The sequence below is a fragment of the Winogradskyella echinorum genome (genome assembly GCF_014297365.1).
In the GTDB taxonomy this organism is placed as follows: domain Bacteria; phylum Bacteroidota; class Bacteroidia; order Flavobacteriales; family Flavobacteriaceae; genus Winogradskyella; species Winogradskyella echinorum.
This window is the reverse complement of sequence record NZ_JACOQD010000003.1, coordinates 173,015-230,685: the sequence shown is the minus strand read 5'-3', so window position 1 is coordinate 230,685 and position 57,671 is coordinate 173,015. Positions and strand designations below refer to the sequence as shown.

The 57,671-nt window shown below is 32.4% G+C and carries 35 protein-coding genes (1 of these 35 cut by a window edge); 5 read left to right on the top strand and 30 right to left on the bottom strand.

The annotated features are described in order from the left end of the window. Window positions 1–14: 14 nt before the first annotated feature. The 18 genes from H8K90_RS12795 to H8K90_RS12710 form a co-directional block, all read right to left on the bottom strand. Entirely contained in the window at window positions 15–638 is a 624-nt protein-coding gene (locus H8K90_RS12795) for a hypothetical protein (RefSeq protein ID WP_186846380.1), read from the bottom strand. A gap of 52 nt (window positions 639–690) precedes the next feature. Continuing rightward, window positions 691–2,160 carry a hypothetical protein gene (locus H8K90_RS12790; RefSeq protein ID WP_186846379.1) on the bottom strand — a complete coding sequence of 490 codons (1,470 nt, stop codon included), beginning with the start codon at window positions 2,158–2,160 and terminating at the stop codon, window positions 691–693. 10 nt (window positions 2,161–2,170) lie between these two features. Continuing rightward, complete coding sequence (locus H8K90_RS12785) at window positions 2,171–3,634, bottom strand: tail fiber domain-containing protein (RefSeq protein ID WP_186846378.1); 1,464 nt, start codon at window positions 3,632–3,634, stop codon at window positions 2,171–2,173. A 347-nt stretch (window positions 3,635–3,981) separates the two neighbouring features. Next, window positions 3,982–6,843: a response regulator gene (locus H8K90_RS12780; protein WP_186846377.1), complete on the bottom strand. Its 2,862-nt coding sequence runs from the start codon at window positions 6,841–6,843 to the stop codon at window positions 3,982–3,984. 49 nt (window positions 6,844–6,892) lie between these two features. After that, window positions 6,893–9,850 (bottom strand): response regulator, encoded by a 2,958-nt coding sequence (locus H8K90_RS12775; protein ID WP_186846376.1) that lies wholly within the window; start codon window positions 9,848–9,850, stop codon window positions 6,893–6,895. Window positions 9,851–9,975: 125 nt separating this feature from the next. Beyond that, complete coding sequence (locus H8K90_RS12770; protein ID WP_186846375.1) at window positions 9,976–12,324, bottom strand: T9SS type B sorting domain-containing protein; 2,349 nt, start codon at window positions 12,322–12,324, stop codon at window positions 9,976–9,978. 84 nt (window positions 12,325–12,408) lie between these two features. After that, window positions 12,409–17,238, bottom strand: a complete 4,830-nt coding sequence (locus H8K90_RS12765) for a T9SS type B sorting domain-containing protein (protein WP_186846374.1) — start codon at window positions 17,236–17,238, stop codon at window positions 12,409–12,411. Between the two features lie 101 nt (window positions 17,239–17,339). Further along, complete coding sequence (locus H8K90_RS12760; protein ID WP_186846373.1) at window positions 17,340–22,229, bottom strand: T9SS type B sorting domain-containing protein; 4,890 nt, start codon at window positions 22,227–22,229, stop codon at window positions 17,340–17,342. Window positions 22,230–22,357: 128 nt separating this feature from the next. After that, window positions 22,358–27,199: a T9SS type B sorting domain-containing protein gene (locus H8K90_RS12755; RefSeq protein WP_186846372.1), complete on the bottom strand. Its 4,842-nt coding sequence runs from the start codon at window positions 27,197–27,199 to the stop codon at window positions 22,358–22,360. Window positions 27,200–27,602: 403 nt separating this feature from the next. After that, the gene (locus H8K90_RS12750) at window positions 27,603–29,384 is read right to left on the bottom strand and encodes a T9SS type B sorting domain-containing protein (protein ID WP_315970277.1); all 1,782 of its coding nucleotides are present in this window, start codon (window positions 29,382–29,384) and stop codon (window positions 27,603–27,605) included. A gap of 37 nt (window positions 29,385–29,421) precedes the next feature. Further along, window positions 29,422–31,878 carry a T9SS type B sorting domain-containing protein gene (locus H8K90_RS12745; protein ID WP_186846371.1) on the bottom strand — a complete coding sequence of 819 codons (2,457 nt, stop codon included), beginning with the start codon at window positions 31,876–31,878 and terminating at the stop codon, window positions 29,422–29,424. Beyond that, complete coding sequence (locus tag H8K90_RS12740; RefSeq protein WP_186846370.1) at window positions 31,875–35,297, bottom strand: T9SS type B sorting domain-containing protein; 3,423 nt, start codon at window positions 35,295–35,297, stop codon at window positions 31,875–31,877. The genes H8K90_RS12745 and H8K90_RS12740 overlap by 4 nt, the downstream gene beginning before the upstream one ends. A 110-nt stretch (window positions 35,298–35,407) precedes the next feature. Further along, a complete protein-coding gene (locus tag H8K90_RS12735; RefSeq protein ID WP_186846369.1) occupies window positions 35,408–36,235 on the bottom strand; it encodes an ABC transporter permease in 828 nt (275 codons plus the stop codon). 75 nt (window positions 36,236–36,310) lie between these two features. After that, window positions 36,311–37,213, bottom strand: coding sequence for an ABC transporter ATP-binding protein (locus tag H8K90_RS12730; RefSeq protein ID WP_186846368.1), 903 nt, complete (start codon window positions 37,211–37,213; stop codon window positions 36,311–36,313). Between the two features lie 181 nt (window positions 37,214–37,394). After that, window positions 37,395–37,916: an IS1096 element passenger TnpR family protein gene (locus H8K90_RS12725; protein WP_186846367.1), complete on the bottom strand. Its 522-nt coding sequence runs from the start codon at window positions 37,914–37,916 to the stop codon at window positions 37,395–37,397. 25 nt (window positions 37,917–37,941) lie between these two features. Continuing rightward, window positions 37,942–38,958: a COX15/CtaA family protein gene (locus tag H8K90_RS12720; protein WP_186846366.1), complete on the bottom strand. Its 1,017-nt coding sequence runs from the start codon at window positions 38,956–38,958 to the stop codon at window positions 37,942–37,944. Beyond that, entirely contained in the window at window positions 38,942–39,409 is a 468-nt protein-coding gene (locus tag H8K90_RS12715; protein ID WP_186846365.1) for a GNAT family N-acetyltransferase, read from the bottom strand. The genes H8K90_RS12720 and H8K90_RS12715 overlap by 17 nt, the downstream gene beginning before the upstream one ends. Before the next feature lies 1 nt (window position 39,410). Continuing rightward, window positions 39,411–40,823: a CCA tRNA nucleotidyltransferase gene (locus H8K90_RS12710; RefSeq protein ID WP_186846364.1), complete on the bottom strand. Its 1,413-nt coding sequence runs from the start codon at window positions 40,821–40,823 to the stop codon at window positions 39,411–39,413. A 114-nt stretch (window positions 40,824–40,937) separates the two neighbouring features. On the opposite strand from H8K90_RS12710, the gene H8K90_RS12705 reads away from it, so the two are divergent. Beyond that, entirely contained in the window at window positions 40,938–41,693 is a 756-nt protein-coding gene (locus H8K90_RS12705) for a lipopolysaccharide kinase InaA family protein (RefSeq protein WP_186846363.1), read from the top strand. Here H8K90_RS12705 and H8K90_RS12700 read toward each other — a convergent pair. Genes H8K90_RS12700 through H8K90_RS12675 form a run of 6 tightly spaced genes read right to left on the bottom strand, consistent with a single transcriptional unit; the run spans window position 41,690 to window position 46,988 of the window. Next, window positions 41,690–42,454, bottom strand: a complete 765-nt coding sequence (locus tag H8K90_RS12700; RefSeq protein ID WP_186846362.1) for a glycosyltransferase family 2 protein — start codon at window positions 42,452–42,454, stop codon at window positions 41,690–41,692. The two genes, H8K90_RS12705 and H8K90_RS12700, sit on opposite strands and share 4 nt — an antisense overlap. Window positions 42,455–42,495: 41 nt before the next feature. Further along, on the bottom strand, window positions 42,496–43,575 hold the full coding sequence (locus H8K90_RS12695) for a UDP-N-acetylglucosamine 2-epimerase (protein WP_186846361.1): 1,080 nt from the start codon (window positions 43,573–43,575) through the stop codon (window positions 42,496–42,498). A gap of 19 nt (window positions 43,576–43,594) precedes the next feature. Continuing rightward, window positions 43,595–44,539, bottom strand: coding sequence for a Stealth CR1 domain-containing protein (locus H8K90_RS12690; RefSeq protein ID WP_186846360.1), 945 nt, complete (start codon window positions 44,537–44,539; stop codon window positions 43,595–43,597). Window positions 44,540–44,555: 16 nt separating this feature from the next. Beyond that, window positions 44,556–45,482, bottom strand: a complete 927-nt coding sequence (locus H8K90_RS12685; protein WP_246457737.1) for an ATP-grasp fold amidoligase family protein — start codon at window positions 45,480–45,482, stop codon at window positions 44,556–44,558. Between the two features lie 26 nt (window positions 45,483–45,508). Then, window positions 45,509–46,171 carry a hypothetical protein gene (locus H8K90_RS12680; RefSeq protein ID WP_186846359.1) on the bottom strand — a complete coding sequence of 221 codons (663 nt, stop codon included), beginning with the start codon at window positions 46,169–46,171 and terminating at the stop codon, window positions 45,509–45,511. Window position 46,172: 1 nt separating this feature from the next. Further along, window positions 46,173–46,988, bottom strand: coding sequence for a 2,3,4,5-tetrahydropyridine-2,6-dicarboxylate N-succinyltransferase (locus tag H8K90_RS12675; RefSeq protein ID WP_186846358.1), 816 nt, complete (start codon window positions 46,986–46,988; stop codon window positions 46,173–46,175). Between the two features lie 453 nt (window positions 46,989–47,441). Between H8K90_RS12675 and ruvX the strand changes: the two genes are divergently transcribed. The 4 genes from ruvX (at window position 47,442) to mazG (ending at window position 49,814) form a co-directional block, all read left to right on the top strand. After that, complete coding sequence (gene ruvX, locus H8K90_RS12670; protein WP_186846357.1) at window positions 47,442–47,855, top strand: Holliday junction resolvase RuvX; 414 nt, start codon at window positions 47,442–47,444, stop codon at window positions 47,853–47,855. A 37-nt stretch (window positions 47,856–47,892) separates the two neighbouring features. Next, a complete protein-coding gene (gene def, locus H8K90_RS12665) occupies window positions 47,893–48,483 on the top strand; it encodes a peptide deformylase (RefSeq protein ID WP_186846356.1) in 591 nt (196 codons plus the stop codon). A 63-nt stretch (window positions 48,484–48,546) separates the two neighbouring features. After that, window positions 48,547–48,975 (top strand): DUF5606 family protein, encoded by a 429-nt coding sequence (locus H8K90_RS12660; RefSeq protein WP_186846355.1) that lies wholly within the window; start codon window positions 48,547–48,549, stop codon window positions 48,973–48,975. A 65-nt stretch (window positions 48,976–49,040) separates the two neighbouring features. Continuing rightward, window positions 49,041–49,814, top strand: coding sequence for a nucleoside triphosphate pyrophosphohydrolase (gene mazG / locus H8K90_RS12655; protein WP_186846354.1), 774 nt, complete (start codon window positions 49,041–49,043; stop codon window positions 49,812–49,814). A 426-nt stretch (window positions 49,815–50,240) separates the two neighbouring features. Here the strand turns inward: mazG and H8K90_RS12650 are convergent, their stop codons facing one another. The 6 genes from H8K90_RS12650 to H8K90_RS12625 all read right to left on the bottom strand — a co-directional run. After that, entirely contained in the window at window positions 50,241–52,271 is a 2,031-nt protein-coding gene (locus tag H8K90_RS12650; RefSeq protein WP_186846353.1) for a DUF349 domain-containing protein, read from the bottom strand. 88 nt (window positions 52,272–52,359) lie between these two features. Continuing rightward, the gene (locus H8K90_RS12645) at window positions 52,360–53,121 is read right to left on the bottom strand and encodes a shikimate dehydrogenase family protein (protein ID WP_186846352.1); all 762 of its coding nucleotides are present in this window, start codon (window positions 53,119–53,121) and stop codon (window positions 52,360–52,362) included. Further along, the gene (locus tag H8K90_RS12640) at window positions 53,090–54,109 is read right to left on the bottom strand and encodes a DUF368 domain-containing protein (protein ID WP_186846351.1); all 1,020 of its coding nucleotides are present in this window, start codon (window positions 54,107–54,109) and stop codon (window positions 53,090–53,092) included. The genes H8K90_RS12645 and H8K90_RS12640 overlap by 32 nt, the downstream gene beginning before the upstream one ends. After that, a complete protein-coding gene (locus H8K90_RS12635) occupies window positions 54,109–55,077 on the bottom strand; it encodes a DUF368 domain-containing protein (RefSeq protein ID WP_186846350.1) in 969 nt (322 codons plus the stop codon). Before H8K90_RS12635 ends, H8K90_RS12640 begins: the two co-directional genes overlap by 1 nt. A 75-nt stretch (window positions 55,078–55,152) precedes the next feature. Beyond that, the gene (locus H8K90_RS12630) at window positions 55,153–56,559 is read right to left on the bottom strand and encodes a tetratricopeptide repeat protein (RefSeq protein ID WP_186846349.1); all 1,407 of its coding nucleotides are present in this window, start codon (window positions 56,557–56,559) and stop codon (window positions 55,153–55,155) included. Between the two features lie 160 nt (window positions 56,560–56,719). Further along, window positions 56,720–57,671 carry the 3' portion of an aspartate aminotransferase family protein gene (locus H8K90_RS12625; RefSeq protein WP_186846348.1) on the bottom strand. The gene runs 224 nt beyond the window's last position, so the window shows 952 of its 1,176 coding nt (coding positions 225–1,176); the start codon falls outside the window, past its right edge; its stop codon occupies window positions 56,720–56,722.

The following is a 57,671-nucleotide window of genomic DNA, read 5'->3' as shown; positions in this document are numbered from 1 at the left end:
ATTCATGCCTATTTTTAATCATTGTTTTGAGAACCAAATAGTTTTTCGGAATCTGAATAACCTATACCACTAAAATTTAATGGTGTAAAGGTTATTGCACTCATTGTCTCATCTTCTAGATTACCTTCCTCAAAGCGGATTTTCATTTTTGAAACCTCAGCTGTACCAGAAGCAGCCGTTGCGTTAGACAGATCTATTGTGCCAGAAATCTCACTTTCTGGTAGACGTTTGCTACCATTTAATTGAATTCTATACATGGCACTCATTTTGCCTCCTCCTTTTTTTGGAAGTTTAAGAATAGCTGTCGCTTCTTCGAGAATGTTTTTATCTACATCATAAAATAGTTGTACGCTTTCTTTACCCTTATCTAATTGTTTGGTAAACGTAATAATAGCAGTACGTTTTTTTGTTTTTCTATGTCTTGAAACAATCCCAGAAGCTTTGGTGTAAGACCAGTCTTTACCGTTGATTTTGCAAAGAAAAGTGCCTTTAGATTCTATTTCACGTTTAGTAGTTATTTCTTTGTTATCTGCTTGCTCTTTTTGTTCAACTTGTACGGTTTGGTTTGTGTCATTTTTGGTTTCTGATTTGCAAGAAACCAAGAGTAATATGGTTATAAGTGTGATGTATTCTTTCATGATTTTTTATAGTTGCTAATGATATAGTAGTGAAACAAAGTATATGTGTATTTTATTCCTCTTCGTAACGCACATAAACCTTATGAACTTTTACTCCAGGAATTCCCGTAACTATGCCACCATTGCCCCAATTAGCTCCGGCACTTGCGCTAATTACGTATTGACAACCTGCTTGAATAGTTTCATTAATGTTATAAGTATATTTATGGAGATTAGAACTTTCAATACCATTTGCGACATGAGTATTTATAGTAGTAATGGTTTCTGAAGTAACATTGGAATCGCCACAGTATTTTGAAAAGACAAAACTTAAATCTGTGTTAGGGTTATCATCTTCAAAGACATAAGAAATTGAAATCAATCTTGAACCAACAGGTACTACCAATGGAGCTACTACATAAGGCAAGGTACTTGAAGGTGTAGAACCTGATAAATAAACAGTATTAGAACTGTAAGCGACACTCATACTGCTAACTAAACGAGCAACGAAATCCGTTGCTGGAATAACTATTGTTTTTTCCATTTTTTTTGCGCCAAGTGTTACCCAACCTGTTTCTGCAATGTACCCTTCAAATGCATTTGCGGTTTCGTTAAAACGAATTGTACCTGGTGTAGGTGTTGTAAAATCATTGGCTACTTTTATTTTACCGCTTATATCCAAAGTTTGTGTAGGCGTTTCCGCATTGTAGCCAATACCCACTCTACCATTTTTAAGAACAGTTAATGCATTGTTTCTAGTTTCAGTACTTATGGTGGCTGTGCCGTTTCCAATTTCAAAAAGCGGATCTGTACCAACCCAAGCATTTGGATTTCCGCCACCAACATTATAGGTTCCTATTGCTGTAGAAGCATAGGATTGAGCATTAGTTCTATTTCCTAAAGCAGTACTGTAAGAGCCAGTGGCAATAGTATTGAGTCCAAAAGCTACTGAGCGATTACCAATATTCTCGTCATCCCATTCTGTAGCTAAGGCTCTACCTGCTCTAAATGAACCCTTACCTGTATTAAAAAACATACGAGAATCGCCTATTGAATTGCCTGTATCGTCTAGTTGACTGCTACCAAAAACAAAATCATCTGATGTATTTTCTCCATAAGTAATGCCATCTTCACTTTTAAATGTTTGATTTTTTACATTTTCTGCTAAAAGGGCATAAGGGACAGCATTAAATGGTGTGTCGTCGAAATAAACAAATGAGCCATCTAAATCTAAGTCAATACCAACTCTTAACATATAATCTTCTTCTCCCCAATCTATTGTAGTGAAATCTTGGAGTTGTCCTGGCACACCTTGTCCTATTGTAAGAATAACTAAGCCGTTACCATCTGTGGTTGCTAGATGGTCTTCATTATATTCTAAGCCACCACCACTTTTGAGAATAAAAAAACGAACTTCGAGGTCTTGATTGGTAACAACATTTCCGTTATCGTCTTTAATAATAGCTTTGTAGTTGATGCCTTGTTGCGCAAAACTTGAGATTGAGATAAAAAGCGTGATAATTAATACTATTATATTTTTCATAATATGTTTTTTAATTAGTTGATTTAGCTTCTAATAGATTTAAACGCGTTACTAAAGCTTCAATAGATTTATCTTGTATAACATCTTTTGCATTTTGAGCTTCAATAATCATTTGCTGTTCTTGCAATGCTTTTATCAATACAGGAATCAACTCTGTATAAGATAAAGTCAGTAAATCTGATTCTTCTACATAGTTTGTAATACTTGGAAAGATTTTTTGTACTTCTTGGGAGATTAAACCTAAATTACGCTTAGTATCGGTTTGCTCTTTCATTAAATAACTTACAGGATTGAGTTGCATGACTTTTTTAAGTGTGCCATTTTCTAAGGCTGTGATGTCTTTTTTAGTACGTCTGTCTGAAATTGAAGAGTAATTACCTGTAGATTCACTAAAGAAACCACGATAATTACCATTTCTATACATGGACAAACTACCATTAGGTCGCGTTTCTAGTCGCCATGACGATGTGTCGTTTAATGCGTTTTGAACGGTTAATGGACCACCAGTTATAACCTCTCCATTTTTTAAAATGGTTAATGCATTACTTCGACTAGAAAAATCATTGCCATTTCCTATAACAAATAAGCGGTCTTCTGAATTCCAAGAATCTATAGAATTTGGCTCATAGTTTGTATTGTATCTACCCATTGCTGTTTCTGCATAAGATTTGGCCGATACATAATTTCCCATTGCCGTAGAATAATCTCCTGAAGCTGTAACATAAAATCCAAATGCTGTAGAATAATCTCCTGAAGCTGTTATGTCAGATCCAATTCCTGTGGAAAAGTCTCCTTTAGATCTAATTTTTAAACCTATAGCTATAGAGTTTTCACCAGAAGCTCCATAACGATTAGTGTTAGAAGGAAACCAATTAGCTCTAGTACTTAAATCTATAGCATCAAAGCCAATAGGATCATAAACATTTATATTTTCGTTATTAACGCCAATTAATCGCCAGCCATAAATAGATTGTCCAGTTACAGGATCTGCGCTTTCTGTAATCCTTTCTAAACCTGTTGGTAAAATTGTGGGCTGGTTAATTAAATCATTATAATCGCCACTAAATACATTGGCAGCGGTTTCGGCAGTTTCAGCATGTTTTGCATAAGGTACAGCCATAAACTCAGTAGCATCAAAATTAATGGTGCCACCACTATAGGTAATTGTTGTTTGCAGAAAATGTTGATTTGTACTCCAATTTATATTGGAGAATACACCTAAAATTGGTGTGGTAGCTGTACCAATGTTTAAAATCAATAGTCCATTAGCATCTGTGGTGTAATTATGACTTTCTTCATATACAATTGCACCAGTTGCTGACCCTTGATGTACCGTAAACTGTACGGTCATATAAGTATCTGCTAAAACATTGCCATTAGTATCTTTTAATATGGCTTTATAATTAATGCCTTGTTGCGCAATGCTTGAAACTGATATAAAAAACATGATGATTAGTGTAATTAATGTCTTCATAATCTTATTTTTTAAAATTGGTTTTCTTTATGACCTTATTCTTGTACATAATTTTTAGAACGTATTTACCAGGCTGTAAATAGTTAACATTGAGATGGATTTCTTTGGTGGGAACATAGTCTATCTCAGCATGATAGGTTGTACGTTTTTTTTTCATACAGTACAAATCTATATGGAAGACTGTCATAACGCTGTGAAGCATGTAACAGAAGTTATGACTATTGTAACATGCCTGTATTTATGGGAGGTAAGAGCGGTGAATTCTAAATTTAGAATTGTAAAAAAACAATTTTGACCGTCTAAAAAATGATAAGAAATAGATAGAAACTGACAGAAAATTTTAAAGATTAACTGCGGTTTGCAAACTCAGTTGGAGTACAGTTATATGCTTTTTTAAAACATTTAGCAAAATACGAATGGTCATTAAAACCTACTGAATAACCAACTCCTGAAATATTAATGTCAGAGGATTTTAATAGTTGCGCTGCCAATTTAAGGCGTTGGGAGCGTATAAACTCAGATGCTGTAAGTCCGGTCAAAGCTTTTAGTTTTCTGTGCAATTGCATACGACTCATGCCAACAGCTTCTGAAAATTCTGAGACGTTAAAAGACGAATCTATTAGGTTTTTCTCTAAAATAGTTTCTACTTTTTTGAGAAATGTTTCGTCTAGATTGGTAATAGCAATATCGCTAGGTATTAATACCAATTCTTGACTATAGCGCAATTGTAGTTGCCTTCTAGTCTCAATGAGCTTTTCAACTTTTAGGATTAATAACTTTTTATTGAAAGGTTTAGTGATATAATCATCTGCGCCTATATCAATGCCTTTAAACTTGCTTTCTACGTCTGCTTTTGCAGTAAGTAATACAATGGGAATATGCGCTGTACGTTCGTCCGTTTTTAGGTTTTCAGTCAATTCAATGCCATCTTTTTCTGGCATCATTATATCTGAAATAATTAAATCTGGAATGTGCTCTAACGCCAATTCTACACCAATTATTCCATTAGATGCAGTGATAACATTATATCTGTCTTCAAATGATTGTTTTAGTAAATTTCGTAAGTCAATATTATCTTCAACAATTAACAAAATTGGTAAATCACTATCTGTAAAGGTCTCGTCTTCTTCAGAAGTAATGTTAGCATACAACGGTACTTCCATTTCAACTTTATTATTGGATAAAGTTATGATCGAATCTTTTTTAAAACTGTTTTTATCAATTGGGATATTTATTTGAAATATTGTCTCTTCATTCGGAATACTTTGTACTTCTATTTTACCTTGATGTAATTCAACTAGTTCCTTAACTAAAGACAAACCAATTCCCGACCCTTGATTTTGCTCATTGGTCTGGTAGAATCGCTCGAAGATGTTATTTAATTCGTATGGAGTTAGCCCTTTACCTGAGTTTATAACTTTTAAAAATAATCTTTTGTTTTTAATATAGGCATTGCAAGATATTGTACCATGTTTAGGTGTGTATTTTAAAGCATTTGACAGAAGATTGACCGTTATTTTCTCTAAAGCACTTTTATCGTACCAAACAGCATCTTTACTGTTAGAAATATCAATGGTGTAGTCTATATTTTTTTGATGAGCGTGATAGATGAACGATTCACTCAAAGCAGAAATAAGTTGAAGTACATTACCTTTTTGAAGCTGCAGCTTTAAATGTCCTTCATCAATTTTTGAGAGGTCCAACAATTGATTGACTAGTTCTAAAAGGCGCTCGGAATTTTGCTTAGCTATGGTGAATTGTTGACGTTGTTTATTTGATATTGAATCCTTGGCTAAAATATCATCGATAGGACTAGATATTAAAGTCAAAGGTGTACGAAACTCGTGAGATATATTAGCAAAAAAGTTAGACTTTAATGTATTTAATTCTTTTAATTTATTGTTTGTTTTTTGACGGTTACGATATAGAAAGAACAGAAAAAATCCAGCAATAGAAGTTAAAGCAATACCACCTAATAGTAAATTTTTTTGGTTTGTTTTTTGTTGCTCTACAATCTTATTTTGAGATTTCAATAAATTAATTTCTTGTTCTTTTTTCTCGGTTTGATATTTTGTTTCGAGCTCAGATACATTTTCTTTATTGAACTCAGTTTGTATGTCATTGAGATATTTTCTAGCTTTTTCTGATGATTCGAATGCTTTCTTATAGTCTCCAAGGTTGTTATAAACGCTAGCATAGATATCTTGAATCTTATATTTATGCTCTTCTCTTACAAAATAGGCGCTTTCTAATAAGGTTTCAGAGGTTTTTAGGTGTCTTAATGCCGTTTTTGGATTATTGATTTTATTGTAAAACTCAGCAATTCTATAATTAGAGATGCCCTGCATTAAAGTATCTGTGGTTTTATTTATGGCAATTAAATCTTTCTTATAATAGTGCAGCGCCGAATCCTGTTGAAGCTCTAAATCGTACAAATTTGCTAATCCATTATATATTAAAGACTTTCTGAGATCATTGCCTGTAAAATTTGCGTCTATATAGTCTGTGTTTGAAAGTGCCTTTTGATAGTTAGCAATCGCCTCTTGAGTCTCATTTCGCTGCACATGCACATAAGCCTTTTTTTCGTAAAGAATCGCAGCTGGTATATTGAGGTAATAAGCGTTATAAAACTTAAGGCTGTCTTTACTAATCTTTAAACCATCATTAACCAGTTGGAGACCGTCTTTGATATGCTTACTCATTTGAGGAATAAAACTTGTATCATTAACTGTCTGAGAATCATATAACACATTAATGATATTCACTTTATTCATAGCTGCAAGAAATATATCATCATTTCTAACTTCTAGAAGTGAGTCTAGCTTTAAAAAATGTACTAGAGCAATTTCATCTTTAGTTCTGTGGTAATACAGAGCGCCTCGCCTATTATAGATACCTTTTAATCGCTTCCATTGATTATTCTTAATTGCTATTGGCTCTGATTCTGCTAAATACGATAGTGCTTTTTCTAAATCTGGTTCAACAAAACTAAGTATTCCCACAATTTCTACTTGCAAAGAATCTTCCTTGAGCTCTTTGGCCAAATTGTAGCTGATTTTGGCATAGTGATAACAACTATCTAGTTGCCCTTCGCTATAAAAATCTCTATATTTTTGTATTTGATTTTTTAAAGTATTTTTCTTCTTTTCGTACTGCCCAAGACAAAATAGAGGCATTAGAAGAATAATTAATAAGTACTTTAAATTCATAGAATTAGCAATTGACAATTTAAAGATAAGTCAATATTGTGAATATAAATTAGGGAGCTATATAATTCTTTGCATGTTTATTGGCGTAATCACTCGGACTACAGTTATAAACCTCTTTAAAGCATTTTGCGAAATAGCTATGGTCATTAAATCCGACAGAATAGCCGACTTCGGACATATTGATGTCAGATGTCTTTAAGAATTGTGTTGCTAATTTGAGACGTTGAGAGCGAATGAACTCTGATGTTGAAAGTCCTGTTAAAGCCTTCAGTTTTCTATGCAATTGCATACGACTCATACCAACAGCTTCAGAAAATTCTTTAACATTAAATGAAGGGTCTATTAATTTTTTATCTAACGTAGTTTGTACTTTTTCAAGAAATTGCTCATCTAAATTGGTAAATGCGATATCTTTTGGCAGTAACACCAATTCTTGGCTGTATCGCAATTGCAATTGTCGTCTCGATTCAATTAGTTTTTCGACTTTAAGGATTAGTAATTTCTTATCAAAAGGTTTGGTGATATAATCATCTGCACCTGTATCTATACCCTTAAATTGACTTTCTACTTCTGCCTTTGCTGTTAAAAGAATAATAGGAATATGTGCTGTGCGCTCATCGGTTTTTAAATCTTCAGTCAAGGCTATACCATCTTTTACTGGCATCATAATGTCCGAGATTACTAGATCTGGCACATGCTCTAATGCCAATTCTACACCTGTTTTTCCGTTTGAAGCGGTAATCACGTTGTAATTAGTTTCAAACAATTGTTTTAGTAAATGTCTTAGGTCAGTATTATCTTCAACAATTAGCACTATAGGTAAGTCACTGTCTTTTAGAATGTCATCCTCTTCATTAGAAGTGTTGGTATATAATGAAATTTCGTTTTCAATTTCATTATTTGAATTAACGAGGATGGCTTCATTTTTAAAACTCTTTTTGTCAATAGAAATTTGAAGTTGAAATGAGGTTTCTTCATTTGGTTTACTTTTAACTTCAATTTTTCCATGATGTAAAACGACCAATTCCTTTACTAAAGATAGACCAATTCCCGAACCTTTATTTTGTTCATTGGTTTGGTAAAAGCGCTCAAAAATATTATTCAGTTCGAAAGGTGTTAAGCCTTTTCCTGAGTTCCTTACGTTTAAATATAGGTTGTTGTTCTCTATATATGCTTTACAGGAAATAGTTCCATTTTCTGGTGTATATTTTAAAGCATTAGATAATAAATTAATTGTAATTTTCTCTACAGCATCTTTATCGTACCAAACAGCTTCCAAACTTTCTGCAACATCGATCTTATACGAAATATTTTTTTGCTTTGCGTAATAGGCAAAAGATTCACTTAATGCTGAAATTAATTGTAGTACATTACCTTGCTGAATATGCAATTTTAAATGCCCTTCATCTATTTTAGATAAATCCAATAATTGATTTACGAGTTCTAACAGACGTTCAGAATTTTGTTTGGCAACTGTAAATTGCTGTCGTTTTTCATCAGGTATAGAGTTGTCCGCTAGCATGTCGTCAATAGGACTAGAGATAAGTGTTAAGGGTGTGCGAAACTCATGAGAAATGTTTGTAAAGAAGTTTGTTTTTAGCGCATCAATCTCCTTTAACTTGGTGTTCATTTTTTTACGATTTCTGTAAAGAATATATACGAATAATCCCGCAATAGAAACAATACCCAAACCACTTAAAAGTAAATTTCTTTGATTCTTTTTTTGTTGTTCTACAGTTTCATTTTGAGATTTTAATAAAGTAATTTCTTGTTCCTTCTTTTCAGTTTGATATTTGGTATCAATTTCTCGAATAGAAGCGAGATTGTGAATATTATTTAATGAGTCTTTAAGGTTGTAAGTAAGAACTAAAGTCTGATAAGCTTTTGCATAATCTTTATTCATAGCATACGCTTCAGAAAGGCTTTTTGAGGTTTCTTGTTGCAATAACGTATTATTATCATCATTGTAATTTAATAGTAATTGATTGAAATAATATATGGCCTTTTTTGGTTCTTCTTTTTTAATGTATAGTTTGCCAAGTTCATGAGTAGCTATAGCAGTTTCGTAGCTATAGTTTTTATCTTTTTGTAAATCGAACCCTTCTTTTAAAAAATGCTCTGCCTTGTTTAATTCACCTTGTTTTAATTGAATTAAACCCAAATAGGTACTAATTGTTGCAACAGAACTCTCTTCGTTTATTTCTTTAAAATAGGTATAGGTACTTTGCAATAAACTATCTGCCAATTCTAACCTTCCTTTATAATAATGGGCCGAACCTAGATGCAAATTTGTAGTGTTTAAATAAAAAGTCACGTCGGCAGGAATCTTTTGAAACTCATCATTTGCCTTTTTAAAGTATTTAATTGCTGTGTCGTAATCTTTAAGTTCTTCATATATAGTTCCTAAACTTTGATAAGTTGCCGCAATAATGTCTGGTCTTTGTGGTGTTTTACTGTGAATAGAATCAGCTTTTAAATAATAAAGAATAGCCATTTTCATATTATTTTGTCTGCTATAGGTATTTCCAAAGGCTGTATAAGTATCAGTAATGATGGGTAAATCATTCATTTTTGTAGCTACATCTAAACATTCGGAACATGCTTTTATAGCATTTTCAGATTGTCCTAAAAAGTAATAAATACGGCACAGTCCGTTCTGAGATAGTGCAATTCCTCGCTGATAATTATATTTTTTCGCCAATTTAGATGCTGTGTCAAAATAGAAGATGGCTGAATCTAACTGTTGCATTCTCCTGAAATAATTGGCTTTAAAATAAGGAGCTTCAACAATGCCTATAGAATAATTTCTATCTAAACTGAACTCCTTGATTTTAGCAGCATAGACTAAAGAACTATCTGGTGCAGGATTAATATATTTAGCAAATTGTTGTTTTAAGTTAAGGTAAACAATAGAATCATTTTCTGATAACTGATCTGTATTCACCTCATTTTGCCCGAGAGAATAATGGCTAAGTAAGAAACAAAATAGTATGCTGAAATACCTCATATAATTGTGTTGGGGATAATTTTAAACAAAGGCAATTATATGAAAATCAATATAATAAGAGTGTGAATATTGTAACATTATCTGTTACATACGTTACAATAGAGGAATATAAGTATAATAAAGTGCTAGCGTCTCAAAGCAAAATGACCTGTATAAGTTTTGCCATCTAAGAATTTGGTAACAAACCAATAGTCATCGCTCGGTAAATCTTCTCCATTGAGTGAGCCATCCCAACCGCTATTAGATATAGTTTGAGTAGAAATCAATTTTCCATAACGATTAAATATTTCAATGGTTTCTATTAAACTAAATTGAGTGTTAGAACCAACGACTTGCCAAACGTCATTTTTGGTATCACCATTTGGCGTAAAGAATTTAGGAAAACCAAGAACGGAAATGGTTTCTTCAATAATAGAACAGCCATTAATATCTCTAACGAATACTGTGTAAAAACCTCCAGTAACACCAGAGAATATATTACTTTCTTGATAAAATCCATTACTGTCATCTAAAGCATACTCGTAAATACCATCACCTGAAACAGAGATTGTAACAGTGTTATTAGGATAAAGACCTTCTACCGAAACAGTTTCAATAGTCGCAGAACTCGATGGACTAACAATTATAGTTCTACTTACAGAACAGCCATTAGGATCGGTAACAATTACGGTGTAAGTTCCTGTTTCGTTAACTTCATTAAAAGATGTGTCAACCTCTGTTGAGGTTCCGTTAAATAACCACTCGTAATAATAATTGTTAGGTAAATCGTTGCGCACTCCACCGTATAGAGTTATAGTTTCTGGATATGTATTGGTGCAATAAAATATAGTTTCATCAGCTTCTAAAACCGGAGTGTATAGTACCACAAGATTTACAGAAGAAATACTATAACATTGATTATTGTTTTCAACTCTAACATACAAAGTTTGAAAATCTGCTGTAGTATTTTCAAAATTATTAAGCAGCGTATTGATGTCATTATAGGCATCTTCTTCGGATAAGTAATAAGATAATGTTGCACCAGTTGGTATTTGACCCTGAATTGATATTGCAATATCATTTAAATCAAAGCTGGCAAAACCATCAACAATAATGCCATCACAAACTTCTAAATTTGGAATATTTAGCGTGTTGTTAGACGTTTGTAGTTCTAATTCTGCAATATCAAAACAGTTGTCAGAATTTGCAATTCTGGCAAAAACAGTTTGAAAAGGAATTTCATTTTGAAAACTTGAAGCATTGGCAATTGTATTTTCGTTAGCTAAGGCATCTATTTCATTAAGAAAAAAGTCTGAAACTGTAGCTGAGTTATCATTATTAGTTAAGTCAGAAGAAGCATCAAATAGGTTAAATGTTGTTAAACCGTCTTGGTTTTGATCACATTCCACTAAGATAGCATCATTCCCAACAGGCGGTGGAGAAGTTTCAATCACAATCTCACCATAGGAAATACAACCGTTAGCCAAACCTACTTCAACAGTATAGGTGCCAGGCTCAGAAACGGTGTAAGAACCACAAGTTCCACAACCTAAAGGAGCACCTTGTACTAAAACACCATTTCTGTACCAATCGTATGTGTTTTGTCCATCTTGGTAGGCTATGAGTTCTAAGGTATCTCCTTCGCAAAGAGCATTTGTCGTTGCGATTAATCGATTTGGACCTAAATCTGTAGATAATTGAAAACTTGCTGCTTCTAAAAATACAGCAGAATCGTATCTAAAATTTTGTTCGTCTGCAATAACTAATTTTACGTGGTATGTTTGGTTGGGAACTACATTTGCAGTTGCTGTTAAAACGGCAGTTTGACCATTAAAATTAATTGGTGCGTTGGTACCATTGTAATTACCAAAGTAGGCTTCGTTTTGTGGAGGACAGCTGCCTTGTACACCTGGAGTTACTGTTGTAGCTTTAACAGGAGTATTAGTGTCTGGTACTAATGCAATATTTTCATAAGGATCTTGACTAGATGCTGGACGAATTAAAAACCCAAATAAATCTGAAAAATTACAACTGTTAGGATTGTTTTCTTGGTATTCTTCTGATGCAAATAAATAACGAAAACTTATTTGAGAAGCTACAGATGTAAAATCGAATTCTAAGATTGTAGCATTAATAGTGTTAGATTCATTTAATGCGAATTCTAAATCTGCATCACCTTCCCAATTTGGTGCATTATCATCACTCAAAGTGTTATTTGGTCCTGGCACATTTTGAAGTCTTCCTGTACTTAAAACTAATCCACTTTGAAAAGGAAAAGAGGTTCCAGCGGCATCAAAAAAACCATAACTAAAATCAGTACCATTAAAATCGCCACCAGAAACATTTGTTACAACTACATTTTCAATACAATCGCTGTCAATTAAGATATCTTCTATAAGTTGTTGTGGTGTATAAGTTTGGCTATCTACTGAAATGTTTTGGGCATAATTCAATAGGGAAAATAAAAGGGTAACAATTAAAAATGTTCTTTTCATTTTCGTTTTTAAGGGAATGCAAAGATAAGCATCTAAGCAATATTTAAATTGGAATATGATGTTAAAAAGGATAATCCGTTTGTATTAACGACGAAGCGCAAAATGCCCTTTAACTTGAAATGTTTTTCCGTTTTGATTTACCGTGGCTAAATACCAATAATCACCAGTTGGCATTTTATTACCATTGTAGGTACCGTCCCAACCAGATGTATTAGATCCAAGCTCTTTTAATAGTTTTCCTTTACGATCAAAGATATGTATAATGGTACCAGGTAGTGTTTCTACACCAACGATATGCCAAGTATCAAAATCACCATCGCTATTAGGTGTCATATGTTTTGGAGCATCAATGACCATCACCTCTCGAGTAATTTGTGCACAACCATTTTGGTCTATCACCTTAATTGTATTGTATCCAAGAGGTACATTTACAAACACATTAGATGATTGTACTGGCAAATTATTAAGCTGATAGAGGTAATTACCAATACCATTAACAGTTACAGTAATATTATTTGGATCAGAAAAATCAATAGTTTCCACAACGTCAATTACTGCAGACTCCGATTCGGTAACATTAAACGTACTAGTATATTCGCAACCAAATGCGTTAGTAATGGTTACAGAATATGAACCAGTATCATAGATTTCAATTTCAGATGAAGCTACACCTGTTGACCATAAATAAGAATCTGTAGAATTGCCTGTTTCGGCTGAAACAACCAATGGTAAATTATTTAAACAAATCACTTGGTCTTCAATAGCGTTGATAGGTAATGGGTTTACTATAATAGAAAATTGAGTTGTGTCGAAACAACCAGTTGTATTATTTTCTACTCTTACAAAAATGATTTCATTATTATAAGCTAAGTAATCGGTATTTAGAGGTGATAAATTTTCAGTAGCATTGTTTTGAGAATTATAATAGCTTACTGAAATGTCATTAGGATTTTGTCCGTTTAAAATGGCTGTGTTCTGAGATGTTAAATCAAACAGAAAAGCACCATCAGTATCATCATCGCAAGCTACTAAATCACTCGGTAGATTGGCAATAGGAAGTGGCTCAACAACCAATTGAAATGGGTAAACCGCATAACAATTAGTAGTGCTATATTCTACTCTTGCAAAAAGCGATTCATTGGTGTTGGTGTAATTGTAATTTGTGTTAAGCGCATTTGTATTAGCCTCAGCATCTCCTTCGCTTGTATGGTAGCTAACAAGTATATTATAAGTGTTATCTAAAAGTGCTTCGTTAATTTCAGTTAAATCGACAAGATTATTCTCATTTTCACAAATATTATACGTTGAGAAATCATTAATTATGGGTGGAGTATTAATTATTAAAGAAAAAGGTACGGTTGAATAACAACCTGTACTAACATTTCTAACTTTTACAAAAAGTGTTTGTGGAAAACTTGTATTGGTGTAATTCTCTGGATTGAGAATTCTGTTACTGTTATTTACTAAATCAGATTCAGATTCGAAGTAAATAAACTCTATACCATATTGTCTTCCTTCTAAAATAAGAGGTTCTATGTCTGTTAAATCCCATTGTTGCTCAAATGCATAATTATTGCCACAGCTTATTAAGGATTGGTTGTAATTTACTTCAGGTAAAGCAAGTGTATTAATTTTAAAAGTTGAAATATTAAAACATGAAGTAGCTGTATTTTCAACGCGAGCATAAATAAGTTGAGGATTGACCGTTGAAGTGTAACTTAACGGTAATGCATTTGTGCCTAAATCCGCATTTAGTGGTGATAGATGAAAAGAAACACTTAAATTTTGGCTAGCACCATTTGTAATTTCATTGATTTTTTCTGTAAAATCTACAGTATTGAGTCCAGTACCATTATAATCACAGGTAAATATATCTGTTGGCTCACTATAAATAGACGTTTGTCGAGTTTCAATTTGAAAAAAACCTGTTGTAAAACAACTACTTTCTTGTTCGTTTTCTAACCGAACATAGATTGTTTGTGGACTCGAAGTATTTGTGTAAGCCTGCGTTTTATCTATAGGATTTACTCTATTAATAGCATCAGTTTCATTTTCAAAATATAAAACTTGCATACCAATTTGGCTGTTTATAATCTCATTATCTTTAGAATTAAAATAGAAGTTTGATGCCAGATTTGGATCTAATTCACAATTGATGTAATCTGTAATTGTATTTAATTCTGGTGTATTATAAATAAGTACGTCGAAGCTAATGAGCACAAAACAGTCTATGCCATCGATATATACTTTAATATAAATTTCAGTATTTTCCGTGGTATAATTTGCTGTATTAGTAATAGGAAATCTATTGGATATAGCATTAATGTAGCTATCATAAAAAGCGATATTAAGACTAGATAAATCTGTAGATAATTGAGGAATTACACTTTCTAGGTTTACAGTTGCTATACCATCTAGGTCATCATCACAAACTATTATTGGTTCGGGAGTACCAATTGCAACACTGTCTGTTATAGTTACCTCTAGTGTGGTTGTGTTAAAACATTGAGTTGCTTCATTTGTAACTCTAATATATAAAATAGGGTTGTCATCATCTAAATTATAACTATCGCTTAAGCTATTAACACCAGATATTGCATCTTCTTCAGTAGCGTGTAATGTGGTAACTAAATTTTCGAAATTTTGTGAAATAGTATTAATGAGTAAATTAAGGTGAATAGTTGTATAACCTTCTTCAGTATTAGGATTACCGCAATATTCTATGGTTTGAGGTACTAACTCTGGTATTGGGTTTATTTTTAAAGTAACATCAACATTATTAGCACAGCCATTTGCTGATGCAACAGTGAATAATGTTTGTGTCGGTCCATTAACAGTAAAAGGTATGTTTTGGTTTATAGGATTGACTTCATTTGCACGATCTTCAACAGAATTGTAATATGTAATATCAATTTCATAATCTCCCATAAGCTCATTAGAAACATCGATTAAATCAAAATCTAAAATATTATCATTAGAGCTATCATCACATCTTTCTATGGTAGAATTTTCGTTGACTACATTATTAGCCAAATTGGTATATAAATCTACTTCAAGAATTGTTGAGCAAGGGGAGTCTAATAATCTTACACCCATGTATATAGTTTGATGATAGGGGACTTCATTTTCATAAAGAAATCCAGGGAATATAGCAAGAGCACCTTCTGCCGCATTGTCGTAATTTCTATAAAAAAATACGCTCGCACCAGGATATTGGGCTAAAACATTATCTCGAATAATGCCTAAATCAAAAACAGCTGTACTTTGATCGGGAGGTAAGCATAAATCAATATATAATTCTTGGTCATAATTTATACCATCTTGAATAACTATTTGAATAGGAAATATAGCATAACAACCTGTAAAGTCATTAAAAACTCTAACATAAGTAAAATTAGATCCAAAAGGGACATCAGTGGCATAAGTGATTGGATTTTCACCAATATGAGCATCTTCGGTAGAAACATGAAAAGTTACTGTTCTATTAAATTCATAATTTGCAATTTCAAAAGCGTAATAAGATAATTCAGCGTAACCAACTCCATTAATCACAAAATCTGAACAGATAATTATTGGAGGAATAGTATTGTAATTCGGCTCTATACCAACTTCTACATTGAAGTTGCCAAGTTGTAAACAATCACCATCTAAGCTTTCTATTCTAACATAAATTGTCTCTGTTAGTCCTGTGTTTTCATAATTACCTGAAATGGCATTCAAATTATTAAGTGCATCATCTTGAGATAAATGATAACTAATTATATAATTAGATGAAGGCAAACTTTGCATAATCTCACTATCTTTTAGTGATAAATCGAAAATGGCAACACCATCATAAGGTGCTTCATCACATACAATAATATCAGAAATAGGTTCTGCCTGTAGAAAAAGGGCTGTATCTATAAGAACCGAATCGGTCATAGTACAAGAACCGTTTGGTAGAGGAATTGTTACTTCAACTTCATATTCACCATATTCAATAACAGATAATGTGGAGTTACTTTCACCGGAAATTTCAATACCGTCTTTAAGCCATTTGTAGGTAGCTTGGTTATTGTTTACATTACCATCTAAAACTACTGGTGAACCACATGCAGTTTGGTCTGGACCCAAATCTACAGATGAACCAAAACCTTCTGCTTCTATAAATACTGCAGAATCAAAACGTTGATCGATATGATCTGCAATGACAAATTTTATATGATAGATAATACCAGGTGTAATATTTGTGGTGGCATTTAAAACTATGGTTTGACCATCGAAATTTGTAGTATTAATATTGTAACCTTGAAAAGCACTTTCATTTTCGGCCGTACATCCATTTGCTATTTCGGGATGTATACTGCTTGTGTTAATTGTAGTAACATTATCTGGCAATAATGCTATGTTTATATAAGGGTCTGAAGTACCAGCTTCCTTTATTAAAATAGCAAATACATCTTGAAAATTACATGGATATTGTTGTTGGTATTCGTCTGAAGCAAATACATATTTAAAACTTAAACTGTTGTTGATAGATGTAAAATCGAATTCTAAAGACGTAGCATTTAGCGTTTGATCTATATTTAAAACAGATAGAATATCTGAATCGGTTTCCCATTCTAAATTTCCATCACTCAGACTTTGCGGAAGTAATGTATTGCCAGCAGAGTTTACATTACCTGTAGATAAGATAATGCCATTTTCTAATGGAAAATCTGATGTTCCTCTTTCAAAAAAGCCATAGCTAGGAATGTTATTTACGCTTCCATTAATTAAAGAAGTAGCATTTGTAGCTGCGGCACAACTACCATTGGTTAGGTTGTCAATAAGTTCTTGAGGTTGTAAAGAGCTATCCGTAACTATCTGTTGTGCATAAGTAAAGCACAAATGCATGAAAAATAATAGTAACGTATATGAACTTTTCCTTTTCATAGATAGTCAATATAGCCCGGCAATTTTTTTGTATAAATATACTATTATCGCACTAAAATTATGCCATATAGTACTTTGTGAGGTGTAAATATTTATAATTTTTAACGTCTCAAGGCAAAATGCCCTTTAACCTGAAACGTTTTTCCGTTTTGAGTTACCGTGGCTAAATACCAATAATCACCAGTTGGCATTTTATTACCATTGTAAGTTCCATCCCAACCAGATGTATTAGATCCAAGCTCTTTTAATAGTTTTCCTTTACGATCAAAGATATGTATAATGGTACCAGGTAGTGTTTCTACACCAACGATATGCCAAGTATCAAAATCACCATCGCTATTAGGTGTCATATGTTTTGGAGCATCAATGACCATCACCTCTCGAGTAATTTGTGCACAACCATTTTGGTCTATCACCTTAATTGTATTGTAACCAAGAGGTACATTTACAAACACATTAGATGTTTGTACCGGCAAATTATTAAGCTGATAGAGATAATTACCAATGCCATTAACAGTTACAGTAATATTATTTGGATCAGAAAAATCAATAGTTTCCACAACGTCAATAACAGCAGACTCCGATTCGGTAACATTAAACGTACTAGTATATTCGCAACCAAATGCGTTAGTAATGGTAACAGAATATGAACCAGTATCATAGATTTCAATTTCAGATGAAGCTACACCTGTTGACCATAAATAAGAGTCTGTAGAGTTGCCTGTTTCGGCTGAAACAACCAATGGCAAATTATTTAAACAAATCACTTGGTCTTCAATAGCGTTGATAGGTAATGGGTTTACTATAATAGAAAATTGAGTTGTGTCAAAACAACTAGTTGTATTATTTTCAACTCTTACAAAAATGATTTCATTATTATAAGCTAAATAATCGGTATTTAGAGGTGATAAATTTTCAGTAGCATTGTTTTGAGAATTATAATAGCTTACTGAAATGTCATTAGGATTTTGTCCGTCTAAAATGGCTGTGTTCTGAGATGTTAAATCAAACAGAAAAGCACCATCCGTATTATCATCGCAAGCTACTAAATCATTTGGTTGATTGGCAATAGGAAGTGGCTCAACAACCAATTGAAATGGGTAAACGGCGTAACAATTAGTAGTGCTATATTCTACTCTTGCAAAAAGCGATTCATTGGTGTTGGTGTAATTGTAATTTGTGTTAAGCGCATTTGTACTAGCCACAGCATCTCCTTCGCTTGTATGGTAGCTAACAAGTATATTATAAGTATTATCTAAAAGTGCTTCGTTAATTTCAGTTAAATCGACAAGATTATTCTCATTTTCACAAATATTAAATGTTTCAAAATCGTTGATTTCTGGTGGCATATTAATGATAAGATCTAAAGCCACAACATTATAGCATTCTGTAGAAGCATTTCTTATTTTTACATAAACTGTTTCAGGATTTGAGGTGTTTGTATACGATTCTGGATTTAAAATAGGATTATTATTGTTCTCTAAATCAGTTTCAGATCTATAGTATGTAAAATCAATGTTGTATTGTCTGCCATCTAAAATTTCAATTTCCTTAAGTGTTAAATCCCATTCTATACTAGTATCATAGTTATCTGCACATGCTTCAAAGGATTGGTTATGGTTTACTTCTGGTAGTGATAAGCTATTAATATAAAATTGCGATACTTCAAAACAGCCAGAATTTACATTCTCTACACGAGCAAATACTAATTGAGGATTAGCTGTTGTTGTAAAGTTTAAAGGTATTTCATTTGCGCCATTATCTGCATTTAAGGATGTTAAATGAAATGAAACATTTAAGTCTTGAGTAGCACCATTTGTAATTTCATTAACTTTTTCATTTAAATCTGTAGATACAAGTCCGGTACTATTTACATCACATTCAAAAACATCTGTTGGCTCAACATAGATTGGAGCTTGCTTAATCTCTAATTGCATTGGAGCTACTGCAAAACAACTATTTTCAGCTTCATTCTCTAATCTTACATAGATAGTTTGAGGATTAGATGAGGTGATATAGGCTAAATCTTTATCAATCGCGTTATGTTTATTAATGGCATCAGTTTCATTTTCAAAATAGAAAACTTGCATACCTGATTGTCCATTAATTACTTCAGTATCTTTATTTGCTAAAATAAAACCAGAAGGATTATTAATATCAATTTCGCAATTAATAAAATCTGAAATCGTATTTAAATAAGGATTGTTGTATATAAGAACATCAAATGTAAAAACTGTAAAACATTCTAAATTAGTTATTTCGCCTCTGATGTATATGGTTTTGGTAGTTGTTTCATAACTACTTGGATTAACTATTGGTGAGTTATTATTTAAGGCATCTTGATAATTTTCAAAAAAGGTAAAACTTAAATCATCAGAACCATTTGAAAGATCTGGAATTACACTTTCTAGATTTACTATAGAAATACCATCTTGATCATCATCACAAACAATAATTGGGTCAGGATTACTAGCTTGAATAGTATTTGTAATATTGACTTGAAGTGTTGAAATATCGAAACACCCGGTAAAAAAGTTTTTAACTCTAACAAAAAATATTTCTTGATCACCTGTTATATCGTAAGTTCCTGTAAGGACATTTTCTTGGTTTTCTGCATCTTCTTGACTAATATAGAATTCTACAGATCCATTAATATTAAGACCTTCTAGTACATCATCTGTTAGCGGAGATAATGCTATAGTAGTGCTATTGGTATTAGGATTTAGATTACCACAATATTCAATTGTTCTCGGTGTAACATTTATTGCTGGATGAATATTTAGCATAACTTTAGAACGGTGTGTGCAATCCTCGAAAGCAGATGCGATATAGATGCTTTGCCCATGAGTTGCAGAAAAAGGCACATTTTCATCTAGTGGATTAACTTCATTATCTCTATCTTCTTCAGTTGCGTAGAAAGTTACATTTATATCACTGTAGCCTTCTGTAATTTCTTCTTCGATGTCAATTAAATCAAAATCAACAATACCATCATTAGATGAATCATCACATCTATAAACATCCTTTTCAGGGCCTAGTATATTGAATAATACATTTTTGTGTACTTCTACAGATGTTATAGATGGACATGGAATTCCCTCTCCTCTAACTTTTATATAAATGGTAGTTACTGGTTGAGTAAAAGTAACCATTCTAGGAAATTCTTCAAAAAAGAATGGAAATTGATCAGCTACAGCACTTTCATAGGATCCAAAAAATAAAACTGATGCATTTGGATAATCTTCAGATATTTCATCAATAATAACATCTAAATTATGTGTAACTCCTAAATTATTATAATCTGAATAATAAGGAGATGTGTTAGTGTTTTCGTAATACTGAGGATCTAAACAATCTGATAATACAAAATCATAAACAGATAAATCAATACTGTTTTGATAATTAAAACCTACTGGAATAATGGATGAACATCCATTTAAAATATCGGTTACTTTAGCGTAAATAAATGGTGGCTCTCCAATTATTTGAGTAGCTAATGTTATTTCATTTTCATTATTAATAGCATCTTCTTCTGTTAAATAAAATTGAGTTTCTCTATTAAACTCATAATTTGCAATGTTAAAACTATAATGACTAAGTTCGTTGATAGGGACACCATCATAGAGAAGTCCATCACACATATCTAGTAAGCCAACATCAAATGTATTTGGAGATATATTTACAATTATATTGAAGCTTCCAATTTGCAAACAATCACCACTTAAACTTTCAATACGAACATAAATAGTTTCAGTTTCTTCTGTATTTTGATATAAACCATTTATAGAATTGTTATTGTTCTGAGCGTCATCTTCACTTAAATGATAACTAATGGTATAATTAGTAGAGGGTAAAACATCAAAAATTTCGTCATCTTTTAATAAGGGAAAATTAAAATCATATAGACCATCACCAGGAGCTTCATCACAGATTAAAATATCTTCAATAGGTTCCGCTTGTTGAAACGGAATAATTTCTATTTCTATAGTATCGGTTAATGTACAATTACCACTAGTTGTTGGTATGGTAACTTCAACATTATAAGTACCAGATTGATTAACCTCTAAAGTAGTGTTAGTTTCTCCTGTAATTTCATTGCCATCTAAAAACCAAGTGTATGTAGCTGTTGCATTATTAATATTTGCATCTAGCGTTAAGTCATTACCGCAAATACTTCGGTCTGGACCTAAGTCTATAGAACTACCAAAACCTTCAGCTTCAATAAAAACTGCAGAATCAAAACGTTCATCAATATGATCAGCTATAACAAATTTAATATGATAAGTTACATTCGGAATAATCTCACTAGTTGCATTTAGTACAACAGTACTTCCATTAAAGTTAGTATTGCCAGAATTATAACCTTGAAAATAATCTTCATTTTCAGCTTCACAAAAACCACTGATATCTGGATGTATGGTGTTTGTAGTAACATAAGAATTAGTGTCTGGTACCAAAGCAATATTAACATACGGATCTGCTGTGCCAGCTCTTTTAATTAAAATAGCAAATACATCTTGGAATGTACAAGGGTATTCTTGTTGGTATTCATCGGAAGCAAATAAATATTTAAACGCAACAAAATTATTGGCAGATACAAAATCGAATTCTATTGAAGTTGCATTTAATGTTTGGCTAATTCCTAAAATGTTTTCTACATCTGGATCAGTGCCCCAATCAATTTCACCGTCACTTAAATTTTCGCTTATAACATCATTTCCAACTGAAGTTACATTACCAGTAGATAACACAATACCACTATCAAGTGGGAAGTTTGATGCACCTTTATCAAAAGACCCATAACTCATAATATTATTTACAGACCCATTAATAGAGGATGTAATATTAGAAGCTGAGGCACAGTTATCACCCACTAAATTTTGAATTAGTTGGTTAGGCTGTTGAGAATTGTCTGTACTAATTTGTTGTGCATATGTAAAACACATATATGCACAAAAGAAGAGAAATAAATAAATATTTTTCTTTTTCATCAGACTTTTATAAAATCACCTTAGTTAAAGAATACTAGGGTTTGCTTTTTTTATAAAAGTAAGAAAAAGCATCTAAATCAAATCGAAAAGATTGTTAATTGTACAATTTAAAAGTTGAAAAGCAAATTTTAACGTCTTAAGGTAAAATGTCCTTTTACTTGGAAGGATGAATTTCCGCGCTTAACGTCTGCAATAAACCAATAATCACTTGCAGGCATTTTTGTTCCGTTAAAATAGCCGTCCCAACCAGTTGTGTCTGCGCTTATTCGCTTTAAAAGTTTACCATAACGATCAAATATATTAATTACCGTGCCTGGTAGTGTTTCAATACCTACAATGTGCCAAGTATCAAAATCGCCATCATCGTTAGGTGTAAAGAATTTTGGAATATCTACTACTAAAACTTCTTTGGTTACATCCGAGCAACCATTTAAATCAATAATTTTAACTGTATGGTAACCCATAGCAACATTTTCAAAAACGTTAGATACTTGAGGTTCAAAATCATCTAACTGATAGAGATAATTACCAATACCACTAATTGTTACTGTAATATTATTTGGGTCAGAAAAATCTACAATTTCGGTAACTTCAATTGTTGCAGCTTCAGATTCTGTGACTCCAAAAACACGTGTGTTTTCACAACCATACACAGTAGTTATTGTAACCCAATAGCTACCAACATCCGAAATTTCAATTTCAGGAGTGGTTTCTCCAGTTGACCATACATATTGATCTGTTGGATTGTTTGTGTTTGCCGAAACTAGTAATGGTAAATTATCTAAACAAATCACTTGATCTTCTATATCAATAATCGGCAAAGGATTAATAACTGTAGAAAATTGAGTTGTATTATAGCATCCAGTATTATTGTTTTCAACTCTAGCATATATAATTTCACCATCATATGCCATATAATTAGTGTCTAAAGCCGAATTATTTTCATTAGCCTGAAGCTCACTATGATGATAAGATACAGTAAATAAATTAGGATTTTGACTTCCTAAAATACTAGTGTTTTGTTGCAATAAATCGAATTCTAATATGCCGTCAAAGTCATCATCACAAGCAACTAAGTCATTAGGCTGGTTTGCTGTTGGTAATGGATTAACGCGCAAGTTGAACTCATAATACATAGAACAGTGCGTTGTGCTGTATTCCGTTCTAACAAATAACGTGTCGTTGTTGGTTGAATAAAAATAGTTAGTATCTAGAGCATTTACATTAGCTATTGCGTCTGCTTCATTAGAAAAATAACTAAATAATACATTGAAATTGTTATCTACAGCTATTTCATTTATTTCGGTTAAATCAACACTGTTAGTATTATTAGCACAGATGTTATAGGTGCTAAAGTCATTTATTAAAGGTGGTTGGTTAACTATTAATTCAATAGGTTGAGTTACATAACAATTTGAAATTGTATTCGTCACTTTTATATAAACCGTCTGTGGATTGGATGTATTGGTGAAACTTTCTGGATTTGAAATTTCATTAATATTTCCTTCAGAATCATCAAAATCTGTATAATAATTAATAACAAGATCGTCTTGTCTAACATCTAAAATATTAGATTCCGCTATGGTTAAATCGAATGTAAGTGAGCCATCAGTGTCATCGTCACAGTCTGTCATTGGCTCTACACTTCTTACAGCGGGTGTTTGTACAACATTTATTACAAATGATGTTATAGAGTTACATATTGTGCCATTGTCTATTTGTACAAATATTTCTTGTGGGTTAGAGGTGTTTGTAAACTGAAGAGGCAAGGCATTATTACCATTCATAGCATCATTTTCTGTAGTATAGAAAGTTACATTTTCTATTCCCGAAAAACCAGCAGTAATTTCTGTGATTTTAGAAGAAAAGTCTAATGTTACTGATCCATCATTAGTGGTGTCATCACATACAAAAAAATCAGTTGGTTCATTGTATTGAGGATTAGTGCCAACCTCAATAGAGAATGAGGAGGTCATATAGCAAGATACATCTGTGATATTATCAACTCTAACAAAGATTTGTTGAGGATTACTAATATTTTCATAGCTATTGGATTTGTCTATTGCATTTACTTTATTATTGGCATCTGCCTGATTAAGATAATACGAAACATCTTTGCCAGTTTGTCCATCTAATGCTTCAGCATCTTTACTTTCAAAAATAAACTCTCCTATACCATCCGATTCATTTTCACAATATATATAGTTGTCTATTGAATTGGATAAATCGCCTACATAAGGTAACGTATTTACAATGATATCTAATTCTTCTATCGTAGAACAACCCGTTGTACTATTTTCTACGCGCATAAAAATTGTTTCAGTTTGTGCATCATAGTTTGAAGTATTTGTAATTGGATTAGTATCTAATTCTGCCTCGTTAAAAGAATTATGAAATGTAACTGTTCTATTCGATGTAGTTGAAATTGAATTAGGAATACTATTGTTTAAATTAATTGTAAAAATACCATCTCTATCGGCATCGCAAATTATAATATCATCTGGTTTTTCACTTTCTGGTGCTGGTAATACATTTACTTGAAAAGAGTTAACATCAGCACAACCAGTATCATCAAAAGTTATTCTTGGGTAAAGTGTAAACGGATTAGTTGTGTTAGTATATAGATTTGGTAATGCATTATCGTTATCGTTTGCATCATTTTCTGTTAAAAAGTATGTAACACTAAAACCTTCCATACCGTTGGTTACTGCAGCATCAAATTCTGATAAATCTATTTCTGTGACACCATCTTGGTCATCATCACAAGTGTCTAAACTTCCGACTGATTCAAACTCTACTATGGGAGCTAGAATTAACTCAATTTCAGTTGTTTCAGTACATGTAGGACTTTCTAGCGTTAAATAAATGGTTTGAGGATTACTGGTGTTATGATAAGATATACCTTGGTTAATTTCATTTACTTGGTTAGTCCTATCATTCTCAGATTCATAAAATTTTACCGTTACATCTGGCAGGTCGTTAATTATACCAACTGCAATGTTTGCAAAATTAAACTCTTCCTCACCATCATCATCTATATCACAAACTGTAAGACTTCTAATGTTAGTAGCTGTTAATAATAAATTTGTATGTATTTCTATTGGTGTAACAGAGGCACAACCAGTAGCGTTACTTTCTACTCTTATGTATACGGTTTGTTCATTTGCATTTAGGTTTTCGTAGTTGCTATCATCTGCTATTGGATTAGCACCTGTTAATGCATCTTCTTCTGTAGCGTGAAAGGTGACTGAGACATTAGTTAATCCATCTAATACATCTGGAATTATGGACGTTAAATCAAAGTCTGCAATGCCATCATGGTCATTATCGCAAGCATCAATATAATGATCTTCAGTATTTATTACAGGATTGACTAATACCGTAATATCTAGGGTAGTGGTAGTGCTACAACCAGTTTCTGAATTAGTTACACTAACAAATAATTGTTCATTTACATTAGAATTAGTGTAAGGCATTGGTAATGCGTTGCTTGTAGAAGCTGCATCTGCCGCAGTACTGTGATAAGTAACTACTAAATTTGTTTGTCCATTAGTAATTTCATCATCTTTTAATGTATTTAAGTCCATGGCTACAATGCCATCTGCAGTTTGATCATCACAGGCTTCTAAAGGTGTTGGATCAACTATTGTAGGTATCTGATTAACATTCAAATTAATAGTAGAAAAAGCTAAGCAGCCATTACTAGTATCTTCGATTCTTACGTGAATTATTTGAGGGTTTGATGTGTTTTGTATCGGACTTGTAATTGCGTTATTACCGTTAAGTGCATCCGTATTGTTATAATGATAAGAAAATGTGTAATTGGCAGGTGGTACAGATGCTAAAACCTCTGCATCTTTAGTAGATAAGTCAAAGGTTTCTATACCATCATTACTTAAATCGTCACATATATTATAATCTGAAATTGGTTCAGATGATTGTGTAGAGCTAAGCGTAAGATTAATATCGTCCTCAATTATACAGGTTCCGCTTGCAAAAGGAAGTTCAACTTCAATACGATAGTTTCCGGTTTGTAAGGCATTATAAGTAGCTTGGTTTTCAGAAGGAATAAGTGTGTTATTAAAGTACCAAGAATAAGTAGCTTGCGGATTGTTAATATTTCCATCTAACAATACATTACTTGCACATGTAGAAAAATCTTCGCCTAAATCTACTGTAGCATTAAAACTATTACCTTCAATAAATACTGCAGAATCAAAATTCTCGTCTGATTGGTCTGCAATTACTAATTTAATTTGATATTGCACATTAGGCTGAATCGAAGCTGTTGCAGAAAGCACAGTTGTTCTACCATTATAATTGGTGTCACCTAAATTGTAACCCTCAAAATATTCTTCATTAGAAGCTTCACAAAAGCCAACAATTTCATCGTGTACAGAATTGGTATTAACCGGAGTTGAGGTTCCAGGGACTAAAGCAATATTGGTGTAAGGATTGCCAGAACCAGCTTCTCTAATTAAAAAAGCAAAACCATCAGAGTATTCACAAGGATTATTACCAAAATACTCTTCTGAGGCTAATATATAGTTAAATTGGATTTGGTCTGAAATAGATATAAAATCAAACTCTATTGAGGTGGCATTTACAGTCCCAGAAATCCCTAGTGCGGTTTCTAAATCACTGTCAGTTAACCAAGTGTCGTCTCCATCATTTAAAATATTATTATTTAGACCATTACCAGCAGCGTTAGCATTTCCGGTGGTTAAAACAATTCCGTTTTGAAAAGGAAAATTTGAAGCCCCTCTATCAAAGTAACCAAAGCTACCTAAACCAATAGCACTTCCATTTGAAGGCGAACTGATATTTGAAACCTCTACACATCCTTGTATTAAAGTATTTTCAATTAAATCTTGTGGTGAAACTGTATTATCTACAGTAATCTGCTGAGCATAAATTGTACTACAAATAAGGCATAGAAATAAACTGAGGGAACGACTAATGTAATTCATTTGTTTCGGTTAAGGTTTGAAAGTCAGTGTATAGTTTAGATTTGGGCTAATATTTATAACACGCTCTGTGTGCGAAAAGTATAAGTAAAAAAGATGAAATACAAAAAAAGACGACAAAATACACAAAATGTTAACATAACTAGCGTTTTGCCTTACATTTTACAATAAAAAAGACCTCTTTAAGAGGCCTTTTTTCCCAAATTGAATTCTAACATATCTTCATGATTTTACACAAAAGGATACCTTAACCTAAACTCAATGCTTTTATATTTTGAGGGAAATAATTGTAAATGTGGAGGGAAAATAATAGCAAATACTATTAACGTTCATAAAAATATACCAAGAAAAAGAGATCCACAAAAAAATAAGACGAACCGTCTAAAACTTTAACATTAATGAGGTATTAATAATTGAGATATACCCAACCGACGATAGGTTGATAATTTGGGTCATTTAGATTTAGAATGTAATAGTATGTTCCAACAGGAGCTTTACTACCTTGTTTATTTAATCCTCTGTTAATTTTACCATACCAAGGTTTATCATTATTACCTTCAAAAACAATATCACCATAACGATTATATATTATTAGATTGTGCTCAGTAAATATATTGTATAATCCTTCAATGTTAAACCAATCATTAAGTGTATCACCATTAGGTGAAAATCCATCAGGAATAAATGGTGGGCAATTTTCAATGGTAAGATCGAACTGAAAAACTTCATAACATGGTGGACTTGTTAGTCTTACATATATAGTTTCTGGGCTAGATGTATTGTTAAAATCACTCGGAATTAAAATAGGGCTAGATCCTGTTTCTAAATCTTCAAGCGACTGGTAAAATGTAATATTTTCTTCATTAAAATCTTGACCTTCTAATGCATCGTACAAATTATAAGTAGATATTTCAAAACCTTCATTACAGCCTATAAGGTTTGGTAGAGTAACAATATCTGGTATTACTAATAATTCAATATCTTCAAATGTAATATTGTTGTCTTCATTGATCTCAGTAATAGTTCCGGTCATGTTGCCATCATCGTCTACAATGGCAATAATAGTTAAATTAGGATCTATATCATCTGGTACAGATACGATTATAGAACCACTTTCGCTAGCTCCAATAGTAATTGCATTAGTGGTTTGGCTTTGTCCAATTAAAATACCATCTACATAAAAAGCAATTAGTGTATTGGCTGGTAAAGTATCTGTACTGTTGGTGTTATAAACGGTATAAAAAAGCTCAACACTATTATCTCCACAGTTTACAATATAGTCGTCAATACTTATAGAGGCATCTGGTAATTGACTATTTAGAACGGTAATAATATTATTAATCATCACAAAATCTTGCCCAGAAGTCAGCTCAATAGTTGCAGATGTGTCACCAATACTAATATTATCCTGAATATTGTATACATCAATATCCATGTTGTATAAGTCGCTAGCTCCAGTAAATGAGTTAGTGCCATTAAACGCATTATTTGCAGGATTTAATGGAAAATTACTTATCACATTTCCGTTGATGGTTAATTGTTCATTTACAGCTAAACCAGCATCTCCTTCCCATGCAACAAAACCAATTTTTGCATCTTCGTTATCTAAAACATTTAGATTGTCTAGCGTTATGCTTAAAAACGTTGGTACACTTTGCAAACCATCATAAACATTAAGTTGATTAAGAGGTAAACTATCATCTTGGTAAATAACGGTTATCGCCCAACCACCAAAATTTGTGCCTGTAGGACAAAAAGGATTAATGATTGCAGATAAATCGAAATCTGAAATGGTATAAGTTGTGCTTCCTTGGTTAGTTATAATATCTGTAACATCGGCAAATGCTGCAAAAAATACACGTGTAGGATCTAATGCATCGTTAAAGGTGCGTTGAGCGGTTATTGGTGTTCCGTTTAATGCAATATCGAAATCACCATTACCAGAACCAGCCCAATACAAATATGCAGCTACTATATTTTGATTGGCATTTAAGTTTAGGTCAGCAGAAGAGGAAGTTAGTATAGAGCAATTTCCACCAGAGCCGTTTTCTATTGCATTTAGAGTATTACCAAAGGCTGTATAATCATAGTGACCATTAAATTGTTGAAACAATGAAATGTCTTGGGCCATTAATTGACTACTAGCGCCAAACAATAAGAAACATAATATGTAGTGGATTTTTTTCACGGTTAAGGTTAGGTAGGACTAAATTACGCTTTTTATACTATCGCTTCAAAGTAAAATGACTAGTAAAAGTTCGTCCGTCTTGTAACTTTACTTTAAACCAATAATCGCTCGTTGGCATTTTTACACCATTAAAAGTACCATCCCAACCAGAACCTAATGGATCTAATTCTTTTAATAGTTTTCCATTACGATTAAATATAAAAATAGAAGAATTTGCTTGAAATTGGGAACTAATTCCTTTCACTTGCCAATAGTCGTTTTTAGAATCATCATTTGGCGTAAAAAACTTTGGAAAACCAATAACTGAAACTAACTCTTCGGTAATGCCACAGTTGTTTTTATCTCTAACAAAAACAGTATATAAACCAGGTTGTAGGTTGCTAAAAGTATTAGAATCTTGGTATGGTCCGTTGCTATCATCGATTGCAAATTCGTAATCACCTTCACCACTTACAAGCACCGAAATAGAATTATTTTGAGAGGCATCTATAATTTCTACATCAGTTATAGTTGCAATATTAGATGGCAAAACAGTTATGGTTCTGTCTTTAAAACAATTGTTAGCATTGAATACTCTTACGGTATAATTTCCCGGTGCATTAACTTCAATTGTAGCTGTATCTTCACCAGTAGACCATAAATAGGAATAGTTATTAGGCAAATCATTTATAACACCACCATCTAGTACAATAGTTTCGGGAAAGAAGTTAAGACAATAATGCGTTTCTGCTTCGGTTTCGATATTTGGTAATTCTAAAACAGTTAATTCTATTTGACTAATCCCATAACATGCATTCGCGTTTTCTACACGAGCATATATGGTTTGATTGTATGGAATGGTATTAGTAAATGTGGAAGCCAAGGGATTAGTTTCAACCAGAGCATCCTCATAAGTTTCAAAATATTGTAAGTTTAAACCAGCAGGTGCGCCAGCTAATACAATAGCATTGGTGTCATTAAGATTAAAGCTCATAAAACCATCTTCGTTTCCGTCTGTATCGCATAACTGTATGCTAGCATTATTAGATGAGGTTAGGCTTACTTCGAGAGAAATTTCACTATAATTTACACAACCGGTATTAGCATTTGTAACTCTTGTATAGATGATTTGTGGATTAAAGAAATTATCAAAAGCATAGCCGTCTATAGCATTTTCTTGGTTTTCGGCATCTACTTGAGATAGGTAATATTCTACAGTTGCATCTAAATTGTTATCCGTAATTGCATCAAAAGCTTCTGTGATGTTGAATGTTGTAAAGCCTTCGGGAATTCCATCCTCGTCGCATTGAATCAGTGAAACATCATTCGCAATCGGTTTTTCTGCAACTATAATATTAAATGAAGTAAAACCAACACAGCCAGAATCAAGGTCTTCAATTCTCGCAAATATTTCTGTTGGAGTAGGAGTTGTGTTTGTGTAAATATTTGGTAGCTGACCAGAAGACGTCTCAGCATCACCTTCACTTAAATAATAGGTGATATTATAATTTGCACCTGCTATACCGTTTACGATTTCTTGACTTTTAATATTAAAATCGAAAGTAGTGATACCATTTTGATCATCTCCATCGGTATCATCATCACAGACTTCGTAATCCGTTGGAGTATTAAAATTGTTGAATTCAGTTATATTAATATCAAAATCATTGATGATAAAACAACCTGTTATTGTGTTTTCAATTCTAATATATACGGTTTGATTACCAGATGTGGTATTAAATATATTTCCTAAAGCATCAGCTTTTATGTTTGCATCACTTTCTGTATTGTGATAGGTTACGGCAATATCACTTTCTCCATTAATAATATCTTGTGTTAAATCGGTAAGATCAATTTCTGTAATATTATCATCAAAAGGTGCAATAGCATCACACACATTTAGGTTTGGCAAAGTTGTAGTATTTAATGCTAAAGGGTTAGAAGGCTCTTCTGGAAATGTTGCAGTACCTGTCCATTCTAAAGAAAAAGGACTATTGCCAATTGGTCGGTCAATTACTATAAAATAACTTTCACCAGCAAGTACATCTATATCACTTACAAAACTATCACCATTTTGCCCTGGACCTTCTGAGGTTTCGGTCGAAGTCGCATTCATACCAGTTAAGTTGTTTCCTTGATTTGCGGCAGCAGGATTTGTAGTAGAGCAACGAATCGCCTGCCCAATATTTCCACAACTTACATTTGGTCCGAAAATGAAAAAATCATAATCTTCATTAATACTTGTACTGTTTGGTGTTAACGTAAATGCCAATGTTCCCGAATTCTCAATATTTACTTGTAACCAAATGCTATTGTTTTCTTGGCTAGAACAGGTATTAGAGCCTGCCAACTCTTGTACGCCTCTACCGTTTACATCGAAACTAAAATTTGAGTTTCCGCAAACGGTTACAGCAAACTGACAATCATTTGGCTCTTGTGCAAAAACTATTGTAGATACAAAACAAATAAGACAGAGAAGTATAGGTTTTAAAAAAAGATTTGGTTTTATTATCATCGTTTTAGTGTAAAATGACTGGTATATGTTCTTCCGTCTTCAAGGATTACTTTAAACCAATAATCGCTTGTTGGCATTTTTTCTCCATTATATGTGCCATCCCAACCAGCACTTAAAGGGTCTAATTCCTTTAAAAGTTTTCCATGACGATTAAATATAAAAATAGAAGAATTTGCTTGAAATTGGGAACTAATTCCTTTCACTTGCCAATAGTCGTTTTTAGAATCATCATTTGGCGTAAAAAACTTAGGAAAGCCAATAACTGAAACTAACTCTTCGGAAATGCCACAGTTATTTTTATCTCTAACAAAAACAGTATATAAACCAGGTTGTAGGTTGCTAAAAGTATTAGAATCTTGGTATGGTCCATTACTATCATCGATTGCAAATTCGTAATCACCTTCACCACTTACAAGCACCGAAATAGAATTATTTTGAGAGGCATCTATAATTTCTACATCAGTTATAGTTGCAATATTAGATGGCAAAACAGTTATGGTTCTGTCCTTAAAACAATTGTTAGCATTGAAAACTCTTACGGTATAATTTCCAGGAGCATTAACTTCAATTGTAGCTGTATCTTCACCAGTAGACCATAAATACGAATAGTTATTAGGCAAATCATTTATAACACCACCATCTAGTACAATAGTTTCGGGAAAGAAGTTAAGACAATAATGCGTTTCTGCTTCGGTTTCGATATTTGGTAATTCTAAAACAGTTAATTCTATTTGACTAATGCCATAACATGCATTCGCATTTTCTACACGAGCATATATGGTTTGATTGTATGGAATGGTATTAGTAAATGTGGAAGCCAAGGAATTAGTTTCAATCAGAGCATCCTCATAAGTTTCAAAATATTGTAAGTTTAAACCAGCAGGTGCGCCAGCTAATACAATAGCATTGGTGTCATTAAGATTAAAGCTCATAAAACCATCTTCGTTTCCGTCTGTATCGCATAACTGTATGCTAGCATTATTAGACGATGTTAGGCTTACTTCGAGAGAAATTTCACTATAACTTACACAACCTGTATTGGTATTGGTAACTCGTGTGTAGATGATTTGTGGATTAAAGAAATTATCAAATGCTTCAGGATTTGTAATTTCATTTAATTGATTCTCAGCGTCATTTTGTGATAAATAAAATTGAGTGTTTCTATTAGAATTATTATCAATTATATCCTCAACAAATTGAGATATGTTAAAGGTTGTAAATCCTTCCGGAATGCCATCTTCGTCGCATTGTAAAATGGTAATATCGTTGGCAATAGGAGCATCATTTACGGTGAGTTCAAAGCTTTGAGTACTATAGCAAGTTGTATTTGTGGTATTTTCAATTCTAATAAAAATAGTTTCGTTAAAAGGATTAGAATTGGTGTAACTCATTGGTAACTCATTAGATTTACTATCTGCATCGTCTTGAGAACTATGAAAAGTAACTTCTGTATTTTCTTGTGTTCCAACTATATTAGGAACCAATTCTGACAAATCTATAGTGGCAATTCCATCCAAAGGATCATCTTCGTTATCACAGAATTCTACATTATTAATTTGAACAATTTGTGGTGTATTAAAAACGTCGAGTTCAAAATTAGTGACATCAAAACAATTCGGATTTTCGCTATTTTCTACACGTACATAAATAGTTTGCGGATCACTAATATTAGTATACGGAAATGTAATTTCGTTTTCACGATTGTTAGCTTCTTCTAGCGATTCAAAATAACGCACATTGTAATCTGCTGGATTTTGGGTTGATAATGCTTCACTATCTTTTGGAGTAAAATCGAAAGTGGTTAAACCATCGTTACCAGCGTCATCACAAGCAACCACATCTGAAACATCATGAGCTACAGGTATATCGTATACACCAACAACCGCACTGCCTTCAATTGGGCAATCACCATTATTAGGCTCAATATATACTTCGTAAAATCCTGGTGTATCTACAAATAACTCAAAAGAATCTTCGGGTAAAGGATTACCATCAAAAGACCAAAAATAATCTGCTCCAGGAATATCATCTGCCTGAAGTGTATAGCTATCTCCCGTACAAAGTCTTAATTCGGTAGTGCTTAAATCGTTTCTTATAATGTCTATTTGAGAATTAAATAAGGATTGAATAAATGGAGGCAAACCCAATCGACTGGTGTTTAAAGCTAGTCCGCCACCAACATCTAATCTTATACCTTGCTCGTCGTAATTAGCGGCTAAGCCGTCAGCTTCGGGATTATTAATGACACCAATAAATCGAGAAACATCAAAATTACCGTTAAAACTTAGCTGCGCTCTGTAAATACGTCTATCTATACCAAGTTGAAGAGCTCCAGCACTAATATCATTAGAGCTATGAATTACTTGGATTGATGCTGGTATGTTATCACTCTCTAAATCCCATTGCACAATTTGACTTGCTGGGCTACCACTTATTCCTAAACCTATGGTAGCATAAGCTTTTTTATTCTCAGCAGAAAACTCAACACCATAAGGGCTGTCATTGTTCTGAGCACTATATAGTTCTAAACTATTAGAAATAACACCAGTTGCACTATCAAAATCAAATAAATATACACTTCCTCCTGCATCACCGCCAATAGTAGTTGCTTCTCCATAATGCGCTACGATAATTTTTGAACCATCTGGTGAAGCTTTTAAATAACCTAAAGCATTCCGTCTATAACCAGAAACAGGAATATTAGGACCGACAGTAGAAATAACTGGCGTAGTATCTACACCATTAACATCTACTCTAAAAGCATAAAACTTATTTGTAAATTGGGTAATAACCCAGAAAGAAGAACAATCCTCAGCTCTAACTGCAGTAATTTTTTCAGAACATTTGAATTTAACCTCTTCAGTATCATTGATATCATAAGTTATTAAATGGATATTCTTCTCAGTAGCATCGACATCTCCTAGACCCGAATTTAGGGTCATGTCTATTAATGAATAATTGAAGCCATTGTTAAAACCATCATCTTCTCCAGGAACTGATCCATCTATATTTTGATTTGGAAATGTTGCGGCATTATTATGATGCGGTTCATCAACGGTAAAAATATAATACTTGCTAGGATCTTGAGGTTTCGGTACAATAAGACCAGAAGATGTACTAGAAGGATCACCTAAAAGTCCTGTACCATTAAAATAGTCACCATTTGGCATAACTTGATGGTTTTGGTTCCAGACAGTTTTGCCATCAGAATAAAAAAGTAGGTTTCCATCAGAGTCAGATATGGAAGTACAGCCTTCTAAGGTATTAATTTGACCATCGGTAATAGCAGTTACAGTGCCAGAAGTAACATCGAAACGTAAACCTGCATTCTGACCAAAATACCAATATGAAGCCTCACTCTGCCCAAATAAAACGGAGCAAAATGTAAGTGAAAGAAGAACAATACATATCTTTTTCATAATAGCTTTGGTGTATATAAAACACACTGTTCAATACTATATAACAATTAGAACTTAAAAAGTCCTTACTATAGTATTAAAAAACTAAATAGCAATTGCTATCAAAGATATTATAAATCTCTCTTTTTTAATAATCGATACGATAAAAAGATGAAAAGGGCTGTCCAACCTAAAACAATGGCAATCTCGTACCAATGTACAGCGTAATCATAGGCTATATCCGTTTTTTCTGGGAATTTTGTCATTACTATACGCTGAATAGGTTGATCTATAAGTTTGTACATAGATTCTAATGGCAAAAAGTTTTTAACTTTAAATGCACTATCCGCATTACCAAAAACTTCATAAGCTCCCCAAAATACTATCCATTCTAAAATGTAAAGTATTACTAAAAATCCTAAAGCAAATGCTGAACGTTTCAAAAGCATTCCGAAGAATAGACATAAGCTAAAAAAGCCAACAAGTTTTACAAAATAAGCTAATAAGAATTCTATTTCTCTAAAGATTATAGTTGCTTCAGTATAACTAGAGTAGTACAAGCCAATTAAAAAAGTAGCTAAGCCAATTAGAATAGTGGCACACAAAGAAAAGAATACAATTGTATAGAATTTTGAAAGTATAAATTCCTTTTTACTTAAACCATCGATAAGGTTTTGTTTCAGGGTTTTATTACTGTATTCATTTCCTATCATGCTTACCACAACTATGGCAAAGAAAAACTTAAAATAGGATGCGAAAAAGGTGGTAATATGCCAAATAATTGGGAAGTTAAAAATGCCTAATTCACCTAGCTCTAGCGTGAAAATTCCAAAAAAGTTGATTTTTATTGATGATAAAACCAAAACTGTAAAAGGAAGAATAAATGAAACAAAAATTAATATTTTACTTGCTTTATTGAGCCAAAGTTTTTGTAATTCTAATTGTACAAGACGTAACATATATTGATTGGTTTGTTATATGCTGTAGTGTGACATTGAGGTTATGCCCAATGAGACAGTACAGTTGTTTTTTGATTAATTTTCTTGATTGTCAGTTAATTGTAAGAACTGTTCTTCTAAACTTTCTTTTCGTTTTACTAAATGAGAGAGTAGAATGCCTTTATCGAACATTAATTTATTAAAATCGGAAGCAGACATTGGTTCATTTAAAAACGCTGTAATTAAACCGTCTTCTAACTTTACATTTCCAAAATTAGAATGTGTTTCTAAAAGATCTAAAAGTTCTTGGTGCTTTTCAGCTTTTAATTCAAAAAAGCCATGACTACTTATCATTTCATCTACACGACCAGAATATAATTTTACACCTTGTCGTAATACAACCACATGCGAACACACTTTTTCAACTTCATCGAGTAGGTGTGACGCTAATAAAATGGTGGTGCCAGTTGCAGCAATGTCTTTAATAATTTGGCGTATTTGATGAATTCCTTGCGGATCTAAACCATTTGTAGGTTCATCTAATATTAAAATTTCAGGATCATTAAGTAAAGCAGATGCAATAGCTAACCGTTGCTTCATACCTAAAGAATAGGTTTTAAATTTATGGTCTTTTCTGTCTAATAGACCAACAACATTGAGTTTCTCATCAATTTTGCTGTAATCTACTCCTTTAATTTTGCAAACCAGCTTTAAATTCTGCTCTGCTGTCATATAAGGATAAAAGTTTGGTCGCTCTATTATAGCTCCAACTTGTTTTAATGCATCGTGCGTTGTGGTATTACCATCAAACCATTGAAAATCTCCTGTGGATTTGTTTACAACATTTAAAACAATACCTAGTGTAGTGGATTTACCACTTCCATTAGGGCCAAGGATGCCGTAAACATTGCCTTTATTGATTGTAAAACTTAGGTCTTTAACAGCTGTTAAAGATCCGAATTTCTTGGTAAGATTGTTAATTGTAAGGATTGGCTCCAAAGTGATTGGTTTTAAAGGTTGATTGATTTTACAAGATACTGAAAAAAAGCTTCGACAAGCTCAGCGTAACGTTTCGGTACTTGTTGGTTATGTAGGTAAGACGATTGTCATCATAATTTGTTACACCAAAATAAAAAAAGCATCATTTTATGATGCTTTTTAAATTATTATCGGGTCTAAATTAATTCCAATTTTCGTCAAAATCTAAATCGCTATAATCATCGATATCTAAATCATCTTCAAATTCGTTATAGTCATCATCATCATCTTCTTCAGCTTCAAATGTTTTTTCTGGTGCTTGATCAGGAATTTGTCCATGTACAAACATTAGGTTGGGGTAATCAGTACCTTGTGCTTCTTCTACAATTTCACCTAATTCTACATAGAATGTCCACATATTCAGAAAATCGTAAACGTAGATTAACTTTGTAGCAGCTTCGTGTACAACATCGCTAATAGTCGTTTCGTTCATCATTCTCACTTCATTACCAGCTTCACTCATATCCATCATGGCAATTTCTTCACCTTGATTCCATGCATCATCACTAACATAAAAAGAAGCCATTTCCATACCATCAAAACCAAAAGATTGAGTGATAGTATTGTGCAAGTCTTCCATAGTGTCACTTTCACGAATTTCTATATCGCGGAACACATCATCTTCGGTATCGTTATCTAGTATAACTCTAAATCTGTAAATCATGCTGCAAAGTTAAGAGATTTTTTAATTATTTACTGAAACGATGTAATGTAAATGTCATGGCACTTAGTAAAATAAATGCACCTACTTGATGTACAACACCTAGCCAAACTGGTACTGCATAAACTAACGTTAAAACCCCTAACAAAAACTGAACACCGACCATGGCTAACAATACATTTACACCCTTTTTTTGATAAGGTGTTATTGAAACTCGCGTGGCTTTGTACCAAATTGCTAAGATGAAAATAACAACTATATAAGCTAATGTTCTGTGCACAAATTGCACACCACTTTTGCCTTCAATAAAATTAAGATAAGTAGGGTTTTGTTCTAAATATACGGTTTCATGTATCCATTTATTTTCACTCATTAGTGGCCAGTGATTATGAATCCAGCCAGCATCTAATCCAGCCACAAAAGCGCCATAAATAATTTGAACAATTAATACAACCAAACCAAGTCGTATAAAGTTCCTCAGTTTTTTATCAATAACCTTTTTGTTTGGAAACATTAAATCTAAAGCCACCCAAAAAGTATAAGCAAAGGTTAAAAATGCAGTCGTTAAATGTGCGGCAAGTCTATAGTGACTTACATCTGGGCGATCTACCAAACCGCTTTTAACCATATACCAGCCCAAAAAACCTTGAAAACCACCAAGAATTAGAAGAATTATAGATTTTTTAATGGTTGATTTAGAAAGTTGTTTCCTTATAAGAAAGTAAATAAATGGAATGATAAACACCAAGCCTATAAAACGACCAATAACACGGTGAATCCATTCCCAAAAATAGATATCTTTAAACTCTTCTAAGGTAAAATGTGTATTGAGTTTTTGGTATTCTGGATACTGTTTATACAAATCAAAAGCTTCATTCCATTCAACCTCATTCATAGGAGGAATGGTACCAGAAATTAATTTATAATTAGAAATTGATAAACCAGAATGAGTTAATCTTGTAATACCACCAACGATTACCATTATAAAGATGAGAACACAACCTGTAAGTAACCAGTAAATAACTTTTTTATTGTCTTTTTTCATTTTTCAAAAATTTTTCAAAACACAAACTATTTTCAACACCAATATATTGACCGTAATTAGGAATGATGTTGTATAAATTCTTTTTATAAAATTGAACGGCTTCTACTTGTCTAATACCCGTTTCTAGCACACAAGATGAATAGTTTAATTCTGCAGCCCAATCTTCTAATTCTTTTAAAATTAGAGAGGCTATCCCTTTTTCGCGAGCTTCAGATGAGGTAAACATGCGTTTCACTTCTACACTTGTTTTATCAAATTCCTTGAAAGCTCCACAGCCAACAGGTTGATTTTCTCTGTATGCAACAACAGTATGATTTAATTTGTCTATTGAGTTAAACTGATTGTAAAAATCGTGTTCATCTCCATCTGTTATTTTTAAATAAGCGTCGAGTTGTTTTACTAAATCAATAAAATCGCTGTTTTCAGAATTGGTTCTAACGAGTTTTATCATTTTAAGCAATTTTAAGTCCAAGTTCTTTTCCTTTTTCAATCATTAATTGAAAAGCTGCTTCGTGTTCATTGGGAATATCGCCTTCTAAAATCGCTTCTTTAATCGCTTCTTTAATAATGCCTATTTCTCTTGAAGGTTTTAAATTGAAGGCTTTCATAATTTCTTCACCAGTTACTGGAGGTTGAAAATTTCTCACCTGATCACGTTCTTCAACTTCAACAATTTTATCTCTAACTTTCTGAAAATTATTATGATATCTTTTAAATTTTTTAGGGTTCTTAGTCGTAATGTCGGCTTCGCAAAGCGTCATTAAATCATCGACATATTCACCAGCATCAAACACCAATCGTCTTACGGCAGAATCTGTAACGTCTGATGCTAAAACAATAGGTCTCGAACTCATAAACACCATTTTCTGAACAAATTTCATTTTGTCATTCAGTGGCATTTTTAGCCGTTTAAATAATTTATAAACCATTTTAGAGCCTATAAATTCGTGTGCATGAAACGTCCACCCAATTTTTTTATGGAACTTCTTCGTTGGCGCTTTACCAATATCGTGCAATAATGCTGCCCAACGTAACCAAAGATTGTCAGTTGTTTTGGCAATATTATCAACGACTTCTAAGGTATGATAAAAGTTGTCTTTATGTCGTTGTCCTTCAATTTCATCAATGCCTTTTAAAGCTGTTAACTCTGGTAAAATGTACTCTAATAGACCTGTTTTTTCCAATAAAATAAACCCAATTGAAGGCGTTTTACTTTCCAAAATTTTGTTCAATTCTACAACAATACGTTCTTTGGTAATAATTTTTATTCTATCCTTGTTATCAGTTATCGCTTTTAAGGAAGTATCTTCAATTTTAAAATTAAGTTGTGTTGCAAACCTGATAGCGCGCATCATCCTTAAAGGGTCATCACTATAGGTGATATCTGGATTTAGAGGTGTACGAATAATGCCTTTATCTAAATCAGCAATGCCATTAAAAGGATCTAACAACGCGCCAAAATTAGATGTGTTTAAACTCAATGCTAAAGCATTAATAGTAAAATCGCGACGGTTTTGATCGTCTTGTAATGTGCCATTTTCAACAACAGGATTTCTGCTGTTTTCAGTATAACTTTCTTTACGTGCACCAACAAATTCAATTTCTATATCATCATAGCGTAGCATTGCTGTGCCATAGGTTTTAAATACTTGAACCTTTGGCTGATTGGGTAAATTTTTAGCTACTTGCTTTGCAAGTTCAATACCACTACCTACAGCAACAATATCTATGTCTTTTGCGCTTCCACGTTCTAATAAATAATCGCGTACAAACCCACCAATAACATAACTATCTACTTGTAATTCTTCAGCAGATTGAGATATGATGTTAAATATTTTGTGTTTTAATGCTCGTATGTGATTCATATAATAAAATAGAAAAAAGCGCTTATTTTTTTGGTAGTGCAAAGATACGACACGGAGTTAATCTTTTGAAATCAATTAGCATTAAAAGAAAAAAACTAATTGTAATTTTGTGATATGAATTATGAGATTAGTACAGCTTATTCGGAGCATAAGGATTTTTTAGATGATTGCATTATCCATTTTGAAACTAAAGGAGAGCCTTTTGGTAATCAGAAAAGAAATGCCCTAAGACTCTTTAAGTTGAATGATGATACCATTAATATTAAATCATTTAAAGTTCCTAATATTATTAATCAGATTGCCTATAAGTTTTTTAGAAAAAGTAAAGCGCAACGTTCTTTTGAGTATGCTATAAAACTAAAAGAGTTGGGTATTGGTACACCAGAACCTATAGCTTACTATGAGTTTAAAACACCACTTCTATTTAAAAAAAGCTACTACATTTCTAAGCAGTTAGATTGTGACTTAACTTATAGAGAATTAACTCACGATTTTAATTACCCAGATTACGATAACATTTTAAGGGCCTTTACAAGATTTACATATCAATTACACGAAAAAGGTATTAAGTTTTTAGACCACTCTCCAGGTAATACTTTAATTAAAAAAGTAGCACATGGTTATGAATTTTATTTGGTTGATTTAAATCGAATGGAATTTAAGCATATGGAATTTGAAGAGCGTATAAAAAACTTTGATAGGCTAACAATTCATAAATCTATGGTTGAGGTTATGAGTGATGAATACGCGAAAGTTTCGGGTGAAAACTATGATGATATTGTAAAATTAATGTGGCGATTTACCGAAGAGTTTCAGGCAAAGCATCATAAAAAACAAAAGCTAAAAAAGAAGTTGAAATTTTGGCGTTAAGAAGCTTTATTTTTTTTGTGCAACTCTCTCAATTTGGCATACTTTAAAAATGTGAGATGTCCTGTTTGGTAGCAAATCATAAAACCATTAAAGCCATCTAAAAATCCGAGACGTAAGATATAGGCTTTAAAAAATGCCCACGAAGGATTCCATATGAGTTTCCAAATTGGTGCTTTTTTTCCGAGTTTGTAATACGCATCTGCAGAAATAGTCGAGAACTTTTCCATTTTTAGATTAAACTCGGAGTACGTTTGGTATGTGAGGTGCAAAATATCTCCTTTTAGTTGGCTCACTTTTCCTGACTCTTTAATAACTATACTATCGTGAGGGTTTATGCCTTTCCACACGGCTTTTCGCTTGTCAAAAACACGTAATTTTTTATTGGGATACCAGTCTGAATGTTTTATCCATTGCCCACAAAAATTGTTATAACGATTACAATAGTAGCCATCGAACTTCCAATTGTTTTTTAACTCAATTATTGATTTTTGAAGTTCATTAGAAAGCGACTCATCTCCATCTAATGAGACAATATAATCGTAAGAAGCCTTAGTTAAGGCGAAATTTTTCTGCTCTATATAACCAAGAAACTTTTGTTCTATAAACACCACGTTATACTTTAAACAAATGGCTTTAGTATTATCAGTAGAAAACGAATCTACCACTACAATTTCATCTGCAACGTTTACCAGAGATTTAATGCATTCTTCAATGTATCGTTCTTCGTTATACGTTATAATTACAGCAGATAGTTTAATCATAGATGTTTTTTAGTCGATTATAAAATTAATATTTTCTGTAATTATAGTTTAATAGTATAAGGTTTATTGTAACTTTTAAAAGTAAAATAACCCAGTCGTTTTCTTATTTTATACTTCCGTATTAAATTCAGTGGTTTAGCTTTTAGATAGCTTTTGTCTTCGTGTAAAAAAGAAATGCAAGTATCTACAACACGTTGGCTCGATTTACCATCAAAGTATGGATGTAATTGATTGATGAATGCTTTAATGTTTTCAATTAAATCTTTTGGATTAGTAAGTGCTGTATCAAACGCTTTTTCAATAGCATCAGCAGATTCTATGTTTATTAAATAATTATGGTTAAAAGTATGTCTGTAAGTTACCACAGGTTTTTTTTGAAGCAAAAATTCTTGAATTGCAGAGGTTGTATCAGCAAACATTATATCTGCTTTTTTAAATAAAGGAATTAATTCTGTAGTGTCGTAATAAGTAAAGTTATTACTATTTAAACTTTTCCATTTCTCTTTTGTTTCATGAGATAATTTAGGATGTAAAACCATAATAAACTTATACTTTCCCGAGTTAGACAACTGCTTTATTGTGTTAAAAACATCATCGTGTAGTGCTAAACTTAAGCGTTTACTAAACGTAGAAGCAATCATTATGGTTGTCACACTATTTTGTTGTTTTACCTCGATTGGAAATAATGGATCTACTTTGCTCCAACCGGTTTCTTTAACTTCAAAATGTGGGAACTTTTTTTGTTGTGCTCTAAATCCTGAAGTGCTAGTAGGACCTTGAGTACAATACAAATCAAAGAATCCACGAATTCTATAATGTGCAAAATTGTTGTTTCCTTCTGGTCTTTTTTGAGCATTAAAGCCATGAAATATCTGAACTTTTAGTCCTGAGATAAAATCTGGTACATCATTGGTGGCTGCTAAAACGATGTGCGGTTTATAGCTTATTACCTCTTCAATGGTACTCAATCTATTGTCTTTATTGTGCAACGCAGTTACTCCATCATCTAGGTCGCTGAACCATTTTACAGAATACCCTCTTCTTAATATTTCTGACTCTAAAGGATTTCCTATAGGTACAGCGTAACTGTAAGAAATATATATTAAGAATTTGTACTGCATTATTTCAATTGCTTTAAAATTATAACGTCCGCTGTTTTAGCCAACTCACTATAAAATTTAAGATGTTTTTTGGGCTTTTATTTAAACTTTGTAAACCTAAAAAAAGTTTATTCTTAGAGTTTATATTTAATTTAAACTTATACCAATACAAGGGCTTTTTATAAGATCTAAAGTATAATAATTGTAAATCTTTTTGAATTTTACATGTCTTATATTTTATCTCTAAATGATTGGCTAATGCAACAGGTAAAAATTGAGATCGGTTTCTAAACTTATATTTTATGTTTTCTAAAAAGACCTCTGGATTTTCATTAAAAAATGCTTCTAATGTAGATTTCCGCATTGGATGAGGCGTATGTTTAAATCTAAACAATTTTTTAAAGCCAAGTATTTTAGCTGCTTTTTCTTGTGCCGCTTTATGACTCGCTTTTTCTGTCTTCTCTTTTTTGTAAAATTTATCAGCTTCAAATTGTTGCCAGAATCCTCTTAGTATTGGGAAGCCATTTTCAGTAAAAAAATCTGCTTTGGTAGTAGGGTTAATTATAAAAAAATCATCATTTAAGTAAATAAAGTGTTCAGATAATTCTGGAATTCTATGAATACAACTTTCTATAGTTCTACTATTAAATGTTGGGAGGTTGGTTTCTAAACCTTTAAATATTGAAGTATGATTTACAATCTTAACATTAGCGTATTTGTCCCCTAAATTCTCATGTTTTAAAAACTCAGGGGTTTGATTATCCGTTACAATAAATACCGTGTTTATAAACGAGGCATATTTTAAGATGGAATGCACAGTATATTCAATTTCATCTACTTGAATATATCTGTTGTTAAAACTTTTTGTTGAATTTTGGTCTTCTTTTAAATAAGGAGATATTTTAGATTTATACGCCTCATCATTGCCATCTACCCAAAGGATAACAGCATCAATTTTAACAATATTAAATTCTTCTTTAGTCATCCCTATAAAAACAAGTTTAGTATTCTATCTGTTCTAGACTCGTAATGGTGTCTTTGTTGGCATTAAGTTTTGGTAGTATAAAATAATCACCAATAATTTTATTGTACTTCTCTGGATAAAACTCTTTTCGCGCATCCGAAGGGTAGAAAGTCATTTCTCCAAAAATGGTTTTTCCATTAACTGAGTAAAAATCTACTCGAGCAAAAGGAAGCTTTTCAGCTAAAATTCTAGATAGTCTTACCATTTCTTCAAGATTACTAGGTTTCTCTAACTCTGAAGAAATTGTTTTATACGTCTTACTTTTTCCAAAAGGTAGTAGATTAAATTCTAAATCAAAACAACCTTGTTTATGATCTTCTTCTCTATCTAAATGTACATCAATAAATTTTGGTTCTCCTCTAAAGCAGTAAAACTTATAATCTACAAGATCATTTTTGCCATCTTCTTTCAAAAACTTTTCGATGATAATTTTTGGTTTTACATCTTTATAAGCCCATTCTTGCCCTCTTTTGTAATATTGATTTTTTCCTAACCATTTTTTAAACAGTTGAATCACTTTTTTCTTATCGAGATTATCTTTGTTTTTTACAATATAATTATGACCATTAGTATGGTTGGCTTTAATTACAAATTGATTTGGTAAGCTATTAAAATCTATATCTTCTGGCTGATCATAAACAGCATAAAGTTCGTTGAGATAGTGTTCACCAATTTTTTCTTTAACATAAGATCTTACTTCGTATTTATCTACGAGCTTAGTTAAAATTTTTGGTCTAAAAAATACTTTATACCATTCTATTTTTGCATTGAATTCTTTAGGGTTATTTAAATCTAATGGTTTGCCAGAAAAATGCTCGTAATGAATTTTTACATAGATTTTAGGTGGCAAAGAACGCATTTTACGCAAATGTCTTAGGAAGAAACGACGTATTTTGTTCGACATTATTCTCTTGATTTTTAAAAACTCAATTATTCTAACCTAAATCCAAAGTCATTAATCACATATTGTTTACAAGGGGCACAATCACCACAAGGTTTTTCCTCAGATCGATGACAAAACCATGTACTTAACATAATATCCAAAAAGCCATGCTCTGTAGCATATTCTTTCATTTCTAATTTAGAAATATAGACTAATGGAAATCTAAAATTTTTAAATAATTGGCCAATGGGAAAACTAGTTTTTCTTCGATTAATAATCCAGTTTTCGCAATTAGTATCATCCGTTATTTTTATAAGCTGATTAGGGTTGATTAATCGATCTCTATCTTTTTTATGAAAGCCAATTTCTAGCCATTCATACTTTTTTGATAAATAACCTAACCATTTGTATTGAGTTCCAATTTTACGACGACGCTTAATTAATTTATACATAAGTTTAATATACAAATTAGAACGAATATCTTTTCGCTCAATGAGCTCAACCGGCAAAATGTCTCCGTTAGAATTATTAAAACGCGTTTTAATTAAATCTGTCAACAAATTTATGGTCTCTATTTCCTTTTGAGTCGAACCTCTACTAGAATCTATAACATACAAAGGCTGAAGTTTTACTCCTCTATTATAAAGCTCTATAACTCTAAATGTAGAATCCCAACCACCTGTCCATAAAACGTGTTTAACTTCTCCCATATTAAACTGCTACGTCATACTCACGTAAAGCGTCATTTAAAGACGTTTTCTTATCTGTACTTTCTTTACGCTTTCCAATAATTAAAGCACAAGGTACTTGAAATTCGCCCGCTTTAAAAGTCTTAGTATAACTGCCAGGAATTACTACAGAACGAGCAGGTACAACACCTTTTGTTTCAATAGGCTCGTCGCCAGTAACATCTATAATTTTTGTACTCATGGTTAAAACTACATTTGCACCTAAAACAGCTTCTTTTTCTACATGTACACCTTCTACAACAATACAACGACTGCCAATAAAAGCACCATCTTCAATAATAACTGGTGCAGCTTGCAACGGTTCTAAAACACCACCAATACCAACACCACCAGATAGATGTACATTTTTACCAATTTGTGCACAACTACCAACTGTTGCCCAAGTATCTACCATTGTACCTTCATCAACATAGGCTCCAATATTTACATAACTCGGCATTAAAATAGTACCCGAAGAAATATAAGCGCCATGTCTTGCTACAGCATGTGGCACCACACGTATACCTTTCTCAGCATAGTTTCGTTTTAACGGAATTTTATCGTGATATTCAAAGATACCAACTTCAAACGTTTCCATTTTCTGAATTGGGAAGTATAATACAACAGCTTTCTTAACCCATTCATTTACTTGCCAGCCATCTTCTGTAGGTTCTGCAACTCTTAATGTGCCAGCATCGATTAAATCAATAACACTTCTAATTGCATCAATGGTTACTTTATTTTTTAACTCGCTTCGATCATTCCAAGCATTTTCTATGATGGATTGTAATTGTTTCATGTATCTCAATAATATTTATTTCCCAAAGATACTTTTATATTGATTGAAGCTAAAATTCTTTTTAAAAAAAAAGTGACCTCTTAAAAAAAGTGGTGTCATATACACAGTTAAATAGGATGATATTTTTTTACAACATATCTGAGAATTTAATTAATAGCTAATTATAGAAAACCCTTCTCCCCATAATTGAAGGGTTTTCTTTTTTTTAGATTTTTTTAAAATAAATGTGACCTATATAAATATGTTGTGTCTTATAAGTGATTGATAAAATGATTTATTTTTTAGAGGGAATAAAATCATGAATTGGTTTGATAAGATTGATTGTCTAAAAACGCTTCTTTTTAAGAGGCGTTTTTTTATGAGTAAAATTTTGATGAAGTCATTATATATTTAATATAAGATTCTCATTATATCTATAAAGTGTCGCCTTAAAATATTTTATCTTTGCAAAATATGGGAAGAATTTTAGCCATTGATTATGGCACAAAGCGCACAGGTATTGCTGTTACTGACGAGCTGCAAATTATAGCTTCAGGTTTAACTACAGTTGATACTAAAGAGCTTATACCATTTTTAAAGCAATATACTGAAACGGAAAATGTAGACAAACTTGTTGTTGGTTTACCAAAACAAATGGATAATACAGCATCAGAGAGTGAGATTTATATTCAAAAATTTTTAGAGCTTTTAGCTAAAGCGATTCCTCATATTCCTGTAGAACGAATAGATGAACGTTTTACTTCTAAAATGGCTTTTCAGACGATGATTGATAGTGGTTTAAAGAAAAAACAACGTAAAAATAAAGCATTGATTGACGAGATTAGTGCTACGTTGATTCTACAAAGTTATTTGACTTCACAATCTTAAATAAGAATTGTATTTTTGCATCCGAAAATAAATTAATATGATATTACCAATCGTTGCCTATGGCGATGCCGTTTTAAAGAAAAAAGCTAAGGAGATTGATAAGGATTATCCTAAATTGAGCGAACTGATTGAAAACATGTATGAAACCATGTATGGTGCGTATGGTGTTGGTTTAGCAGCGCCGCAAATTGGTTTACCGATTCGTTTGTTTTTAGTAGATACTGAACCTTTTGCGGAAGATGAAACCTTTACAAAAGAAGAGCAAGAACAGCTTAAAAATTTCAAAAAAACGTTTATTAATGCTCAGATTTTAGAAGAAGAAGGTGATGAGTGGGCTTTTAACGAAGGTTGTTTAAGTATTCCGGATGTAAGGGAAGATGTTTTTAGACAACCAAAGATTAAGATTCAATACCAAGATGAGAATTTTAAAACTTATGTAGAAGAATATGATGGTTTAATTGCAAGGGTTATTCAGCATGAGTACGACCATATTGAAGGAGTCTTATTTACGGATAAGCTATCGTCGTTTAAAAAACGTTTAATAAAAGGAAAGCTTACTAATATTTCTAAAGGTAAGATTAAAATAGATTACAAAATGCGTTTTCCTGCAATGAGTAGAAAGCGTTAGTAGAAAATATAACTTCAGAATTCAAATTTGCATAGCAGACGAATTTTGAAAATAAAATATAATATGAGTTTAGATAAAATTTTATCCGTTTCTGGGAAACCAGGACTATACCAAATCGTTACACAGACCAGAACAGGTGCTGTTGTAGAATCTTTAATTGACAAAAAGCGTATTACAGTTGGTGCGCACAGTAATATTAGTATTCTTAGCGAAATAGCTATTTATACATTAACAGAAGAAGTGCCATTAAGAGATGTTCTTAAAAAAGTTAAAGACAAAGAGAACGGGCAGCCAACGTCTATTAGTCATAAAGATAGTAAAGATACCTTAGAAGAATTTTTCTTTGAGGTTTTACCAGATTATGATGAAGATCGTGTTTACCCGTCTGATATTAAAAAAGTAGTGCAATGGTATAATCTACTTCAAAAGAACGATCTTTTAGGTGCACTCGAAACAGAAGAGGAAACTAATTCTTCTGACGAAGAAGAATAAATACGTGAGTTCGATTGATTTCGGTTTTTTATCGAACAGTATCGAGAACATATTATACTTAATTAATGTCTAACAAAGCCACTCAATTAAAAGCCTTTGAGCGTTTATTAATTATTATGGACGAGTTGCGAGAGCAATGTCCATGGGATAAAAAGCAAACTCTAGAATCGTTACGTCATCTCACCATTGAAGAGGTTTACGAGCTTGGTGATGCCATACTCGATAATGACTTAGACGAGGTTAAAAAGGAATTGGGTGATGTATTGCTTCATATTGTTTTCTATGCTAAAATAGGAAGCGAAACCAATGCTTTTGATATTGCAGATGTATGCAATAGTATATGTGATAAATTAGTAGATCGTCATCCGCACATTTATGGAGATGTAAAAGTTGAAAACGAAGAAGACGTAAAACGTAATTGGGAGCAATTAAAACTTAAGGAAGGAAAAAACAGTGTGCTCGAAGGAGTACCAAAAAGTTTACCAGCTATGGTAAAAGCCAACCGCATACAAGATAAAGTTGCAGGTGTTGGTTTCGATTGGGAGCACCCAGAACAAGTCTTTGAAAAAGTTGAGGAGGAGCTAGCAGAGTTAAAGGTTGAAATCGCTAAAGGGAATCAAGATAATATTGAAAGCGAATTTGGCGATGTGTTATTCTCAATGATTAATTATGCACGTTTCTTAAAAATTAGTCCTGAGAACGCTTTAGAACGGACTAATAAAAAATTCGTAAAACGCTTTCAGTATCTCGAAAGTAAAGCGAAAGATTTAAATAAGTCCTTAGAGGATATGACACTTAAAGAAATGGATGTGTTTTGGGAAGAGGCGAAGACGTTATAAATTACTACGAAGTCAGGAACCAATAATAAAGTGAAAGATGCAGAAATAAATTCTGCATTACATCAGAAAATATCTTATTCTATTTTAATTTGAAATCTGTTATTCCGCACTTGATGCAGAATTCCTTTTTATTTAGTAAATCTCCTAGATTCCTGCCTTCGCAGGAATGACAAATGAGTTTTTTTTATTGGGAATAAGAGGCAATATGTTAAAAAATTCAAAAATTTCTATTCTAAACATCCAAAAGTAATTTTCCTACGTAAATAAAGTATATCAAAGCAAATAGCTTTTTTATAATCTTAGTAGGAGATCTTAATTATTATTTTAAGCGGTTGTAATTAAGGTTAATTTAGTTTAGTTAGGGCAAAATCCATCTGTTAAGTTCAGATGGATTTTGATTTTTTATAAAATGTTCAATTACAATAATTAAGAATACTTTCCACGAACCTTAGTAAGCTTAGCTTTCCAAGTATCTAATTGCTTTTTGTGGTTAGCAATATTTTTATGTACATCTTTTACTAACGGATTATCAGAATCTACATTAGAGAAAAACTGAAGATTATTTTCTAATTGAGTAATTTCTCCTTGTACCTCACTAATCTTTTTTCGAATAAAATTCTGTTCGTTATCGAGTAGTCTTGTATCATCAGGATTTGCTAGATTTTCAAGTTTGCTATCAAACTTTATCATTTCGAGCTTAGACTTATCCATTTTCAATTTATCAAACGCATCATCAATGGCTTTATAAAATTTACCGTCTATGTAACGTTTATTTTGTGGTACATAGCCAATGTCTTTCCATTCAGAAATTTTATCCTGTAATGTTTTTATATCTGCTTTTGGATCGTCAGTAAGTTCTAGAGCCTTTAAATCATCGAGTAATTTCACTTTTTTATCAAACGCATCGTACAAATGCTGATCTTTGGCTTTACGCTCTTTATGCATTCTATCAAAATAGTGGTTGCAGGCTGCTTTAAATTGTTTCCATATTTTATCGCTATCGCGTCTTGGTACATGTCCAATTTTTTTCCAATCACTCTGAATTTTCTTCATCAACGGAGTTACCGTTTTAAAATCTTCACTGTCCTTATTGTCTTCAGCAATTTTTATTAATTCCTTTTTCTTCTTAAGATTTTCGTATTGATCTTTCTTTAAATCTTTATAAAAATGATTTTTACTACGATTAAAAGTTCTAACAGCATCTTTAAATTTTGTCCATGTGGCTTCATTAACTTTTATAGGTACTTTACCAGCATTGAAAAAGTCTTCTCTTAGTTTTTCTATTGTTTTTATCTTTTTCTGCCAAGCACTATGAGAATTTGCACTGTCTTCATTTACGGCATTAATCTGAGCAATAATCTCTTCTTTACGTTCAAGGTTTTTTTCATGTGCTTTATCCATATCAGCGTAATAAGCTTGTCGCTTATCGTGTATGGTTTTTGTAGCCTTACTAAAACGTTCCCAAATTTCTTCTCTGTGTTCTTTGCCAACAGGACCGAGTTCTTCTTTCCAAAGTTTATGTAACACTTGTAATTCTCTAAACGAACGGTTAGTGTTCTCATCTTTTGCTAATTCTTCTGCACGTTCTATGATTTTTAGCTTTTGGTCATAGTTGTGCTTAAAGTCCATATCTCTCAAATCATTATTGAGATGCAAAAAGTCGTAAAAACGTTCTACATGATGGTGGTACGTATTCCAGGCATTATTGTATTTGTCTCTTGGAATAGGGCCAGCATTTCGCCATTTTTCTTGAAGCTCTTTAAATGTCTTATAGGTTGTACCCATGTTTTCTTCAACAGTGAGTAGACCTTTAATTTCTTCAATAATAGCTAATCTATTTTCAAGATTTTGCTTTAAGTTTTGTTCTCTGTCTTTATAATAAGCATTAATAGATTGCTTATATTCTTTATATAACGAGTTGAATAATTTCTTTTGATCGTTAGTGTAATAAAAGTCTATTTCGTTTCCACCATCAGCTACAAATTCTTCTTTTTTCTCATCTAGTAGTTCGCTGAATTTTGCATTAAATTCTCCCTTAATTTCATTAACATGCTTAGAAATTGTCTGAATTTTATGGTGTTTCAATAATTTATTGAATTCAGTTACCAACTGATCCATAGTCATGGCGTGGTAATCCTTATCCTCTAATTCGTGGCGCTCTGCGTTAGATTCGTCCTCAGCATCTTCAGCGTTTGACGCTTCTATTTCATCTACATGATCCTCACTTGTATTTTCAGCCTCAGGTTTTTCTTCAGCTTCTACTTGTTCGGTTTCGGAATTAGTTTCTACTGTTTCTTCTGTATGTACTACTTCTTCAGATTGAGTATTAACGTCTTGTTCAACTTCAGTTTCAGTTTTAGCTTCAACTTCTGTTGTAGTTTCTTGTGTTGGAGTAGTTTCTTGAGATTCTACTTCTTTTTTTCCATCTGCTTCTTGCAGGTTATCATTCTCAGACATGTGTAAAATTTAATTATAGGTTAAAGATACTAACAAATGCCGAAATATAAGGGCAAATGCTGCTATCACTTATATTATTGTAAGAATTTTAAGATTTATTCCAGATTTCCCACGACTTTTCTGCTTGTAGTTTTAGCATTTCTGACCCGTTAATAGTTGTAGCTCCTTTTATGTCTCCACAGCTTAAAAACTTTGTTTGCGCCGGATTGTAGATAAGGTCGTATAAAATGTGATGTTCTGATATAGCATCGTAAGGAATATCTGGACATTCATTTACATCTGGGAATGTGCCGATAGGTGTACAATTAATGATAATAGTATAGCTTGAAATAATTTCGTCGGTTAAATCAGAATATAAAAACTTAACACCTTCTTTTTGTGAACGAGACACATAATCAAAATCAATTTTTAGCTTTTTTAATGCATAAGCGATTGCTTTTGATGCTCCACCTGTGCCCAAAATTAAAGCGCGTTTATGGTGTTCTTTTAAATGTGGTTTTAGTGAGTTTTTAAAACCATAATAATCCGTATTGTAGCCAATTAATTTTTGATAACGCGTAATTCTTATGGTATTAACAGCACCAATTTTTTTTGCGCGTTTATTTAAACTATCGAGTATTGGAATAACATCTTCCTTATATGGAATAGTTACATTAAGACCTTTTAAGTTTGGTGTGTTTTTAATAATCTCGTCGAGTTCGTAGATAGATTGTAAATCAAAATTCACATAAGAATGTGGTAAATTTTCACCTTTAAATTTATCTGCAAAATAGCTTCTAGAGAAAGAGTAGGAGATGTTTCTGCCTACGAGTCCGAATTTATATTTTTTGTTGTCTTGTGCGTTGTCCATACCATTCTAATCCTAAAACTATTAAGATTCCTAAGGCAATATAAGCAATTGCAATATAAGTTTGGGTGTTCATTTCGGGGAAATAACGTGTGTAATTTTCAATGATCTGTTTTCCAGTAGAATCTAAAAGTAGAGAACCATCTTCAGCCATTCTATAATCAGTTTTTTTCCAAGGCCAAACCACTCCGAGTGAGCCAATAATAAAACCAACTATGGTTGCCATAGTTATGCTTTTATAATGTTTTAAAATATAATTTAGAATATGGGAAAATGTAACCAAACCTGCTACAGAACCTAGAGTAAATACTCCTAAAACCTTCAACATTCTTAGTCTAACTTCGTTGTGGATAAATTCAAAATTACCACTAAATATATCAGAAATCGTATCATATAATGCATTTACCGAATCCACAAGGAGTAAAACATAATTGCCAAGTAGAATAAGAATAAAAGAACCAGAAAATCCTGGAAGCGTCATACCAGAAACACTTATAATACCACAGAAAAACACAAACATTAAATGGTCATTTTCTGTAGCTGGATCTAAGAAACTTATACTAATACCTACTGTAGCTCCAATAATTAGTGCTGTAATTGTTTTTCTATTCCATTCACCAAAATCCTTGCTGATATAATAAATTGAACCTAAAATCATTCCGAAGAATGTACTCCAAACATAAAGTTCGTAGTTTACTATGAGGTAATCTAAAATTTTTGAAACACTAAAATAACTGACAATCATGCCTAAGAATAATAGCCCTAAAAATTTTCCATTAATATAACGATAGAAGCTTTTAAACCGGCCATTTAAAAGAAGCCTGAGAGCTGTTTTATTGACACGTTGTAAAGAATAAATAAATTCTTCGTAAAAACCAGCTACAAAAGCGACCACACCACCAGAAACACCAGGAACCTTGTTTGCTGCTCCCATAGCCAAACCTTTAATCACTAAAAAAATGCGATCTTTAAGGGTTCTGGTGCTTTGCATTAGACGTTGTTTTTTTGCTTTCCTAAACTTTCTAAAATAAGAATTGTGGCAAAACCTAAGATAATAAAAATTGCTGCCATAATAAGTTGGTTATTTCCATCATAAGAGGTTGGAAGTATACTTCTGTCTAAAAGCGTTACCACTTCTCCATGAGAATCTATTCTAGTCTTTAAGACCTCTTTCCAAGGCCAAATTTTGTTTAAAGAGCCAATCATAAAACCTGTTAGAATTGCTAAGGTTAGATTTTTATGATGTTTAAACATCCAGTTTAATGCTTTAGAAAAAACTTTTAAACCGACGATAGCTCCAATGGCTAGCAAACAAAATTTAAATAGGGCATCTTTAAAAAGATCCATATTTCCTGTAGTTAAACCTTCAACAAGATTGTTAATGGTATCTATTGCTGTTTGGTAGGCACCTAGGATTAATAAAATAAATGCACCAGAAACACCTGGTAAAATCATTGCTATGATAGCAATAAAGCCACAAAACAATAAGTAAAATGGACTATCTGGTGACGCAAACGGTTCAGCAAGTGTTATAAAATAAGATAAGATAGAAGTAGCTATAATAGCTATTATAATTTTAGCTGACCAACCATTTATCTGTTTGGCGATATATAAAATACTCGCTAAAACTAATCCAAAAAAGAAGGACCATAATAAAACAGGCTCATTGTACAATAACCATTTAATTATTTTGGCTAAGGATAGAATACTTATGGCAATACCAGAGAAAAGAGCTAAGAGAAAGTTACCATTAATGGATTTCCATGCGGTTTTAAATCCGCTTTGTTTCCAAACTTTAAAAATACCAAGATTGACCTTGTCAATACTTTCAATCAGTTCTTCGTAAATACCAGAAATAAAGGCAATAGTTCCACCCGAAACACCAGGTACAACATCTGCTGCTCCCATTGCAATACCTTTAAAGGTTATAACTAAGTAATCTATAAATCGTCTGTGCATTCTTCACTAAATAAGAAATGCTAAGGTATGGATTTTTTAAACGAATTTTACTTTAAATTTAAAGCAGATAAGGGATTAGTTAGAAGCTCTTTTAGATTCTGAAATTATAGCCTTAACCATTGGTTTATTATTAAGGTTTGGAAAAAGCTCAGCAATAATAAAACTATAGTCGATATTTAAGTTCACTGCATTTTTAAGGTGAAAACGCCCTTCTTCTATTTGATGCGTAGTAAAGTATAAACCACCTAATCGGTATTCTATTTCCGCATTTTCTGGATAGAATTCTGAAGCTTGAATTAAATTGAAACAAGCAGCATCAAATTCTCCCAGCGATGTTAAAATATCGGCTCTTTCTAACCAAGTTTCTAATTCGTAATTACCCAATTCTAAAGTGCGTTTATAACCGCGTTCTGCTTCCTCAAGGAAATTTAAACGTTTATTTACTTTAGCATAAAGTTTCCAATAGACCACATTGTCACCATCAATCGTTACGGCTTTATTTATATAATACAGCGCTTTTTGGTAGTTGAAACGTTTTATGTAAAACTTTGTAATGGCTATCCATCCTCTATCTAGCAATGGATCTTCGTCTATGGTCTTTTTTAGAAATTGAATCGCTAAATCTTCTTGTCCAAGTTTATCATAACAAAAGCCCATTCGTAGTAGTGCAAATGACGTTGGGTCTTCTAAAGCCAAAGTAATTTTGTAGTTTTCTATAGCTTCTTCATACTTTTCAAGTTTTTCTAATACTTTACCTTTTTCAATATAAGCACCTACAAAAGTATCATCTGATATGATGGCAAAATCGAAAGCTGCATTGGCTTTTCCGTATTCTTTTATAGTAAAATATTGACGGCCAAGTTGATGCCAAGCCACTTCGCAATAAGGATTTTTATCTAAGAATGTATTTAGATATTCTATGGCTTCTTCATTTTTGTTTAGAAAATCATAGCAATAAATAACATTATGCAAGGCAGAATAATCTGTAGTATCGGTTTCTAAGCATTTTTTAAAATAGATGATAGCATTATCGAATTGATCTAGAAAAAGATACTCCATACCAACTAATGCATATAAATCGGCATCATTTTCTGGAGTACTAGACATTTCAATTGCAATAAGTAATGTGTCTATTGCTTTTTTATGTTCATCTTGTTTAGATAATACATTTGCCTTCTGAATAAAAATTTCTTCGTTAGTAGGTTCTAAATCATGAAGCATGTCTAAGATTTCATCGGCCTCATTAAATTTATTTTCAATTACTAATATTTCAACCTGAAATAACCTTAAGTTAATTGATGTTGGGTGTTGTTCTAAACCTAACTTAATTGCACGTTTAGATAGAGCAATTTTGCCGTTCTCGAGATAGTGATGTATGATATTTTCAAATTCACTTGAATCGAAAAACAAAATATCGTTTGTTTTTAACATCGATTCAAATCGGGTAAGTGATAAATTTTCGTCGTCGTGACTGTATTGCATAAGCGGTTTAATAATTCACTAGAATAAAATTACTGTTATCGTTTGCTCTACATCGTCTTTTGATTTAATGTTTTTAACAAATTAATTAACATTGATCTTTCACTTTATGTAAAAGAACATGAAGTGTTGAAAGTCAAATGATTAATTGGAATTTTAATTGTTAGATGGAATCTAAAACTGAAGTTATTATTTGACAACCTTTAATAATTTCATCCTCCGAAATTGTTAAAGGAGGTGTAATTCGGATGGCTTTAGGCTCAAAAAGTAACCAAAAAAGTACCAATCCTTGGTCTTTACATTTTAAAATTACCTCATTTGTTAAGTCTGCATTATCTGTAATTGCAGCTAACATTAACCCTCGACCTCTAATATCTTTTATGTGTTTGTGTTGAAGGTGTTTTCTAATGAGCTGTTCTTTTTCTAGAGCCTCAACCATTAAATTTGTCTCGGTAATTTCTTTTAAAGTTGCTAGAGCAGCAGCAGCAATTACAGGATTTCCGCCAAAAGTGGTGATATGGCCAAGCTTGGGATTATCACTTAAACTAGCCATCATTTCTTTAGAGGCTGAAAAAGCTCCAATAGGTAAACCACCTCCAAGACCTTTGCCAGTAACGACGATATCTGGTTGGCAATTGTAATTTTCAAACCCGAATAGCTTTCCTGTGCGTCCAATGCCTGGTTGGATTTCATCTAAAATAAATACAGCGCCAACGTCATTACAACGTTGTTGTACTTTTTTTAGGTAATTATGCTTTGGTTCAATAAAACCTGCACCTCCTTGTATGGTTTCTAAAATAACGGCTGCCGTTTTTTCTGTAATTTGAGTTAAATCATCTTCAACGTTAAACTCAATATGAGTTATATCTGGAATTAATGGTAAAAAAGGGCGTTTACGTTCTTCGTAATCCATTAGACTTAAGGAGCCCATGGTATTACCATGATAAGCATTTTTTGCAGCAATTATTTGAGATCGTCCTGTAAAACGACGTGCTAATTTTAAACTACCTTCAATGGCCTCTGTACCAGAGTTAACAAGGTAAGTTGTTTCTAATGGCTCTGGTAAATGCTTGGCAATTAACTTAGATAACTCAACTGCTGGCTGTTGGATATAT

Bases quoted from the DNA above. Each gene is read 5' to 3' on its own strand.
- H8K90_RS12710 (WP_186846364.1), bottom strand. From the start codon at position 40,823: ATGAATCACATACGAGCATTAAAACACAAAATATTTAACATCATATCT.
- H8K90_RS12690 (WP_186846360.1), bottom strand. From the start codon at position 44,539: ATGACTAAAGAAGAATTTAATATTGTTAAAATTGATGCTGTTATCCTT.
- mazG (WP_186846354.1), top strand. From the start codon at position 49,041: ATGTCTAACAAAGCCACTCAATTAAAAGCCTTTGAGCGTTTATTAATT.
- H8K90_RS12640 (WP_186846351.1), bottom strand. From the start codon at position 54,109: ATGCAAAGCACCAGAACCCTTAAAGATCGCATTTTTTTAGTGATTAAA.
- H8K90_RS12650 (WP_186846353.1), bottom strand. From the start codon at position 52,271: ATGTCTGAGAATGATAACCTGCAAGAAGCAGATGGAAAAAAAGAAGTA.
- H8K90_RS12635 (WP_186846350.1), bottom strand. From the start codon at position 55,077: ATGCACAGACGATTTATAGATTACTTAGTTATAACCTTTAAAGGTATT.
- H8K90_RS12705 (WP_186846363.1), top strand. From the start codon at position 40,938: ATGAATTATGAGATTAGTACAGCTTATTCGGAGCATAAGGATTTTTTA.
- H8K90_RS12695 (WP_186846361.1), bottom strand. From the start codon at position 43,575: ATGCAGTACAAATTCTTAATATATATTTCTTACAGTTACGCTGTACCT.
- H8K90_RS12680 (WP_186846359.1), bottom strand. From the start codon at position 46,171: ATGGGAGAAGTTAAACACGTTTTATGGACAGGTGGTTGGGATTCTACA.
- H8K90_RS12715 (WP_186846365.1), bottom strand. From the start codon at position 39,409: ATGATAAAACTCGTTAGAACCAATTCTGAAAACAGCGATTTTATTGAT.
- H8K90_RS12755 (WP_186846372.1), bottom strand. From the start codon at position 27,199: ATGAATTACATTAGTCGTTCCCTCAGTTTATTTCTATGCCTTATTTGT.
- H8K90_RS12700 (WP_186846362.1), bottom strand. From the start codon at position 42,454: ATGATTAAACTATCTGCTGTAATTATAACGTATAACGAAGAACGATAC.
- H8K90_RS12740 (WP_186846370.1), bottom strand. From the start codon at position 35,297: ATGAAAAAGATATGTATTGTTCTTCTTTCACTTACATTTTGCTCCGTT.
- ruvX (WP_186846357.1), top strand. From the start codon at position 47,442: ATGGGAAGAATTTTAGCCATTGATTATGGCACAAAGCGCACAGGTATT.
- H8K90_RS12725 (WP_186846367.1), bottom strand. From the start codon at position 37,916: ATGATTTACAGATTTAGAGTTATACTAGATAACGATACCGAAGATGAT.
- H8K90_RS12685 (WP_246457737.1), bottom strand. From the start codon at position 45,482: ATGTCGAACAAAATACGTCGTTTCTTCCTAAGACATTTGCGTAAAATG.
- H8K90_RS12735 (WP_186846369.1), bottom strand. From the start codon at position 36,235: ATGTTACGTCTTGTACAATTAGAATTACAAAAACTTTGGCTCAATAAA.
- H8K90_RS12675 (WP_186846358.1), bottom strand. From the start codon at position 46,988: ATGAAACAATTACAATCCATCATAGAAAATGCTTGGAATGATCGAAGC.
- H8K90_RS12770 (WP_186846375.1), bottom strand. From the start codon at position 12,324: ATGAAAAGAACATTTTTAATTGTTACCCTTTTATTTTCCCTATTGAAT.
- H8K90_RS12660 (WP_186846355.1), top strand. From the start codon at position 48,547: ATGAGTTTAGATAAAATTTTATCCGTTTCTGGGAAACCAGGACTATAC.
- H8K90_RS12760 (WP_186846373.1), bottom strand. From the start codon at position 22,229: ATGAAAAAGAAAAATATTTATTTATTTCTCTTCTTTTGTGCATATATG.
- H8K90_RS12765 (WP_186846374.1), bottom strand. From the start codon at position 17,238: ATGAAAAGGAAAAGTTCATATACGTTACTATTATTTTTCATGCATTTG.
- H8K90_RS12720 (WP_186846366.1), bottom strand. From the start codon at position 38,958: ATGAAAAAAGACAATAAAAAAGTTATTTACTGGTTACTTACAGGTTGT.
- H8K90_RS12630 (WP_186846349.1), bottom strand. From the start codon at position 56,559: ATGCAATACAGTCACGACGACGAAAATTTATCACTTACCCGATTTGAA.
- H8K90_RS12785 (WP_186846378.1), bottom strand. From the start codon at position 3,634: ATGAAGACATTAATTACACTAATCATCATGTTTTTTATATCAGTTTCA.
- H8K90_RS12745 (WP_186846371.1), bottom strand. From the start codon at position 31,878: ATGATAATAAAACCAAATCTTTTTTTAAAACCTATACTTCTCTGTCTT.
- H8K90_RS12795 (WP_186846380.1), bottom strand. From the start codon at position 638: ATGAAAGAATACATCACACTTATAACCATATTACTCTTGGTTTCTTGC.
- H8K90_RS12645 (WP_186846352.1), bottom strand. From the start codon at position 53,121: ATGGACAACGCACAAGACAACAAAAAATATAAATTCGGACTCGTAGGC.
- H8K90_RS12790 (WP_186846379.1), bottom strand. From the start codon at position 2,160: ATGAAAAATATAATAGTATTAATTATCACGCTTTTTATCTCAATCTCA.
- H8K90_RS12775 (WP_186846376.1), bottom strand. From the start codon at position 9,850: ATGAGGTATTTCAGCATACTATTTTGTTTCTTACTTAGCCATTATTCT.
- def (WP_186846356.1), top strand. From the start codon at position 47,893: ATGATATTACCAATCGTTGCCTATGGCGATGCCGTTTTAAAGAAAAAA.
- H8K90_RS12780 (WP_186846377.1), bottom strand. From the start codon at position 6,843: ATGAATTTAAAGTACTTATTAATTATTCTTCTAATGCCTCTATTTTGT.